The following is a 56,806-nucleotide window of genomic DNA, read 5'->3' as shown; positions in this document are numbered from 1 at the left end:
TTAATGGTTAGACGTTAACCTAAAGGGAGTTCAAGTTGGACAGGCACCTTTTAAGATAGTAGATGTTATGGCTTTAAATAATAGCTGGATGCTTTCAAAAAGGTTTTAGTATGCTCGTTATCCCGATAGAAAGATGAGGCAAGCTCATTTTTTGCCGAATGAGCGCTATTAAGGTGAATTTAGGATGACGTGAATAGTATTTCTTGCGCAATGAAACAATTGAAATGCAAAAGTTGATTAATGGTTAGACGTTAACCTAAAGAACTTTTTTGCCGACGCTTTCGTTTATAACATCGTAAAGTGTTTGTTTGTCCTGCAGTCACGCTAAAATTGGTTTCAAAGGACAAAAACATATCTTGCCAGGTGTGCTCATCCAATCCCAAGCGCTGCAATATGGGGGATTCATCCACATCAATGATACCTTTTTTGTTAGGAGCTATGCTGCGACCAGATAAATCGACCAACTTTAGATAATCTATCAAATCAAAGGCTAATCCGAACGGTTGTGGCTGTTTTGGGTTGCCGACAAAAGGCATTAACGTAGATGGCTGATACCCTTTTTTGAAATCGTAAATACGACGTTTAATACTGGTGTGATTAGATGCCTCTGGGGTTGTTACCATTTTTGCTCGTATCGGGTTTAAATCCACATACACCATACAAGCCGCTAAGGCATGTTCATCTAACAGTGCTTGTGATTTGAATCGCCCTTCCCAAAAGTGACCGGTACAATCGTCTTCCTGATTCGCTTGTCGAGCAATTGGCTCATTTAATTCTCGCATAAACCAGCTAATATCGGTCAACCGGTTACGATAAACGGACAAGGTTGATTGGAGTGTGATGAGTTCAGCGTCGGTGAGCACGCGGGCTGCTTTTGAGGTTAACCTTTGTGAGAGCAAGGTTCCTTTGTGAAGTTTATGCCAACGCTGAGCAATCTCTTTATCCGTCCAATGTTTAGCTTTGTCAGCATTCACATGTAACACCACATGGGTGTGATTGCTCATCACTGCATAGGCACAGACTTCGATGGCAAATACGGTTGTTAAAAACAACAACCTGTCTTCTACCCACTGACGACGATGCTCATAGCTTTTCCCTGTTAGTTTATCTTCGCCACACAAAAAAGCGCGCCGGACACAGCGAGATACACAATGATAATAAGGGGTATCGGAAAGATTGATTTGTCGCTTCCTTGCCAGTGGCATCACTCACTCCTTGAATTAAACATATTAAAGCATAGTTGATTCTATATTCTTAAGAGTCTAGTTCTAGTCTAGTTTGTGGCTGTCCATGTTGAACGATTGAAAATAAACGATTTAAAAATATATGATTGACAAAATGTATCAGAATGAAGATTTTTGTTTATGGTTTATTTTTTTGAGAAATTCTAAATATCGGGCTATTGCAGAAAGTATGAGGCCTGCAAGGTTTTTTTGTGTTTCCCATATCACATACAGCTAAAAAGTAGAAAAAAAATCGTAACGAAATTCAACTATTTTAAATTTGAGGCGACCGCATGCTCTCTGGAGTATAAAAAACAACCAAAACTGACGCTATTGGATATATGACTACTTAAACAGTGCTCTAACTAAAGATGTGGCTATAGGGATAGAAGAACAAAACAAGTGCAGCAAGAGGTTACATGTTAAATGACCAATTACGTAAAATGGGAGTGTATTTATTAGTTCCTATAGGTGGGGCAACAAGTCTGGCAAACAATCTTTGTGGCGACGTTGAATGCGTGTGATATCTTTAACGATCACTTCATTTCCAGTCAATATTGCAGCCATCATGGCAGTCATGGTCAATAAGCCATTGGATGATTTAATAATTTGTTCAACAAGTTGAATTGGATAGCCACTTCCATGGCGTTGGAGCGCATGAATACCACCATGAACATATGAGTTTAAGCCTTTCCACTGCACATCTCTGAATTTACTAAACATAGCCACAGCTTGCGCTGGTGCTTTGCCTTCTAGCGCTTTAATCATTTCTGCGTTATTTGGTTTTTGGTCAGCATTTTGTGATAGCTCACTTAGGGTAGAAAAAGTATTTTCGACCTTCTGGTCACTCGCGGCATAAAATAACCAAGCTGCTCGCGTAAGTGCTTCAAACTGAGAACGAATAATACATATTGCTGAAGTATAGTTTCCGCACATAGTCAGTTGGCGCAAGTTGCTGGAGTGTTCCAGTGCGACCAAGCACATTATCCAACTTGCGCTAATACGCTTGCTATCGTCAAAAGGTCCGTATTCAAAAATACGGCTAAATTCGCTGTTCAGTGATTCTGAATTTTCTAATAAATTGTCCAAGATCTCTATGACTTCATGTTAAAAATTAAGGCTTTTGGTTATGGTGAACTATGACGATGGCGCAACTTCAACGCTTTGAGTTGCATCCTTTCGCCCAATAGTTCCTCGGTGTTTATGGGGCTCGATATGTCTAAGCCAATATACATTTGCAGTACTAAACTGATTTAAGTCGGTGGCCTCAGTATCGATTTGTAAAAAGTCATTTGCAATTAGAAAAGACAACGCGGGTTTAATATCATTTCGTTGTACAGCAGCATATTGGGTGATTTTTTCATACCCTAGCTTGGTATACCCTATCTGACTATCTCTAAATGCAACAACGACTAAATATATCTTGAGAGCGTTTAATTCTACTTTGCTTCTCAATTTGAATGACTCAAAAGCTTTGACCTTTGAAAGCTTTTTATCGTAAAGCCCTTTAGCTGGCAACTTACCCCATCGTGCTCCATCGGCAAGACCTATTATTGTGAAGATATTAGGCCTCTTATTAGTACTCACCTTTATGAGTGAAAGGCTCTCAAGAACTCTAATTCCATTAGAGACCTTCGTTCTACTTATGCCCAACAATTCTGTAAGTTTATCATAAGACATCTGGGTATCACCCAACCGCCCATTCGCTAAACTGTCTTTGTCGCTAGCATGGTGAGACAAAACTATAAGTAACATAAGAGCAGCAATGTAATCAGATTTCGCTTCTCCACTCCATTTCATTTCACGTAGCGGTGAATTATCGGCATCTAAAAACCTAACACTGGGTATTTTTGTCCATTCAAGCATTACTTACTCTCCTTAGCTTTGGCTGGTTCCAATACTTTTACCACTATTTGCAATGCACAAAACACTACTACCAGCGACAAACCGACTATTAATAGCGCAAGATGTTCCGTCGGTAGACTTAATATTGATTTGAATAAACTTGTTAACTCACTCATCTGATGTTCCTAATACTATTGATTAGGCTCTTTTTTAACGAAGTTTACAGACTACATCTAGAAACAGTATGTTACCATTATGTCAAAGTTTTAAACTTAATTCTTATTTTTCAATATCTTGGGTCTGAAAGTAGAGTCCATATAATAACCCATTAGAGTCCATAGATAGGTGGGTTTTATATGATTATGCCCTCACCCCTCTTGCTTTCTATTCTTCTTAAAATTCTCAGCCTGCATAAATATCTCTTGGTACACTTCGTCTCGGCTTACTGGTGGATACTTAAACTTGGCCAGTAGCATGATGAGGTCAACTTTAAGCTCAGCTTTGATGTCGTCTCGCTGGCTCCAGTCGGTATACTTAGCTTTGTCATCGACTACGGCTTTAACTGCTCTGGCGAGTTCGAGTAATTGCTCTTCTGGATAGGAGAAGTCATACTTTTTTGCAAGTGATTTGAGAATGTCGTAAAAGGCTTTTTCTTCGAAATTGATGCCTAAGTCGTCGTGTGCGCCCATCTCTGCTTTTAAGTCACCAAACATATTGATGATTTCATCTGAAAAGTCTTCGAGTACTTCACTGACCAGCACGTCGTCTTCTTTGCGTTCGTTGTACTTTTCAACTAATGCCTTAAAGCGTTGGGTGAAATCTATGCCCTGTGCCAAATTAACCTTTTTCATTTCACCAATGGCTTTCGCGAGCATCTTTTGCAGCATCATGATTTTGGTGTTGGGCAGCTTAATTTTGCTGATTTTATTGAGGTAGTCATCATCAAAAATGTCTATCTCGCCCTGAGAGTCATCCATTTTGAGGATCTCTTCTACACCATCACTTTTGAGTGCCTCGGCTATCATCTCGTGCACTTTGGCGTTCATTTGCGCAGTATCGGGGGCTTCACCTTTCGTTAGCTTGTAAATGATGGAGCGCACGGCCATATAAAAATGGATCTTATCTCGCTCTAATTGACTGATCTTTTCACTGCCACAGCAGATGTCGTAAGCGGCTTTTAAACGTTTGACTAGTGCCATAAAGCGCTTTTCACGTTTGCCTAACTGCAAGATAAATTCAGAGGCTTGGTTAAAGCAATTAAGCTGTGCTAGTGGCTCACCAGTAAAGTAAGCCGTGGAATCAAAGGTATGAAACACATCACCTAGCAACGCTAGATGGTCTTTTACTGTTATCACAGATTGATTGATATCTTCAAAATTGGTTTCGTCGGTTTTGCTAAACTGAGCCAAGGCTTTGTTCATGGCTGATTTAATGCCGATGTAATCCACCACTAAACCTTTGTGCTTACCTGCAAACTTGCGATTTACCCTTGAAATAGTTTGAATAAGATTATGTTTTTGTAGCGGCTTATCAATATAGATGGTATCCAAAAACGGTACATCAAAACCTGTAAGCCACATATCCACCACTATGGCTATTTTAAAGTTGGAGTGCTCAATCTTAAATTGCCTATCTAACTCTTTACGATAATCTTTGCTGCCTAGCAGATTAAACATCTCTTCTGGATCGTCTTTGCCTCGGGTGATCACTAGCTTCACCTGTTCTATAGGCATGCCCAACTTACCTGCTTTTATGGCTAACTCTTTTTCATCATTGGTAAGCGTGGCAGCATGTTCCGATTCTTTTACTTCAAACCATTGTGGGCGTAAGGCTTTTATTTCTATATAGAGAGCATAGGCAATGTCACGGGAACTACATACAAACATAGCTTTACCACAAATGGTGGTGCCCTCTTCAATGCGGGTTTCATAATGCTTCACAAAATCTGCTGCCAATGCCCTTAAACGGTCTGGGTCTCCCAAAATTGAATTCATTTTGGTGGTGGCTTTTTTACTTTCTTCTATTTGGTGTTCGTTGCTGCCGTCCTGCTCGCACTTTTTGTAATAAGCCTCAATCTCTTCAAGCTTTTGATTATTTAGTACGATTTTGGCAGCACGGCCTTCATAAACAATACGTACTGTAATTTCGTCTTTTACCGATTCGGTCATGGTGTAGCTATCGACCACTTGGCCAAACACATCTAAGGTGGCGTCTATAGGAGTACCGGTAAAGCCCACATAAGTAGCGTTAGGTAATGAGTCATGTAAATACTTAGCAAAGCCGTAGGTGCGTTTAACGCCTTGCTCTGTGATACGTAGTTTTTGATCGAGGTTAATTTGGCTGCGATGGGCTTCGTCCGAAATACAAATTACATTGCTACGTTCGGTTAATAACTGGGTATCTTCGGTAAACTTATGAATAGTGGTTAAAAACACTCCGCCGCTGTTACGGCCTTTTAGTAACTGGCGCAGCTCAGTACGGCTTTCCACACTTACAATGTGATCATCACCAATATAACTTTTAGCATTGGCAAATTGATTAGCCAGTTGGTCGTCTAAGTCAGTACGGTCGGTCACCAACACTATTGTTGGGCTTTCAAACTCAACACTTTTCATCAACAAGCGCGATAAAAACTGCATGGTAAAACTTTTACCACAACCAGTAGCCCCAAAGTAAGTGCCACCTTTACCGTCTCGTTTTTCATCATCTGCACCAGCCACACCTGCTGGCAATTTGCGATGCAGCTTTATGTTTTCAAATAACTTTCTGGCCGCGTAATACTGCGGGTAGCGGCAAGTGATTTTTACCTCACCTTTGGTTTTATCGGGGAAGTAAATAAAGTTACGTAGCACATCACAAAGCCGTGACTTATCAAACAGCCCTTGCAACATAGTATGCAGCGAATTAATGCCTTCTTCGGCCATAGGTTCGTTGCCTGTTACTTTGCGCCACGCATAATAAAAATCGTAACCCGCAAACACAGTACCCATTTTATTATTAACGCCATCGCTGATCACGCAAAGGGCATTGAATACAAACAACTGGGGGATATCACGGCGGTAACGCGTGGTTAGCTGAACATAGGCATCATGAATGCTGGCTTGCTCTTCACGAATGGCGCTTTTAAATTCGAATACCACCAAGGGCAAACCATTAATATAAATAATGCCATCTGGAATACGCTTAGGGTTGTCTGCCGACAAACTATCAATTTCGAGTTGGTTTACAATCTTATAGATGTTGTTATCTATATAACCGGGGCTTACCTCTTGGACCTTGCCACCAACACCAATCTCAGCCGCTTGTAAAGCACTACGCACACCATCGTAATCAATCAGTTGGATATACAGGTCTTTCTTAGAAGGCTGACCAGCCACTGCTTCACGCTTTAATAAAAAGCCATCGCTTAGCCACTTACAAAAAGTTTTGTTGCTCTCGTATAAATCGCTAGCAGGAAGGGTTTCAAGCTGTTTAACAATGTTATCAATTTCGCCTGTAGTAATGTCGTCTTTTGCGTATTTGGTAGATAAGTACTGGCGAAGATCGGCTTTAATCAAAACCTCGTCACCACTACTGCGAATCAATTGTTCGCCTGTAACATGAGGATAACCCTGCTCAGTTAAGAGTTGGATGATAGCGAGTTCTAGCTTTTCTTCCGTGAATTTCACTAAGCCGCTACTCCTTGCTCTGCTGTTAAATCACTAGTATCTTCGATTCCCATCATCATGTTGTAATGCGAAATATGCTTTGAGTAATAAAAAACTTTTTTGAATACTTCTATGTACAATTCGATTGCATCATCCTGAGCTTGAATATAAAGATCATCTGGAAGGCAATGTGAACCGTCATTAATCCAATGAAGTAGAGATTGGCAAACTTGTTGCTCCTGTGGAGTTTCAAATTTTGATATTATATCTTCATCACTAAATTTACCCAAAATCTTAAAGTAATTTTCTAAAATACGGCGCATTGTATTCTGTATAGTAATACCTGAGCAATTCGTCCTATCCTTAAGCTCGCGCCATAAAAGTTCATATGATGACTCAATCGGATTTTTTTGCTCAAATGGGTGAACACTCGTTACATTATTTGCTTTACGTAAAATCCAAAAATGGGTTTTATTACATCCATTTGACCTACCATTTTGATAGGACGCCTCCTTATGAAAGTAAACATTATGTGTGAAAAGCAATATTTGTTTGATTGCAGCCCCATCCTTCACATCTCTAATAAGACCTTTAACAATCGCACTAACTATGTAGAGCACATTACTATCTAAACTAGAGATGGGATCATCAATAATCAGCACTCTACTTTCTGTCACTGCATCATGTGTCAGCGCCCCATTAGCTAACTGCACAAAATATAAAAATGTAATAAATGTAACTTCACCTTCACTCAAAGTATCTAAGGCAAGCTCACCATTTTGCCTTTGAATGACGTAATGGTTATCTAACTCTGGCGATGGAACAATTTCAAAATTTAAGAAGCCATAAGCTTTGAGCAATCTATTAATATCATCTACAGCAGGCTGAACACTTGTCATATTCCGACTTAAAGAAACCAATTCTACTTTAAGTGACTCTAGCTTATCTTTGCGCTTGATTATGTTGGCACTAAGACTAGAAATTGCCTTATCTAAGCCAATATTTTTCTTCATGAATGTTTTGTAATCAAGTTTGATTTTGTCAGCTAGAAATTGCCAAACTTGAGTAGTAAAAGTATTTGTAGCATTATCGAAATCGTTCGCTAATTGATTGTGAGTTTGGATTTCACTATTCGCAGTTGCAATAATTTGAATCAATGATTTGATAGATTCTGACGTTTGGATAACATCTATTGCAGAGCTAACTTTGTCTACTTTTCCTTTAAAATTAATTAAATTCGCGTTTATCTGACTTTCTAAGGCATTGAAGTGGGATTCAAATTCATCAATTTTAAGTTTGGTTTTAGGGTTCTGTCTTTCTTCTGTTAAGACTTTAAGAAGTCGACTAAGTAATTCATTGGTTAAACTTTCGTATTCAGCTCCGATTCTCTCAATGTGTAATACTTTTGCGTTAAACGAGTCATCAAAATAAGCCTCCAACTGTATTTTGAATGAACGATCAATCGTTGCTTTTTGACAGAAAGGGCAATGCTCATCTTCAATGTATTTACGCCCTTGATTAACCCAATCCTGAATACTCAGTTGATCGATTAACCCTGCTATATCAACATCTGCTTTGCCTACAACAATAGATTTCCAAGCTTCATCAGTTTCAATACGTATTAATTGGTCAGCATTAATTTCAGGTAATTTAGGGAATACGCTTGGTCTTGCACCCAATAAAGTATTCGCTTTGGCTATCAGCGCTTCATATGTTGGAATTTTGTCTTCCTGTTTAAGCTCCGCAGAATAAGTAATTATTTTATCTTTGAATAATTTTTTATTAAGTGCCCCGCGAAGCGCATCTTTAAAATCACCTCCAAATTCTTTGTATAATGACCAACACTTTTCAGTGAACTCTGAGGTTAACTCTACTTGCTCACTCTCTTTGGCTTTAAGTTGTTTTTCATGCTTTGTTAATTCAGTAATTTCATCGTTACGTTCTTTTGTTTTTGCGTTGATTTCAGATACTTGTTCGGAAGTCGCCTGACCCAAAGTAAACACCCCAGCGATGTCACTGCTGCCAAAGTTTTTATCACGAAACGCCTTGTTATACACCAAAGTTTGAAGTGGCTGGTTATCTTTCCAATTAACTGAACAAGATGTATAAAACTCTTTTGAAGTATCAGTTAAATAGTTCGAAGCTGTAGTTTTTCCACAGCCATTCGCCCCATAAAAAAAGTTAACCTCTTTTAGGTTGTTAACATTGATGCCAGCTTCGTCATAACTGGCTACATTGGCGAGCTGAAAAGATTCAATCATTTACCCCTCCTTGGTCATTCTAATTCGCTAATTGCAGTTCGCCTGATATGAGTTTCGGTAATAACCTGTCTCTAATTGAAACTAACTTTTCGTTTTGCTGTGCAGCAAGCAGAACCTTCGATAAATAATTTTCAGTAATTTGGCTGAAACTTCTTAGTGAATCATCGCATGGTTTCAAGATACTTAAATTTTCAAATGAAGATTTATTTAAAATGGGCATAGTTGAACCGCTACTTCCTAAATTAAACAACTCATCTCGTCTCAACCTAAGATTTACAAAAAGATAATTTCGGCAAAATTCACTTCCTACAACGATTGAATTTAGCTGCTGATTAGTGACTGAATGACTAGGCGCTATAACAGTTTTACCCATTTGGCTTCCAATACAAGTCACACATATAGAGCCAGCTTCAATCACATTGTTTTTCACAGCAAAAACACCATCATCAGTTAACTTTCGAGCTGTATTTAATGCGAAAACGTCCGTATCTACATCAGTAGGCGTTATAAAAGGCACCCCTATATTTGAATATGCATTATCGACCTTTTTCGGAGGGGTTTTCCCAGTTACAACCTTACCAAAACTTTTTAGACTCACTTTTTTCCAACCCTTAGGTATCCAGCCATAGGTGCCGAGGGTGTTGTCGCCGCAGTGTTCGAATTCGTTGGGAAATAGGCGTTGGGTGGCTTCGGGGAGTGGTTTGATCTTGGGGTTTTGTTTTTGTAGGGCTTGGGCTTTTTTGCGTATTTCGACACGGTGTTGTAGTTGGTCGGGGATGGCGGTACCTGCCGCAAGGGCGTTGTCGATAACCGGGTCAAAGTCCACAAACCAGCTTTTAAACAACGCCTGCGCCATTTGTTCGAGAGTTTGGTTGGTTTGGCGGTTAAGTGCAAGCTTGGAATCAAATGAATCAATATTACTGACAATCCAGTTTTGAGTGTTAATAGGAGGTAATTTTATAGGCAGTTTCATTTGCCCTGTGATACCTAAATACAGTCTTGTTGAGCCTCCCCCGGCCCATTGTTCAAATAAATTTTGGAATTCAATCGAATCAAAATAGTATTTTAAATATTTAGGGTTAATCTTACTCTTATTTAAAACACGGTAATAAGTAACTTGTGGAGTTAAAACTATATAGTCAGAATCTATTTCTCCAACAATTGCTGTTCTGCCAATTGTTGCTTTATGGGAAAGTAGAATGTCACCTTCTTTCGCAAATCCTTTTCTCAAAGTTTTAGATTGTTCTATTGATATGAATTTACAATTGTGAGTATCAACTCCACCATTTTTTAAATCCGATGCCATGACGAAAGGAATACCACTTTCAATAAAATCTGAGCTTTTGGGATGAATTCCACCATGGTTACCATCTAGTGGTTTTGCAAGAAACCCCTGTTCAACGCACTCTTCAACTGTATATATTGTACAATTACTTTCCAAAACCTAGCGCCTCCAAGTTCTGGCGAATGGCTTTATCCAATTCCCCACCTTCCGCCATTTGCTTGAACAAAGTTTGGCTTAGCTCTGCCATTTTGACTTCAAAAGGAATGCCATCATCTGCAATATCTGCTGCGCCAACATAACGCCCCGGCGTAAGCACATAATCATTTGCTTTAATGTCTTCGAGTGCGGCTGATTTACAGTAGCCCGCGATGTCTTCATAAGCGCCGTCTTTGTCTTCGCCTCTCCACGCATGGTATGTACGAGCGATATTTGCGATGTCTTCTGTCGTCAGTTCTTTGTTTACCCTGCTTATCATGCTGCCCATTTCACGGGCATCGATAAATAGCGTTTCACCTTGGCGGTTGCGTCTCTTGGCAAAGTCTTCGCTGGCATCTACGGCTTTTTTGTTTTTACTTATAAACCATAAACAAACGGGTATTTGGGTGGTGTAAAACAGTTGGCCGGGTAAGGCAATCATGCAGTCTACTAAGTCTTGCTCAATGATCTTTTTACGAATCTCACCTTCACCGCTGGTGTTAGAACTCATTGAGCCGTTGGCTAGTACAAAACCTGCTGTGCCGTTTTCGCTTAGTTTGCTGATCATGTGCATGATCCACGCATAGTTAGCGTTACCTGTTGGTGGCACGTTAAAGCCAGCCCAGCGAGGGTCGGCAACAAGTTCATTTTCACCTCGCCACTGCTTTTGATTAAATGGCGGGTTGGCCATAATAAAATCGGCTTTTAAATCGGGATGCTGATCTTTAAAAAAACTGTCGCCTGCCACTTCGCCCAAGTTAGCCGCTATTCCACGAACAGCTAAATTCATTTTGGCTAATTTGTAGGTAGTATTGGTGTACTCCTGCCCATAGATTGAGATATCTTTTTTATTACCCTTGTGGCTGTCGATAAATTTAAGCGACTGGACAAACATGCCGCCACTACCGCAGCATGGATCGTATATTTTGCCTTTGTATGGCTCAATCATTTCAGCTATTAAGGCAACAATGGATTTAGGCGTGTAGAACTCTCCTCCACCTTTGCCTTCACTGGCGGCAAATTTACCTAAAAAGTATTCATACACTCGGCCAACTAAGTCTTCCTCACTTTTTATGTCATCAGAGCTGCATTCGTTGGCACTGCTCTTGGAGGTATAAGTATCGATGTTATTAATAGTATCGATTAACGAACCAAGCTTACTTGGCACCAAACCTAAACGAGAAAAGTAGTTATCTGGCAATGCGCCTTTTAACGACGGGTTGTTCTTTTCGACAGTGTGCAGTGCAGAATCAATTTTGACTGCAATATCATCTTGCTTCATCTGTTGCTGGATATAAGACCAACGGGCTTGTTCAGGCAAAAAGAATACATTGTCTTTGGCATAAAACTCGATTTGCTCAACATAGTCACCCATGCCCTGATCAATCAAACTTTTACGCTGTGCTTCAAATTTGTCGCTGATGAATTTTAAGAAGATGAGACTGAGTACTACGTGTTTGTACTCTGAAGATTCGACACTGCCGCGAAGTTTGTTGGCGGTATCCCATAAATGTTGTTCGAAACTAGTAGTTGATGATGAATTCGTGTTTTTAGCCATTTACTTCCTTACCCCATGAGCAAATTAAGTTACTCAATTTCTTATTATTTTAACAAATAATCCTTTTACGCATTATTCCACTATTTTAGTGATTTGAGCAACCAAACCGACTAAAAGACAAAACCCGCAGAACTGCGGGTTAATGTTATTGGCTTAGTTTCAAACTTTAATGTCTAGTTTCATACTTTAATATCCAGTTTCAAACTTTAATATGCTCGGACAAAAGGGCCTCTCGGCCCTTAAAAACTATTCTACAGTCACGGACTTGGCTAGGTTTCGTGGTTGGTCAACATCCGTGCCTTTGATAACTGCCACGTAGTACGACAATAGCTGCAATGGCAACGTGTAAACGATGGGGGCTATCGCGGGTTCGCAGTGGGGCACGTTGATGACGCGCATGGTTTCGTCACTGGCGAATTTCGCTTGTTTATCGGCAAATACATACATGATGCCACCGCGAGCGCGAACTTCTTCGACGTTTGATTTTAACTTTTCGAGCAGTTCGTTATTTGGCGCGACAACAATTACCGGCATTTCGTCGTCGATGAGCGCTAATGGACCATGCTTTAATTCACCTGACGCATACGCCTCGGCGTGAATGTATGAAATCTCTTTTAGTTTTAGCGCACCTTCCATTGCGATCGGATATTGGTCACCGCGACCCAAGAATAAACTATGTTGTTTGTCGGCAAATTCTTCGGCTAGATCTTCTATCCCGGCGGTTAAGCTAAGGGTTTCTTCTAGCTTAGCGGGCAGACTATGTAACCCGTTTACAATCGAAATTTTATCCGCGTCTGAGATGCCATTGTATTTACCAAGTGCTAAGGTCAGCATCAAGAAGCCTGTTAGCTGTGTGGTGAATGCTTTCGTAGAAGCAACACCGATTTCCGCTCCCGCTAATGTCATAAATGCCATGTCTGATTCACGTACCAATGATGAACCGGGCACGTTACATATTGCCAGACTCGACATATAACCTAAGTCTTTCGCTAATCGCAATGCGGCTAAGGTATCTGCGGTTTCACCCGATTGTGAAATAGTGACGAGCAAACTGTTGGGGTGCACTACAGATTTACGGTAGCGAAACTCAGATGCTATTTCGACATTACAAGAAACATTGGCATATTGTTCTAACCAATATCGCGCGGTCATTCCCGCATGATAGCTGGTGCCACAAGCGATAATTTGTACGTGTTTGATATCTTTTAAAATCGCTTCTGAACCTGCGCCGAATATACCTTCGACTAAATCGGTTTCACCTAAACGGTCTTGTAGCGTATTGCGTACGACTATAGGTTGCTCATGAATTTCTTTGAGCATGTAGTGGCGATATCCGCCTTTATCACCTGCATCGTGTTCAATTTCAGAATCAAACACTTCACGCTCTACTTTTGCGCCCTTTGCGTCATAAACGGTCACAGAAGTGCGAGTAATTTCCGCCACATCACCTTCTTCTAAAAACATAAAGCGGCGTGTTACTGGCAATAATGCCATCTGATCTGAAGCAATAAAGTTTTCACCAATTCCTAAACCTATTACTAATGGACTTCCAGATCGAGCGACAATAACGCGATCTGCATCTTCTTTATCCATAATAACTGTACCGTACGCGCCGTGAAACTGGCTCACCGAATCTTGTACAGCTTTTAGTAAGTCTTTGCCTTTTTTGATTTCTTCATGCACGGTATGGGCAATGGTTTCGGTGTCGGTATCAGAACCAAAGGTATAACCCTTGCTTTTCAAATCAGTACGTAAACTTTCGTAATTTTCAATGATACCGTTGTGCACCACGGCAATACGCTCATTTGAAAAATGTGGATGAGCGTTTTTTTGATTTACTCCACCATGCGTGGCCCAGCGGGTGTGTGCAATACCAGTAGAGCCTTTTACGGGGTTTGCTTTAATTGCATCGCTTAATGCTTGCACTTTTCCTACCTGACGCTCACGAGTCAGATTCCCTTTACCATCGAGCAAAGCGACACCGGCAGAATCATAACCACGATATTCTAGTCTTCTAAGTCCTTCTAACAATATTTCAACGACGTTACGTTCGGCGATAGCACCTACGATCCCACACATAATATTCTCCTAATGTGTTTCAAGGGTTGGAGCGCAAAGCACGTTTACGCCATGTTGTTCGATTTGACGTTTGGCTTGTTCATCAATGCCATCGTCGGTGACCAAAGTTGAAATTTGCGACCAAGGCAATTCAACATTGGGAATTTTACGCTGTAATTTTTCTGATTCAGCCATCACAATGACTTGTTTCGAAACGTCTGCCATAGTGCGACTGAGTGAAGTTAGTTCATTGAAAGTGGTTGAACCGCGCTGAGTGTCTAATCCCGCAGCACCTAAAAAAGCCTGGTCAAAATTGTAAGCGCGCAACATTTGCTCTGCCATTTGACCTTGAAATGAATGAGATTGTTGATCCCAAGTTCCACCTGTCATTAGCACTTGCGGTTCGTTTTCACGTTCTAATAATGCATTGGCCACTTGTAAGGAATTAGTCATAACAACTAACCCCATTTTACTCGGCAAATGGGGGATCAAAGCGGCTGTTGTGCTGCCGCTGTCGATAATAATTCGGTTATGGTCTTTGATAAGTGTTGCAGCAGCAATGGCTATCGCTTTCTTTCGATTCGAAAGGTTTTCACTGGTCAACTCGGAAGATTCTGAAGGTAACAAAACCGCTCCACCAAATTTTCTGAGCAATAACCCATTACTTTCGAGTTCTGATAAATCCTTTCGAATCGTCACTTCAGAGGTTGAAAATAGCTTAGACAAAGCGTCTACAGCGACTTCTCCACGTTCGTTTAAACGCTCAATGATAGCTCTACGACGTTGTTGGGTATTGCGTTTTTGCACTATTGTATCCACCGATGAAAGCAGTTAAGTTTCGAAACGAAAGAAATAATAGGTGATAATTTACGAATTGCAAGTATTTAGTTTCATACTTAGGTATTTTTAAAGCTAATAGCAGTTTAGGAATTAAGGCGTGTATATTTTTTGTACAGTTCAAGGGTTTAGACTAGACTTAATTTTACTGGTAGCCAAACAAGTGAAAAGGATCATTCTGGGTGTCTATAACAAGCTATCCAACTAGCAAAGCTAACACAAAGGGAAGCGCAGAAACAAAATCCTCCAAAAGTGTAAAGGTTGAACCTAAGCTTAAAACGTCAAAGGTCAACCCTACATGGCAGAAACTTGCTTATACAAATGACACCTGGTCAAACGACAGTCATCTACCGTCGGCTATAAAGGTAGGAAATCCCAATAGTGCTCTAGAAAAAGAGGCTGATGCCGTCGCACAAAGTGTTTTGCGTCAGCCTAGTTACTCCAACAAACACGCTTCTCAGGTAAATTCTTCCACAGATCGCTATCCACAAGTGATAAGGGCAAAACAGCGAAGTAATTCATCGCAACCCAAAATAACTAAGCAAGTTGAGAATATAGTTAAAAACCCCGATCAAGGCAGTCCTATTTCTGAAGACATCAAACATCCAGTTTCTCGAGTTCTAAGCAATGATTTATCACAAATCCGAGTGCACCAAAATTCAGCCTCAAACCGAGCAGCAAAGGATCTAAACGCCAAAGCATTTACGTTGGGTAATCATATCTTTCTTGGATCAAAACAAAGTTCTAACGATATAGGGCTAATGGCTCACGAAATCACCCATACCCAACAAAAATCCAGTACTCAGCAAATTCAAAGAACCCCAGAAGAGGACATCTGTGAACGAGAACCCTCCATGCAATCACAGTCGCTTCCTCAATCTTTAAATCAAACATTTGAAGCTGATGGAGCCTCCTTACTTAGTGATCAGTCTGTTGAACAGCATTCTGATGATGAAATTTGTGAACCAGCAGAAAATGAATTTAGCTTTAATCCAGATGATTACAACGTAGAGGAAATGCGTAACGACACGCTAAATATAGAATCGATTAGAGTTGAGCAATGGTTTGCTAGAAATGGCGATGTAAGCCTACCGGAAACTCCGGCTTATCAAACTTTTCGAAGACGTTTGAAAGCCGAGCGAACCAAACGGGTTGAATATGGACATTTGTGGATGGCAACAGCCACCTCAGCAACACCAGAAAAGCTCTATATGCTGAAAGATAATAATGGCGTAGCGCTTATTATATCCATATATCCGGAATCCGTTATTGGTACACCAAACCGCTCTTTTCCAGATCCAATTATGTCTGAACAACAGTTTCAAGATCATTTGTCCGACATCGATATTCCAATTATGTCTGAAGCTGAATATGTAGCTAGGCTACGGGCTTCCGAAGCCGCACTGATACGTGAAGAATCAGATGCTATACGCCTATATTCCGAGGAAAATGATAATAGTCTATTTGGCTCGCCCGCACCTATTAACTACCGTAATGACGACAGAATTCGTCCCTACAGTGGGGGTTATTCCTTAACGGATCCTAGAGCCAGCGCAATACAACAAACACTCCCCTATCGGAATGTAAACGTTAGAGCTGGTGATATAGGTGAGGCATTTGCTTTATCAGACAGAAATAAATTCTTAGTCGGTAGTAATTATAACAATGCAGGAAGGACATGGTCCGGGGATCCTCTTCGCCCATTTAGAGCTACCCGAGGCAATGTGCCAGTTGCTGATGTGCTCGTTTCTTCTGGCTCACCATTCCAAGATCTATCGGTAAAAGTAACACGCCCAGGCACTGCTAGTTATAGTAGCCCCAGCGCGAGAACTCGGTTCAATACTTATCTAAGTGGTCATAAAGATATTCTGAATACCAACGCAGCAAAATTTCAACGATTTGCCAGTACCTATCGTCCTAATATGACATTATCGCAAGTGAGTGACGGATTAGGTTTGGCGATACCTGAAAATCATCTAGCCGAGTACAGAGCACTGCTAAATAATCCAACGGGTTCCGATTTAACAAATACGGGGAATGTTTCTCAGAAGCCCAATTGGGATCTAGAGCCCATGAAAACAATCTACAAAGCAACCCGTTTTGACACGCCAATTGACTTAAATGATAGTTCGCCACCATTACAAAATGGTGCTGAACTTTACGAGGCTAGACAAAATGGACGAATAACACCAGCACAGTTCGACAATCTTATTCAACAAATTGGTCAACAAGCAGCATCAAGAGCTGTTGCCATACCTAATTTCAACACGAACACCATTAGATGGTATGAAAGCTTTTTAGATACCTTACCCAATAGAAATCCAACAGATATGCGAGCAGGTATTGATACCAATACCGCTCAAGCAATTGAAGAAATGCGAAGGATGCAACAATCTAACCTGCCTGATGCGCAGTTTTCAACGGGAGACTGGCAACAAGCAAGGCGCACAACTGCGTTACGACAAGCACCAAGAGCGGCAGGATTAGGAGTTGCCATCGGTGTGGGTGCTGATTACCTATTTAATGAGCAAGCAAATTTAAACGACCCTGCTTACCGAGCGCATTTAATCAAATTAGGTTTATTAGAGGGGGGCGCAGGCGCTGCTTCAGAAGTTGGTGAACATTACATGCGTACCCGAGCCGGACAAATGATAATAACCGAGGGGTTAGAGGCTACCTCAGCCAAAGCAGTGGCTGCACGATTAGGCGCCCGCGCTGTACCTGGAGTAATAGATGCGGTTATGGAAACCTACAATATTGCCACTGATGGTAGAGAAAATTCAGCCACTGAGATTGTGGTTCGAACAGGCCGCGCAGCTGTGATTGGTGGCAGTTCAGCTTGGGCCGGAGCAGCAATCGGCACCGCCATAGGTGGTCCAATTGGCTTTGGAGTTGGTCTGCTTGCCGGTTTAGCCGTGGGTTGGCTAGGAAATCGACTCATAGGGGGTGGAGCTAACTACTGGAACGAACGTGCGCGTCAACGCCAGATACAAGAAGAGCAAGCCCGTAGACGCAGACGAGAACAAGCGATACAAGAGAGAATAATGAACGAATTACAACGTCGACAACAACGCTTAGATATACCTTTAGCGTCAGAATCTTCTAGTGTTACTGGTGTAGAAGCCATATTTGGTTCTCACACTGACAATCCCATGTTCATGGAAAGTTCACCGGACAATCAGCCTACAGTGGGTGATATTGAAGCAGAGATTTTAAGAAGTTATTTAATCCGAGATAGATGACAATTATCGGATATTTTCACATCAATCAAGATTAATTCTCGGTAGGCGGCAATATTCCAAGGTTTTGTTTTAGCAGGTCTTTGGCTTGGTCACTCAATAATGCTTCTGCAAGCATTTCTTCTAACGCCAACTCGTCGTAATCACCTGCTTGGAAGGTAAGACTGATCTCACTCATTAAGTTAGCTTCAAAAAGTGTCGCCGAGAGTGGCGAGAGCTCTGAGATCTTAGATATGGATATAGTTTGGTCTTTTACCACTTCGATTATTAAAGAAGGCATTTCCCATATTTTCATTAGCTCAACACTGAGCAACATAGAGCGCTGACTGAGAAATTTCTTAAACACCAATGAATCTTGTTTGAAGTCTGGATGACTTTTTTGAAACGCTTCAACCATAAATTGGAAAATAACGATTTTGCCTAAATCATGCATCAAGCCAATAATATAGGCAGCATCAGCATTCAAATTGCGCGCTTGGGCTAGGGTTTTGGCAAGCACCGCTACCTCTTGGCTATGCAACCAAACTTTTTCTCCAAATGCTTTAAAATAAATCGGTTTTTGATGACATAAGTTTTTTACAAAACCATTTAAAACAAATTCTTTTATATCTTTTGCACCCATCAACATAAACGCTTTTTGCAGATCGGTGATTTCATTATTTCCACGTTTATAAGCAGGGCTGTTGGCTTTTTTCATCAGCTCGCTTGCAATACTCGGCTCTTGTTCAATCACTTTGATGAATTCAGTCAAGTTAAAGTCGGGATCGTTCAATAAATTAGTTAAGGTCAGCACAGACTGCGGCAGAACTGGGAAATGGGTTAACACGTCTTGCGGATTTTTAAGGGCGTGATTCACCCGAGTTAAGATATATTGTTCTAGGGGATTTAAGGTGGTACTGGTTTCAGATGGCCCTAACAAATAATCGTAGAACAGAAACTCCAAGCGGTTAAATGAAGCAACGCTAAGAGTGATACTTTTTGCAGGTACTGGAATATCAGGTAAATTAGATTCAGCAGGACTCGCTTGTTTTGTTACTTCCGGTAAGCCACTTTTTGCCGAATCTATAGCCGCAGACGTCTTGACTAACGGAGTTTTAACCGCTGGTTTGGGTGTTGTGCGCTTAAACAAGCGAGAGATCAATTTTTCAAACATATTCGAATTTGCAAACCAGTAATTTTGTTTAAGGCCTTGTTCAAGGCCTTGAAATACACGATAACAACCTGAATCAATTTCTATCTAATATTAGTTAGCAAAAACTTAAAGATAAAAATTGTCGCTAGAATCCTGTTACCTATTCTCTCAAGTCTTTTTGGTCGGTCGTTTCCAACCTTGTATATTTCGCTGTTTGCTCCGAGCGACCGCCAATTCATGATCATCGACATTAGTATTGACCGTTGAACCAGCGCCTACTGTGGCCATTTTCCCGATTGTCACTGGCGCGACTAACGCACTATTGGAGCCAATAAACGCGCCGTCACCGATAATAGTTTTGGATTTATTCACACCGTCATAGTTACAAGTAATGGTGCCTGCACCAATATTGGCTCCTTCTCCAACCAGCGTATCGCCTAAATAGGTTAGGTGGTTGGCTTTAGAACCTTTGCCTAATACGGTTTTTTTCATTTCTACGAAATTACCAACCTTAGACTTATCATGCATTACAGCCCCTGGTCTGAGTCGAGCATATGGACCGACACTGCAGCCACTATGCAATTCAGCTTGCTCAATTATAGAGTTCGCTTCTATTACCGAATCATCGCCGATTTGGCAGTCAATCAAAATGCAATTAGGGCCAATTTTTACATTATTGCCTAACTCCACTTTGCCTTTAATGATGACATTAACGTCAATGCTGCAATCTAAACCGAATGAAATTTCACCGCGCAAATCGAAACGTTGGGGATCTAAAATATACAAGCCTTCCATCAGCAAGTTCTCAGCGTTTTCCAGCTGGTAAGCCCGTTCTATCATTGCCAATTGCTTACGGTTATTAATCCCTTCTACTTCCACCGAATTTGCTGGGTGAGCAGCTTTAATCACTTTACCTTCATTGGCAGCCATCTCGATGACGTCTGTGAGATAAAACTCACCTTGTGCGTTATCACTGTTTAGCGCTGATAACCAACGTTTCAGGTCAGCGCCGCCCATGATCATCATGCCGGTATTAATTTCTTTTATTTGACGTTGAGCATCTGTGGCATCTTTATGTTCTACGATGGCGGTAACATTTTCACCATCTCGAATAATACGTCCCATTCCTGTGGGGTCATCCAATTCAACGGTCAACAGTGCTAGATCTGATTGTTGTTTAACATCAATTAGTTGCTGCAATGTCTGCGCTTTAATTAAAGGCGCATCACCCACCAAGATCAAAACGTTTTCGTCATCTTTAATATGAGGAACCGCTTGCTGAACCGCATGGCCAGTACCCAATTGCTCTGATTGTAAACACCAATTGAGTTGATTATGCGCCAATGCCGATTGCAGTTGCTCGCCACCATGGCCATAAATTAAATGAATGCTTTCAGCGCCCAGCGTGTTCACAGTATCGATAATATGTTGCACCATAGGTTTATCGGCAATGGGGTGAAGTACTTTGGGTAATTTAGACTTCATTCGCGTGCCTTTGCCCGCTGCAAGTACAACTACTGAAAACGTCATTGAGTATCCTTAAATCATAAAATTCTATTTATTCTAACTAAGCTCACTAAAAGGTCTAGTAATATCACACAAAGCATATATTATTTGTTTGGCTAAAACCTGTGCGGATTTTATCCGTAGAAGTATTGGACGCTTATCGTTAAGATGATGTCTTGAAATTAATGAATGGAAATTGGATTTCTTTGAACGCCTTTCGAACTTTACATCGTAGTATTTTAATTTTGTTTGCCGTAGTGGTTATTTCAATAGTAACCCTTGTTCATTTTACAGCGTCAAAAATTGTTGCTGAGCAAAGCCGAGCTCAACAGCAATCCATTTCTCCTGCTATTACTTTAATTATTGATCAGCTTCTTGAACCCCTTCATGTATCCGAAACATTAGCCAAAGCCAAAGAACTCAAAGATTTAATGAAAGACAAAGACATTGATGAAGAAGCAATGTTTTCTATGCTCACAAGACTCGAAAGCGAGTTTGATATGGAGTTTTTTATTGCCAGTGAAAGCAGCCGTATGCAATACAACTCAGACAAGACAAAACTGGCATTAGTCGAAGACAAAGTGGATTGGTATTTTCGCTACAAAGCTGCTCCTAATGACGCTATAGCTGATATTGGTCAATGGCAAGATCCACATTTTTATATCGATTTAAAAGTGTATGACGGTGATGATAACTTTCTCGGCTTTTTTGGGATCAGTAAAAGCCTCGACAGTTTCGTGGAAATTTTTGATCAGTACAAACGCGAATATGGCTACGATTTTATTTTTGTGGACCAAGACAATAATATCGCACTTTCTTCAGATCCTAATTTAATCGTTGAGAATGCCACATTTAAAACCCTTGAAAGTTTAGATTGGTATAAAACGCTAGACATCAGCAAATTACCCGATGGTTCACTGAATAATTTGTTAGTTAAAACCTCCGGTGTAGATGCGCTCATTGCGGAAGTGAAAGTTGAGCCTTTCGGCTGGACTATGTATTTGCTGACGCCTTTGGAAGCAAGACAAACTGAAATAAGCCGCAGCTTTATCATTAGTGTTGTCACGTTGTTGGTGATTATATTTGTATTATTTATGCTGATTTATCACCTGCTGTATTATTTTAAGCAAGACATGCAGAAAAACTTCCAGACCGATCCTCTTACACGTTTGCCGAATCGTAATAAAGTCGAATTACGCTATGCTGAAATGATGGATAAAGGACTACAAGTAGGGGTGATTCTGATTGACATTGATCACTTCAAAGCGGTGAATGACACCCACGGCCACAACGCGGGTGACAATGTACTTCGTCAAATATCAAATATGTTAAGTAATCAGTTACGACACGGTGATGTTGTAGGTCGCTGGGGTGGTGAAGAGTTTGTACTGTTGTTGCCAGACACAAGTCCTGATCAAGCCTACGACGTGGCACAAAAGTTACGTGAAAGCATGTCGAATATGACCGCTTCCACCGGCTCAGCTGCAGTTCAAGTAACGGCTAGCTTTGGCGTATCACACACCGACACGCTGCGCCCTCTAACCGAAGTGCTAGGTTATGCAGACGATGCTTTGTATCAGGCCAAACGAGACGGTCGTAATATTGTCAGAATGCAATTATCAAAATCAGAGTAGTAAGTAGTTACACTTGCTACCTGCTTGTATTTTGCTAGGCGAGTTTGAGTCTAAACTTAATCACACCTGTTGTGAGGCTCACTCCGAATAAAATTAACCCTGCCCCCAACAACATGCCTAGAGTTAGCATTTCTTGTAAAAACAACACGCCCCATAACACCCCAAATACTGGCACCAAATACGCAACGGTAATGGCTTTGGATGCACCCACATTAGCAATTAACCGGAAATACAAAATATAGGCAAAACCGGTGCAAACGACACCTAGCACTATCACTTGCACCCACGCATCAAATGATGGCATTTGTTGCGGCCAAAGCATTACGGCAAAGGGAATTAAAGCAAGCGTAGCAAAGACTTGACTGCCCGTTGCTATGGCTAGAGTGTTGATACCGGTAAGATGTTTTTTGGTGTAGCAAGCAGCAATTCCGTAAGCGAATGTTGAGCCTAACGCCGCCAAAATAGGTAACACAGACAAATGTAAGTCAATGCCAGTACGAAGCAAACTGATCACAACCACGCCACTAAAGCCAATAAATAAGCCAAAAACCGCCAAGCCTGTTAGTCTTTCCTTCAACCACAAAAAAGCAACAATAGCGCCAAACATTGGGGCGGTAGCATTTAGGATGGAGGCCATGCCAGCCCCCAATAACACGGTACTGTAACTAAACATAACAAAAGGAATGGCAGTGTTAACTAATCCTACAAATAAAATAGGACGCCAATATTGCCTAACAACTGATACCTTTTTGCGAAGAAATAGCAGTGGTAACAAACACAAGGCGGCAATTCCTGTGCGCACTGCCACAAGGGCAAAAGCACCAAACTCTGGTGTGGCAGAACGCATGTACAAAAAGGATGATCCCCAAATTGCAGCTAACATCACCAATTCGAATACGTCTTTTAATCTCATTACATCATTTACCTTTGCTCACTCCGATTTGATAACAAATGGGCGTTATTGACCTTTTTGTTCAAATTCTAATAGCCATGACTTACGTTCTAATCCGCCGGCGTAACCGGTAAGTGTGCCATTTTTGCCAATCACTCGATGACAAGGAACAACGATAGAAAGTGGGTTTTTGCCATTTGCCGCCCCTACAGCTCTAACGGCTTTGGGGTTGTGTAATTGATTGGCTATATCAGCATAACTGCATGTCGCACCAAAAGGAATATTTGCTAAAGCCTGCCAAACTTGGCGCTGAAAGTCAGTACCTACAGCACCCAAAGGTAATTGAAAACGGGTTAACTTACCCTCGAAATAGGCATCCAATTGAGTTACTGCCTCTTCCGTTATGGGGTTGCCTTGATAAATGTCTTGTTGAGATTCTGAAAAATATATAGAAACAATACACTGACTATTTGCACAAACTTCTATTTGCCCTATGGGCGTTTCGAGATAACTATAAAATAAATCACTGCTATGCGTCATGCCATGCTCCACAATTGAAAAGTAAGATAGCTCCTCCATGGAGCCGCTGCATCGGGATTTAAAAGGTGTTGTTGAATTTGTTTTTTGATCACCAAATCAGAATCTAACCAGATGTCCGGATTGGAAAGCCCGCGCATATTGGCATAAGCCACCGTCCAAGGGCCAATTCCTTTGATACTTTGCCAGTCACTTAACAGCCCATTTTGAACCTGGAACTTGGCAAGATCCCGTAAACACTGTCGGCGTTTGTCAGGGATTTTAAGAAAGCTCAAATCTGACTCGGCAATAGCTTCAGGGGAAGGAAAAAGTCGTTGCTGCTGATAACTTCCGCCAAGTTCATGAGCTAATTGAGAAACCAGATTGACCGCGGCTTTAACTGAAATTTGTTGCCCTAAAATGGCTCGACAAGCAGCCTCAAAAGCACTCCATACACCAGGAATTCGAATTCCTGGAACAATAATGTCATGGGGTAGCCCGGTGGCCTGCAAACTCGTGTGAATGATATGCGGATCGCAATCCAAATCCAATAAACGCCGGATTTGCATTACCACAGCTTGAAAACAACTCAAATCATTGATGCTGAGCGACACGTCAAAACAATTCTTGGTAGCGTTTAAAGTAGCAGTAAAATGCCCTAGCGCATTGCCATAGGTGAATCCTTTGCTATAACTATTTTCAGTCACGGTTTCTATCTCAGCAATCGCCCGTAGTTTTAAAAAGTCACGTAAATGCGGCCAGTTGTAAGGGGCTCGATACGCCAACTGAATGTGTAATGAGGCTGACTCCACTCCCTGCTCACTGCTGTGGGGCGAGGTGATTTTGCTGGCTGCGCGCTTACGAATCTGAGTCGGCGTGAGTTGCAAGTTGGATTGCAAGTTAGCTTGTAACCGACGGGCACTAGTGAAGCCGCTAGCGATAGCTATATCGTCAATCGACAATGTGCTGTTGTGTAATAAATTTTTAGCCATCAATAGCTGGTCAAACAAACGAAACTTTTTAGGTGATATTCCCAGCTTTTTTTGAAACAAATCACGCAGGTAGCGATCGCTGACACCCAATTTTTCACAAATATCCTCAACATTTAACTCGGGGTGAGCACGCAGTAATTTGATGCCCCGTTCGAGTGTAGTAGTGGTGCCCTTCCAAGCAAAAGAACCCGGTGCACTATCAGGGCGGCAACGTAAACACGGACGAAAGCCCGCTTGCATTGCCAAAGGTGCCAATTCATAATATTCGACATTTTGTTCTTTTGGTGAAGGCGCAGGACAAATTGGCCGACAAAATATGCCCGTGCTTTTCACTGCCACATAAAAATGTCCGTCAAATCGAGGGTCACGGGATTTGCGCGCCTGTTGGTATATTTGCTTGGTATTCATAAAGGTTACTTTTAGCCAACTTAAAGCAAGTTTAACCGCAAAAGATCAATAAAACGCGCTGAAAACGGAAGTGATATGAAATTAGTCCCTTATTAGAGTGAATTCATTTCCCTGTTGTTTCAGCCACCTTCAACTAGTATCCTTGTCATGATGAGATGTTTAACGTTAATTGTCCTTTTCTGGTTGACAATAATTGTCTGCCCGCCGGCCTTCGCTGAAGAAGATAGCTGGCTTTACGACTTTGCCTCCAAAACCCAAGCACAAGCTATGAAGCACAATGTGCCTGGTTATATTCTTGTTTTTATTCGTAAAGGCGAACCGGCTAAGGTGATTAGTTATGGTTTGACTGAAAATTTTGGTCAAAAAATTGATACCGATACTGTGTTTAGATTGGCCTCTGTGTCGAAAACATTCGCCGGTGTGTTAATGGCCAAAAAAGTCGCAGAAAAACAGTTTACGTGGCAAACACCGATACTAGAGATTGTGCCCGAATACGGCTTTAATCGGTTAGATCCCAATCCGATAACCCTTGGACATTTGTTAAGCCAGTCCAGTGGATATATCCCCAATGCTTACGACAATTTAATTGAAGCGAATTACTCGTTAAAACGTGTTCTAGGACAGTTAGCGAAATTAGAGCCCTTGTGTTCTCCAGGCAAATGTTACACCTATCAAAATGCATTATTTGGCGTACTTGAAGATTATTACATCAACCATAAAAGTAGTTATGGTAAAGAATTAAGCGAGACCATTTTTAAACCATTAAAAATGCCGCACGCCAGTACAGGAAGACAAGGTTTACAAAGCTCGCCCAAATGGGCAAAACCCCATGTGGCAATCACCCGCTCGAAATGGCGAGAAACCAAAGTTCAAGATGATTATTATCGTTATGGTCCAGCAGCGGGAGTAAACGCCAGTATTGAAGACATGGCGATTTGGGTGCGCGCAATGTTAGGAGAATATCCAGAGGTTATTCCCCCAGAAATAGTTGATACGGTCACCTCAGAAAAAATCAAAACAACACGAGAGTTACGCAGACGAGATTGGCGACGGTTCTTGAAAGATGCCCATTATGGCTTAGGTTGGCGGATTTACGACTTTAAAGGCCACAAATTAAACTATCATGGTGGTTGGGTGAAGGGCTATCGCGCGGACGTGTCTTTCGCACCAGATCAGAAAGTAGGTTACGCGATGCTGATGAATGCCGAATCAAATCTTATCAATAGTTTTACTGCAAAATTCTGGCAGGCTTATTTTGAATCTTATGAAGAAACTCAAAAACTGCAATTGGCAAAACAAACTGGGGGCTAACCGCCGCTTAGCGCTTTACTGACATGCGCTGACAATTGCAAAAACCTTTAATGCAGTGAATTGAGTAAATCACTATCAGCAGTAAAAACATTTCAGAAATGGGATCATCTAGGTGGCGCAAATACACCACCTAGATTTCAATTACGAGGTTTTTAGGTAGGTATAACCTTTCAAACAATTTTCGTAAAAATCCGTCCACTTAACGCCTTCTCTAGGCTTAATTTCACCTTCGGCAATTTTAGCATCAATCAATTTTTTAACGGATTGCGCCATAAAGCTTGGGTTGTATTGCATGATAGATAACACATTATCTACAGACGATCCGGTGACAACTTCTTCGATATAAAAATCGAGAGGGTCATCATCATGACTGAAGATATGCACTTCATTCAAACGACCAAACAAATTGTGCATGTCACCCATTACATCTTGGTACGCTCCGGTGAGGAACATACCTAAATAGTAGTCTTCGTTTTTGTTCAGTTTGTGCATAGGCAATACATCTGAAATACCTTTACCCAATACAAATTGGTCAATTTTACCGTCACTGTCACAGGTTATATCCACCAGCGAACAGTTTACATTTGGTCGCTCATTCATTCTAGAAAGCGGCACAATCGGTAATACTTGATCAATCGCCCATGTATCAGCAGCTGATTGGAATACCGAGAAGTTACACAAATATTGCGATGATAAGTTGTAATCAAGCTCTTGCATCTCTTCAGGAATAAAATCAGCATTTTGCAAACGCTCTTGCAAATTAACCATAATTTGCCAATAAAGGGTTTCGATTTTCGCTAACTCTTCAAAGCTAATAACTCTCAGTTTAAACGCAGATACCGCTTGCTCTTTGTATTGAGAAGCATCGTTGAAAATTTCTTGTAAGTTATCTTGGGTTGCTAATAAACGAATTTGGTCGCGCATATTGGTAACTAAAATATGCTCGTGCTCTTCGAAATCCGTTTCCATTTCCGCACTGTTTGAGCGAATTTCACCAACAATTTCTGCCACAACACAACTGTGATGAGCGGTGATAGCTCTGCCACTCTCGGTTACTAAAGTTGGGTGAGGCACTTGTTCAAGATCACAAACTTCCTTCATACCAAACACAACGTCTGCTACATATTCAGCAATGGTGTAGTTGCGAGATGAATCATTGGTAGATTTACTGCCGTCGTAATCAATACCAAGTCCACCACCAACATCAACATAATCGAGCTGAAAGCCCATATGGTGTAATTCGGAGTAGATCATCGCACCTTCGCTGATGGCGTCTTTAACGGCGCGAATATCCGTCAACTGACTACCAATATGGAAATGCAGTAGTTTAAAACACTGCCCCATGCCTTGAGCTTCAAGATAACGAGCCGCTTGAATAATCTCGGTATTGGTGAGGCCAAATTTAGCCCGATCACCACCAGAACCTTCCCACTTGCCTTGACCTTTCACGGTCATTTTCGAGCGCAGGCCAATAATCGGCTCAATGTCTAATTCTTTGGCCAGTTTGACTAACAACAAAAGCTCAGAATACTTTTCAATGACGACAATTATTTTGCGTCCAAGTTTACGCGCCATTAATGACAAACGCATAAACTCCTCATCTTTATAACCATTTAAAATGGTTAGTGAGTCTTGGTTGGTGTTGTAGGCTAGAACCGTCAGTAGTTCAGCTTTAGAACCTGCTTCTAAGCCGTAAGCATATTTATTACCCGCATCGACAATCTCTTCCACTACTTCGCGCATTTGGTTAACTTTCACAGGATAAACACCGCGATACTCTCCGCGATAACCAAAATCTTTGATGGTTTTGATGAAAGTTTCATTTAACAACGCAACTTGTGACCGCAGAATGTCGTGAAATCTAAGAACTACAGGAAACTGAATCCCTTCTTCTTTGATCTCTTCAATAACATCTTTGAAATCGATGCGCATTTCAGCATTCGTTACATCAGGGGTAACATGCAAATTTCCGTTAGGACCAATCTCAAAATAGCCGCTACTCCAGCGCTTAACGCCGTACAACTTCTCTGCGTCTTCAATTGTCCAGTTATCGGGTTTGCTCATTTATTTGCTCCGAGGTTTGCCAATATTTGTAAAAAGGGGCAATTCAAAAGGAATTGCCCCATTCTAATATTGCTCAAACAACTTAAATTCATTGTTAATTGCCAGCATTATACTTTGCTGATGATCTAAAAGTGTACTATTTATTTGGGTTGATATTGAAAAATATCATCTAGGTGACATTCAAACACTTCAGCCATTTTAAAGGCAACTTCCAAAGAAGGGGAATACTTGCCTTTTTCGATCGCCATAATGGTTTGTCTGGTCACCCCAACTTTGTCCGCTAGCGCTTGTTGCGTCATTTCGTTAGCAAAAAAACGCTTTTCACGTATGCGATTAGTAATAGGTATGTCTGCCACCCTAATATCCTCTACGATAATTAAACAAGGTGACAGAAAATCGAGCGACTTCAGACAAAATGAAACTAAACATCAATATATGCGCAGTTAACAGTGGAATTTGCATAGAACTATAGTGGTCGGCAAATTCAGGATTATATTCAACTGTAATTATTCGTCCAAGGGTAAAAACTACGCCGACCACCAAAATGGTATAGCCAACTTGATTACCGCGATATTCAAACAGTTTGTCTCTTTCGTCAGCGCCCATTTCAGCTGCTTTATGATTGGTGGCTGCCAACATGCTGTGCAGCACTATTTCTACCAATACACTAAGACCAATAGCTTGAATCAGTAAATCTTTGGCACTTTCTTTAGCCTCTTCAATCGGGATACCAGTGAGCATCACAATGCTATAAAAGTAGTAACCAAATATACAAATTGTGCTGACTAATGAAATCCAATGACTTTTCTCTTTAAATGACATGTCCATGCAAGTTCCTCCAAACTAAGTTGGAAGAAATGTATACCTAAACAAACTCAATGTCAAAAATTATTAACACCTAGTAAATATTTAAAGACCTAAAGTTACTTTTTATAGCTATTCAGTACCAATATCTTCATTCCATAATTCGGGAGATTCAGTAATAAATTGCTCCATCAGTTGAATGCATTCTGGATCCTGCAGAACTTCTAGCTCAACACCTCTGCGTTTAAGCAATTGCTCTTCACCAATAAAGGTTTGATTTTCACCAATGATAATTTTAGGAATTTCATACAACAGAATTGCCCCTGAACACATTGAACAGGGTGACAATGTTGTATACAAAACGCACTCACGGTATACACTTGCAGGTTGTCGCCCAGCATTTTCGAAGGCATCCATCTCACCGTGTAAAATGGGACTACCAGATTGCACTCTGCGATTATGTCCACGACCAATGATTTGGTTTTGATAAACAATAACTGAACCAATAGGGATACCGCCTTCCTGTTTGCCTTTGATAGCTTCATCAATGGCTGCTCGCATGAATTTGTCCAATTTGCTCTCCCATTATGGTTAGTTTCGCGCACTTGATGTTAGCAAGGAGGTTAGCTGTTTAGCCTTACAATTAATCTGTCTCCCTGCTTTATTTCACCAATCTAGCATAAATTGATACACTGCTAGTGTATAGTTTTGAAGCATTCATTTAACGTCGTATCAACGCCCAATTTCCATGTATTTTAAGTTTCCAATACCCCTGTCATTGATGCGCAATAAATTCGCTATATAAATTACTGAACAATAACAAGATCCATCTAAAGTGATGTTGTTATTTATCTGCAGTTAAACGCCAAAAGGATAACAAAAGCAATGAAAATTCTTGTAGACACCCACTCACACACCATCGCCAGCACACATGCATATAGCACCGTTCATGATTATTTTGTGCAAGCTAAAGTGAAAGGGTTACAAATGTTTTCATTAACCGATCATGGACCTGAAATGCCTGACTCGCCTCACCCTTGGCACTTTGGAAATCGTAATGTGATACCACGAATTGTCGATGGAATAGCCTGTCTTAAAGGCATTGAGGCAAATATATTGCCACCTGAAGGGGGGTTAGATGTGCCAAATGGTATGAAACCTTACTTAGACTTTGTTATTGCGAGTTTCCATGAACCGGTATTCGCACCAGCGAGTAAAACCATCAACACCAAAGCACTAATAAACACTATTGCCGGTGGAGACTGCCAGATAATCGGTCATCCGGGCAACCCAAACTTTCCGATAAACTACGAAGAAGTAATTATTGCGGCCAAGGAACATAATGTTGTACTGGAGATAAATAACAGCTCCTTCACTCATTCACGGCAAGGCAGCGAACCTAATTGCGTTCGCATTCTGGAACTAATAGATAAGCATGATTGGAAAGTTGTATTTTCAAGTGATGCGCATATCGCTTTTGATTTAGGTAATTACGAAAAGAGTATTGGTCATGCGCAATCAATTAATTTTCCCATTGAACGAATTGTAAATCGTGATGCAAAAACCTATTTGGCTTTTTTAGCCGAACATAAACGCCCAGTAGCCGACGAGTTGTCTCAGTGGTGCGCAAATCTCTAACTAGCAGCAAGTATCCCTAAGCTATGCGTCGCTCCAACGCATAGCCACATCACACCTTTGATAACTCTTACCGTATTTATCCATAATCAACGCATCATGTGTGAAGCCATTTTTTTCATACAAATGAATGGCGGCTTCGCATTTGGCATTGGTTAATAAAAATAGGCAGTCGATAGGCAATAGTTTCGCTTGGGCGATGACATGCTGCAGCAATTTTTCACCTACTTTTAAACCGCGGGCGTTCTCCAACACGCCCATCTTAGTCAGTTCGAATGCGCCATCTCCTTTATTTAATAATGCGCAAGCGCCAACGACACCTAATTGGGAATGCTTAGCAAACCAAATTTTGCCTCCCTTATCGATAATGTTTTCCTGAGGATGACCCAATACTTGTTTGTCGACATCTTCAATCACAAACATGCTTTTTATCCATTGGCTGTTAATTTGCTCAAAAAATGGCGCTAAATCCGGTTCAAAATCTAAAAAAGTGAGGCTGTTTTCTAACATAGTTGTATCCACGATATTGGTGTTTGGGGAGGTATTTAATGGCTCAAAATGATCTTTGCTGCGCTCAAGTAACGAGCGTTTATCAAGGGCTTTTTCGAAAGTCTGCAATGAAGCGTAAAAATGATTTTCAAACTCACTGCATAAATCTTTGGCCGCTTTATCAACGGCCGCCCATACAGGTCGCATTTCCGCGACTTTTTGATGCCCTAGCGTTGATAAGCTCAGTACTCTTTTTCTTGAGTCTTCAGTGTCTAACTGAATCTCAATTAATTTTCTAGATTCTAACTGTCGACTGAATTGACTCAGGGCCGGTTGAGTTAATCCCAGTAAATTAGCAGCTTCTACTACGCTTACTTGCTTTTTTCGATCTAATAAAGCCAGCAAAGTAAACCATTTGGGCTGAATGTTCATATCAAAATGCTGATACACCGCGGCAGCATCTGCCATCATTCGTTCACTGACTCGTTTTAAGCGACTGCCCAACGCCAGTTCACCTAATTCATTTAGAAAATCTTTGTTCATACGCACCTCTATATAAGCATTTATATAATCACTTATATATAAATGCAAGTAGAAAGACGATGATTAAACATAGGTGTATTTGCAGGGATTAGATATAAAGGGCGTTTAGCTTAAGGATAGAAGTGTTGAAAGGTGGTTCATTCAACACCAAAGAAATCAACTAAGGTAGCTTGTAATCAAAAATATAGAAGTGCTTTGTGTCCTTAATCTCAATGTTCATAGTACCCACAATACCGGTCAATTCGCCGCTGCCGGAATCAGGTACCACCGTAATCGCTAAAGACGGTTCGCCTTTGTTCATAATGCCTTGATGGATTAACACAAAACTGCCGTGTTTGCTGTCTAAAGTACCTGTGAACGATTCTAATGCCACATAACCGGCAGAACCTTTAACCTCGGTCATATGACTTAGCATTTGCCCTTTCGATTGGCCGTCAAGTTCACCATGATAAGTTTTATCCAAGGTCATTCTTGCAACTGAAAATTCGGCATCCGTTTGCGGTTGCATGATTACTTCGAACTCGCCTGTTACATTTTCAGTATTCAAATTTGGATCTCCTGAATAAACAACTTGGGCATAAGGAACAACAACCAACCCTAAAATACAGAAACAAGCTATCACTAAAATGGTTTTAAGATTGTGCATTTCCATGTCTCTTTTAGATTCCAAAAATAAGTATAACACCAATCTACAAGCTGTATATAAAAACAGTTTTTAATGTCGTGGAAAATACTTTTTAAAAAAATTGAAAAAAAATGTCAGGTTATTTTCATTTGTCTCGACTATCTAAGTAATTCACTAAAACGAGAGATTTGATATGAACACTGCAACGTTAAAAATGCATGAAAAAACCACACCATCACAAAGTTTTATTTGGTTAAAACAAGGGCTAAATTTATGCTTAAAAGCACCGTTTAAGATATTCTTTTTACTGTTGGCAACAATCATTATTGAAGGTCTATTTCAATTATTACCCGCTCCTTTTGGTGTCATCACATCTAAATTAGTGATGGCCATACTAATCGCTTCGTTGTGGCCAGTATTAGATCAAATATCACTGCATAAATCTTTTACATTCAAAAGTTTAAGACTCTATACAGGTTGGTCGAAACTACCATTGTTGAGTTTGTTATTGTTACTCCCGACTGCGGCGCAAGTGCTCACCGCTGTTGCTATGTTGGGGAGCAGTGGCCTCGAATTATTGTTTTATGCTCAAATGGTAGATGTGACGCCTGCGCAGTTATCCATTATATTTGCCTCAGCTACCCCGGTTAGCATATTGTTGATGTTTGTACCTGCATACCTTTTGTTAGAAAACAAAAATATACCGACTTCAATTAACAACGGAATTCGCTTAGCACTTCGCGCATGGAAACCCCTAACAGTAGTTTTCGCTATCAATCTACTGGCAATAATGGCTGTGCCATTTACGTTTTTACTTAGCGCATTATTACTCGGTCCATGGTTGCTTTGTATAAACTATGTGGCATTTAAAGATCTCACCAACGATCAATAGGAAGGTGCGTGACTCAAACTGCAAGGATTGAAGATATTTTGTCGCAATACGCGCCTTTATTGGCACGTATTGCAGCAACTTATGAAGCCGATTTGGGGCTAAGAGAAGACTTGATTCAAGATATTAGTTTGGCGGTTTGGCGAGCTCTGGAGACTTTTAGGGGTGACAGCAGCATAAAAACCTTTATTGCACGAGTTGCTCACAATCGTTCAGTTGATCATGTACTGCGCGAAAGCCGACGCAATAACAACCTGTCAGATGAGAATATTGATGATTTGCAAACAATGTCGCCAAATGCCACCCATCAAGATAAACAATTAGACCTAATGTCAGCGCTGCGTCAACTACCCCTTGGCCATCGACAAATTATTACTATGCAATTGGAAGGTTTTACCCAATTAGAAATTGCTAGTGTTTTAGGTTTGTCTGAAGCCGCTGTTGCCAAGCGCGCCAGTAGAGCTCGGCAACAACTAGAACAATTGTTATAGAGGAACAATCATGGATCCGAAATTCGAACAATGGCAGCAAGCCTTTCAACAAAATACGCCTAAAATAGACGTACACAAATTAGCTCTGCAAGTTGCCAGAAACAACAAACGGGAAAAGCTAAAAGCCTGGATTGATTTAATTACAGGTTGCGGCGTTAGCGTTTTTTGCGTGTACTTTTTATTAGTTTATGCTGATACAACTCTTGGCAAGCTATTGTTCGCGGCGTTAAGTCCTATTCCCTTGGTATTTAGCCTTTGGGCGTTTCGTTTACGTCAATCGCAACCGTTCGAGCACAGTCTGGATATCAATCAGTTATTAGAATTCAAACGTAAAAAACTAAGCAACCAAGTGTACTACTGGAAAGTCAGCGCAGTGATTTTGACTGCTCTGTGGTTAGGGTTGGTTGGATTTGCAGGGTTATCTTTTATCAAGCAAGGTGGCGAGAGTCTTTGGCTGACGCAAGTAATTTTACAAACCCTAGTGCTAGCTGGGACATGGGGACGCTTTATCTATTTGAACAAACAACTACCTAAACGCTTAACGGAAATTGATGCTTTAGCCTAAATTCAGAAGAAATAATTTTAATTCTCGTGGTTGCTGATGAGCTTTATTTCACCATTATGCGCTAATCTTCACCTTTTACACCTGTTCAATATTCATACAAATCAACATGTTAAAAAAATGCTGTCTATCATACTCAGTAATACCAAATGGATTAAAGGACCAGATAGTATTTTTAAGGTATCCACTGAGATACGAATGTATTCTCCCAATGCTATCGGCAACTAGGATTTTCACGTTTAATGCGCGCCATCGAAACACGCTTAAAATTTAAACTTTAATTTATTGAGGAAATAACCATGTTGAAAATAGTTAAAACTTCGCTGTCTATTGTTGCCTTTTCATTTGTGTTCGCTGGGCAAGCTCAAGCTGACGTGAATGAAGCATTGAAAAATATCTGCACTATTGTTCAAGCGGATGATAAAACCGAGTTACGTAAAAAAATGAAAGTCGTTCAAACCGACTACAGACTTAAACTTCAAGACTATTACGCTTCTGTAAGTTGTAATGGAGAAAGCCTAATTCGCACTGCATTTAAAGCCGGCGCAATTGAAACCGGGACTTTGTTAGTTAAAAAAATGCCAAAAAGTCAGTTGAATGCGCCTGAATCTGACGGTAAAACCTTGCGAGCTTGGGTTTCTGAACAAGGTTTGATGGATTCTGCAATTGCCAGCGTTTTGAACGAACGTATTTAATTATTCATCAACATGATGAGATAAATAATAGCTAAGCAATACCAACAACAAAATTTGACGGCTCCATTGCGAGCCGTTTTTTTGTCTGTAATACTGAGGTTGAATTACAAATACTTTTGAACCTAGCGCCGGTATAAATAGGAATAAATTTTGGACATAGTTAACCCTAGCTCCCTGCAACAAGAATGGACAACATTACAGTACCAATACGACAGTTATGAGAAATTTTCATTGTTGATTAAAGTTTTCAGTGTGATCTTATGCAGCTTTTTAGTGTTTCATGTACAGCTTGATTTTATCGTACCTTCACTGTGTATCGTATTTTGGATGCTCGATGGAATTTGGAAAACCTTTCAGGGGAGAATTAGTCAGCGACTTTTGGCAGTTGAAAAAGCATTACTAAATCCGATGCAAGACACTGGTATGCAATACAATAGCCAATGGGAGTTTAACCGTCCTAGTAGCATTAAGTTGATTGTGAGTTATGCGACAAATGCACTAACTCCAACTGTTTTAGTTCCTCATTTACTAATCATTTTGATCGCACTTATGGGCGCTTACATATCCTAGATTGGAACGCTGGAGTCACGGATGACTCCAGCTATTGTTGCTAGCTTATGCAGCTTCGGTCAGATAAATTGAACGATAAGAAATGTACATTGATGTGAACAACAAAGGTACAACCACTAACAAACCTAACATTAATGGTAAAGCGCCTAAAATGTACAGCACCAACATCACTATGCCGTAGATTAAGAATGGCATCACGTTTTTAAAGCACCCGATAAAGCTCTCCTTCATCGCAGCAAAAACCGGCATATCTTGTAATACGATTAATGCTGGAGCGAACCATACTGCCATTACCATTGGCAACATTAACGCCATTGCGACTAAAAATGATAACCAAAATTGCGCACCCATCATTTCAGGACTGCTCTCTCCTGCTAGGATGTCCATGTATACCGAACCCATAGCTACAAACATAACGACAATACTGATAACAGTACCAATTGCAGATAAGCCCACTAGCCTGCCTGCGCGATAAGAGAATCCAGCAAACAAATATTTGATGTCAAAGGGCTTACCCTCTGCTGCAGCCTGACAACCTAACATCAATCCACCTACCCAAATATAGGTTAAAAACATGCTAATGATTGAGCCGATGAAAGGAATAATATTGATCACAATTGCGACAACGAAGCCAACAATCATGGTCACTATCCACATACCAATATCTTGCTTAAATAAACTAAAACCTTCTGATATCCATGTCATTCCATCGCCGACGGCTTTATTTGATGGGCCGGTATAAACCCAAGATCCAGTAGGTGCCTCTGTTGAAGTAAGATCAGACTCGGGAGCTTGATACGGGCTATTTTCGTTATTATCCATTTTTTATTCCTATGTAAATTCCCAACATCATTAGAACTAAGAATTTTTCTAATGATTTTTTTAGTAGACGTGAAATTATCATTAGAATGCTGATGAATACAACTTTTATGCACCTAACCCTGTGTTCTATATATATTTTCCATGGCCTAAAAGGCCATGCTACGGATTGGAATTGTAGGCGGATGCTTTAGCGCCGCGGTTATTGTGGTTTTTCATGGCCTAAAAGGCCATGCTACGGATTGGAATTGTAGGCGGGTACTTTAGCGCCGCAGTTGTTGGGTTTTCCATGGCCTAAAGGCCACGCTACGGATTGGAATTGTAGGCGGATGCTTTAGCGCCGCGGTTGTTGTGGTTTTCCATGGCCTGAAAGGCCATGCTACGGATTGGAATTGTAGGCGGATGCTTTAGCGCCGCGGTTATTGCGGTTTTTCATGGCCTAAAAGGCCATGCTACGGATTGAAATTTGTAGGTGGGTGCTTTAGCCCCGCGGTTGTTAGGTTTTCCATGGCCTAAAGGCCATGCTACGGATTGAAATTTGTAGGTGGGTACTTTAGCCCCGCGGTTGTTAGATTTTTCATGGCCTAAAGGCCATGCTACGGATTGGAATTGTAGGCGGGTGCTTTAGCGCCGCGGTTATTGTGGTTTTTCATGGCCTAAAAGGCCATGCTACGGATTGGAATTGTAGGCGGGTACTTTAGCGTCGCGGTTGTTGGGTTTTTCATGGCCTAAAAGGCCACGCTACGGATTGGAATTGTAGGCGGATGCTTTAGCCCCGCGGTTGTTAGGTTTTCCATGACCTAAAAGGCCATGCTACGGATATGGAATTGTAGGCGGATGCTTTAGCGCCGCGGTTGATAGGTTTTCCATGGCCTAAAGGCCATGCTACGGATTGGAATTGTAGGCGGATGCTTTAGCGCCGCGGTTGCTAGGTTTTCCATGGCCTAAAAGCCATGCTACGGATTTGGAATTGTAGGCGGATGCTTTAGCGCCGCGGTTGTTGTGGTTTTCCATGGCCTAAAAGGCCATACTACAAGATCGCGAAAAGGTTAACGATTTTCCAACCTGTTGTAATCTAACCAGCCTGCTTCGATAGGGTTCTGCTGCTTGAAAATTTGGTTTAGCTTATCACTAAATTGCCAGAAGTCTGCAGCGGTTCGACGCACTGCAAATGAGTCTAAAAATGCGGCATAATCTTGTTCTGTTTCAATTTTTTGCGCCAATGCGACCATGGGAGCAAGCTCAGTTTCTTTGACTCGCCAGAACGCATCTGGGTAACTACCGAGCAATCCATGCACTAAGGTTACGTCATCATTTTTTGGATCTCGATTGGCACTTTCAGAAAATAAGCTATTCACATTAAAATGCGCACTGTTACGTACAAGAGTAAAAATTTCTGGTTGTTTGCCATCGTTTGGTTCAACCATAATCATGCTTAATTCCGGCAATACAGACGCACTTTTTCCTTTAATATTGGCTAACTGAGCCAGCAGCGCCTTGCTTTTGCCTGTTAGCTCACTCTCTTTCAATTGGTAACGAACAGGTTGCACCTTTTTTAAGTGTTCCGCAAAAATATCAAATAGCTCTTGTTTATGATTCTTGGTCTTAAATTCAATGCCACTTGGTTGATCAAAAATATGCACATTACCTTCAAAAAATGACGTCAATTCGGGACCAGATTTTTGATACCAAGAAGCCAACTCTTCACGCCGACTATCTGGTGGTAAAAATGCTAAGAAATTAGTTTCCCCTTCCATACGTAAAAAATCCATGTATAAACGAGTCATCAGTTGATGACCATAGTTACCATACACATCAAAGCCTGCGACCAACAAGTAATGAATACGTTCCAGCAGGGCATAGTCAATAACCCACGCTGTTTTAGGCGGTTCACCTACTAAACCTTTGATCACGGTAGCATTGTCAAAGTGACGAAATACCGTCAATGTGGCATTTTGATTTTCACCATCACCATCCCAAATATCGTCAGGGCTAAAGTGGTAGTCTTTTTCCAGTTCAGTGTTCATGAAGTTTTGCCTGGCCCGCATGTAATCACCTTGACGAGAAGCGTATTCGATCCAAGTTACAGCAAAAGCGGTACTTTGTTTTTCAGCAGGTAAACGCAGGTTGTCTTTTTGTGTTTCATAAAATCGATTGATCTGAGGGGAAGCGGCTACTTCTGGCTTTACAAAATACACCCAAAACCTGTCGTTAATCACATTCAACGCGACTTGTCCGCGACAAACGGGACCTTTGATGTACCCCATAATAGTATTTTGTGCACGCTCTAACATAAAACGATAACGAGCGTTGACCGGTAATTGACTAAACGCGGTTAACGGATTGGCTGCGATTTTCGGCTCGTAGCTAGGCATTTTTGTGACTGTATAATCCGCTTCAATAAACCATTTTTGCCATTTGTCGGTCAGAATTTTGTTGATGGCATAAGGTTGATGGGTTTTATTGACTATTGTTGAGTGCACTGGGAACAAGCGGTAATAAACCCGCTCTACCTTAGGATCATCAAACGGACGACGACTAGCAATAATTTCTATCGGCTGCCCAGAGGGCGTTCGAGAACGTACCATATTGAAAAACTGCGGTTGAACATCGTCATCACTTAGCTCACTGAAATACAGATGAGAGCTAAACAAATGCTCGTAAATGTAACGAGCGGTCAATTGCTCTTTCAAACTCTCAGCGTTTAAAAAATCTTCTAGTTGCTGCACCGCCTGTTGTTCTGCAACCGAAATAGGCGCTGGCGCTGGCATGTAAGCACCTCGTTCAATCCAATTGATTAAGGTGTTATGTTCATCATCGCTCAATTCAGGCAGCGCATAAGGCATCCCTCCAAATGCTTGGCTTTGGGCATAACCTTCGAACTCTTGCACTGTGGGACATTGTTGGCTGCGGTCGATACTGACATCAAAGCGCTCATCTAACAATTTATCGGCTGGTAACGGGTTTTGCTTTTTCAAGGTGAGCATTTTTGCTAACACCGAAGCTTGAGTGTTAGCCACAGCTGACTGTTCGCGCTCATTTAATACTGGATAGAATCCCCGCTCTCGCCATTCACTTGAGCTTTGCGCATCAATAAAAAGTCGATTAGGCGTGGCGGCAATAATACGTGAGCCGTGATAGACCTTCTCTTTATTTGCACCTCGCTCGATGCCTTCAGGGTGTGTCATTTTTAACTGACAAGGGGCGTCATAACAAGCATGACAAACCACACAACGCGCATTTATAACAGGTGCAACTTCGGTCTCATAAAAAACTGTGGCGGCGCTGTCTGGCGAAGATTGTTCAGTTGTTGCATTGATCCGGTTATCGGTATTTTCTTCACCGTAAAGTCGGTTTAAATCAAGGTTTGCGATAGTTGCACATCCTGAACATATCAGAATGATGCCGATGAACATCTTGATCCATCTTTTCTGTTTGTACTGCATATTAGTCCAATTGAGACATTAGAAACGCCAAAGCTTTAGGCAAAAAAGGGCGGAATTAAGTATTGTAAATTAATCACCTTAACCTAGGGCAACTAATTGTGACCGTTAAAGTCTATTGTAACTTGATAAAATCCAGGAGTGCTGGTCTTTTCATAATGCCATTCATGGTGATTAATAATTTTTTCGCTTAATTGTAACCCCAATCCATAACCGTAACCAAAAGCTACTTTGCTATCATTCGAATCAACCATAGGTGAAGTATTATCATTACTGGTATTGGTGTTAATGATTATCACTCGACTGCCTTGTTGTTCAATTTTCACTTCACCGTGTTGAGTATGCTGATAGGCATTTCGAATTAAATTGTTGATAACAATGTGGCAGGCAACGGCGACGGTATTTACCTCGCACTCTTCCGTTTCCACTTTGACCTCTACATCTTTGCCGCTGAGCAAATAGTTTAAGTCACAACAGGCCTGTCTAATTTTTTCATCCAGCTTGACCGTTTCTGGCGCTACGTTTAATTCTTCATTCCGACTCAACCAAAGAAATGTATCCGTCAGATTCGTCATAGTAAGACCAGCCCGCTGTATTCGTTCTAACGTAAGCTTCTGCTTTTCACTGGTGGGAACTTTCTCGTTTATGCGCTGCAATAAGTCAACATTACTTCGAATAACTGCAATAGGTGTTCTCAATTCATGACTGGCATAGCTGAGAAAACGCTGTTCTCGTTCTAAACTTTGATGTGCTGACACCAGACTACTCTGCACCAACGAAGCCAATACATTGAGTTCGTTAAAGGTAAAATCAGGGGGCGGCGAATGAAGATTATATTTATCTAAAGACTTAGCCCAACTTTTTAATGATTCAAGAGGCTTAGTGACTTTTAGCATTATCATTACCAGTAAAAGAGCAAATAATAATATGGCGATAATAGCGACTATAGCCGTCCATATTAAGCGGTTAGTAGGATGCAGATCGGAGTAATTTGGCACAAAGTCTTTTTCTAGCATGACCTTAGATATGAATCTTTCTTCACCATTAGGGCCATGGTACAAAACCACAAAGTACAGATTTTTAGGCATGGATAAAATAGTGGCTTGGTCTTTTATCTTGAGTAACTGTCCTACTTCCGACGGTGGATTGGGGAAATGTTGCCGTATGAGTTTAGGGGTATCTTGCCAACGACTAGCAACATGAATGCCGGCGATAATTTTAGGATGTTGATCTTCAACTTCAGTGGTTTTGGCGATTTCGAACATTATGCCATTTAGACTCCTGTCGAGCCCATCCACAAAGTAGTTAACACTTAAAAACGAAAAACCAATGACCATAGAGGAGCCAAGCAATACGACGCTAAAAAAAAAGTGTAGCTTAAGACTTGGCCTAATTTTCACGATTAATTTCCTTCACTTTCCACTTTAATAGCAAATCCAACACCTGAGACAGTTTCAAGCTTTACATTACTATGCTCAACATCCAACTGCTTTCGTAGATGATGGATATGTACTTTTAGGCTGTTACTGTCTGGTTGTTCGTCGCCCCAAACCTGTTGCATAAGTTGTTGCCGACTCACAGCTTGCGGACTGGTCCGCACCAAGACCTCGAGTATCTTAAATGCGATTGGCGAAAGTTTTAGCGTATTCTGCTTTAAATGTGCAGTGTGTTGGCTTAAATCTAAACTTAAATCACCAACGGCTAACTTTTTAACTTCTCCGCTTCGCCGTTTTGCAAGCACTTGTACCCGTGCCACCAGCTCTTTCATGGCAAAGGGTTTAACCAAATAATCATCACTACCCGCCTCGAAACCCTGTAATTTGTTATCAAGGCTATCTCGGGCGGTTAACATCAAAATAGGAATATCCATGCCTCTTTCCCGTAGGGTGCTGCATAGCGTTAAACCATCCATTTTAGGCATGTTAATATCAAGTATTATCATTTGGTAATGATTACTTTCGATTAAACTTAATCCCATTAAACCATTACTTGCGTGATCGCACTCGATAGACTCGATCTCAAGATAATCAACTATGGTTGTGGCAAGGTCGATATCATCTTCAACTAACAATACGTTCATGATTAATTTAACTATTCCTAATTTGCTTTAATAACCGCCAGTTGTCTTACCCGTGAGTATAGACATTTGTGTTACGCAGTTTTCTCTTCAGCTAGTCCGCCACCCAAAACTCGATACAAAGTGATACGATTTTCCAAGTCGGCTTGTTTGGTCAGAATCAGCGATTGATTGGCTTGATACATTGTTCGCTGTGCTTCTAAAACGCTTTGAAAGTTATCGATACCTCCTTTATAGCGGGCAAGGGATAAAACGTAACTGCGAGTTGCTGCCAACACCAAGGATTTTTGACTATTTAGCTGCTCTTGAATAGTTGCTCTGCGTGCTAACGCATCGGCGACCTCTGAGAACGCGCTTTGAATAGTGTATTCATATGCGGCTAAGTACTTCTGTTGCTGAGCTTCGCTGTACGCTAGGTTGGCATCATTAGAACCACCGTCAAATATTGGCAAGCTGATACTAGGTGCAAGGGTCCAGATTGAACTTGCACCGCCGCTGAATATATCTGCGAGTACCGAACTAGCCAAACCACCGGTTGCAGTTAAAGATAACGTTGGGAAATAGGCTGCTCTAGCAACACCAATATTGGCATTGGCCGATTTCAAAGTATGCTCAGCTGCCAATACATCGGGACGCTGCAACAATACAGATGATGACAAGCCAACAGGTACATCAGTGACTAAACTTTCGCTACTTGGTAATAGTTCTGGCAATAAACTGTCGTCTAGTTGCTCGCCCACAAGCAAACGCAGTGCATTCAGATCTTGCGCCACTTGGGTTGTATAACTAGCAATATCAGAACGGGCGTTATAATAAATGGTTTCAGCGCTGGCCACATCGATTCTAGAATCGATTCCCATTTCTAACCTTTTATTGGTTATATCCATGGTTTTTTGCGCGTTAGTGGCCGTTTCCTGAGCCAATTTGAGCTGGTTTTTATCAGCAGCCAAGGTTAACCAAGCACTGGTAATTTCACCAATCAGAGAAATTTTCGCCGCCTTTGCCGTTTCTTGACTCGACAAATAAGCTTCCATTTGCACCGCACTTAAACTGCGGTTTTTGCCAAACAGATCTATTTCGTAACTACTTAAACCACCTTCAGCTTGGTAGGTCGTACTAATATTTCCTGACGAGGCCTTAGTACGATTACCGCTTAATCCTGCATTTATCTGCGGATACAGTTCGGCATCTTGGATTCGATAAGTTGCACGGGCAGCTTCTACATCGGCTAAAGTTTGGCGCAAGCTTCTATTACTTTTCAGGGCAAGTTCAATAACCTGAGTTAAGCGTGGATCTTTAATAAAGCTTTTCCACGGCACCTGCGCGGCCTGTTGGTCTGATAAACCGGGAGTCTGCGCTTGGGGAGCATTTTCCCATGTCTGTGCAACAGGCAGTTCTGAACGTGTATATTCAGGCGATAAAGTACTACAACCTGCCAATATCAAAGCACCAGCAATAGGTAATAAACGAGCGACACCCTTGTTAGGTAAAGAGAATTTACGCATCAGCTTTCTCCCCTGTATTAACAGCATCATCATAAACCGGACGCCTTTTGGGGAATAAGCCACGGATGATGACAAAGAATAAAGGTACAAAGAAAATCCCCAAAACAGTTGCGGTGAAGGTTCCACCAACGATTCCTGTACCTATGGAAATTCGACTATTAGCTCCTGCACCGGATGAGATAGCCAATGGTATGGTTCCGAAAATGAACGCAAGAGACGTCATAATGATTGGCCTTAAACGCAACTTGGCAGCGTGCACAGCAGAATCAATCAACGACATACCGCGTTGATAAGAAGACTCTGCAAATTCCACAATCAAAATCGCATTTTTTGAAGCCAATCCAATGGTAGTAACCAGAGCTACTTGGAAATAAATGTCATTTTCCAAACCTCTTAAACTGGCTGCCAATGCTGCACCTACAACACCAAGCGGGATAACTAAAATCACCGATAACGGCACCGACCAACTTTCATATAACGCCGCTAGCGCTAAGAAAACCACTAAAATGGAAATAGCGTAGAGGGTGGAGGACTGTCCACTAGATAATTTTTCTTGGTAAGATAATCCACTCCATGAGAAATTTAATTTTCCCTGCCCCACTTCTTGGGTTAAGCGCTCCATTTCAGCCATAGCTTGACCCGAACTGACGCCACTGGCTGCCGCACCTTGAAGCTGATAAGACGCAATTCCATTAAAACGAGACAAACTTTGTGGTGCGCTTGACCAAGAAATAGTACTGAAAGCGGAGAAAGGCGTCATACTCGTTTCACCATCAGCGTTGGTGCCACGAACATGCCATTCACCCAGGTCTTCAGGTTTCGAACGGAACTGCGCATCACTTTCTAAATAGACCTTTTTCACCCGACCATTATCAATAAAGTCATTTACATAAGTTCCAGCCCAAGCTGAGGTTAAGGTGCTAGATACATCTGATAATGACAATCCAAGTGCGGTGGCTTTGCCATTATCAATATCAATTTTCAGTTGAGGAGTATCACTTAACGCCCCTTCTCTGACCCCAACAAGCAAACTGCTTTGTCGTGCTTTTTCGAGCAACTCATTTTTCAATTGGGTAAGCTCATCACGAGTTGTGCCCGCTGCGGCTTGCAATTCAAAGGTGAAACCATTGCTTTGCCCTAGCCCTTGAATCACCGGCTGCGACATAGAATATACGCTGGCATCACGAATACTAGACAGGTTTTTATTCATTCGATTAATTAGCGCATCTGCACTTTGCTCTTCGTTAGGTCGCTCATCCCAAGGCGTCAATGCAACAAATCCCATACCCGCATTTTGGCCACTACCGGCGAAATTAAAACCGGAAATAGAAAAGGAACGAATAACAATGTCAGACTCTTTTTCCTGCAGGTATTGCTCGACTTGCTCTGCCACGGCCCGTGTACGCTTGATGGATGCACCTGGGGGCAAATTAATTTGAAACATAGTGCTGCCCTGATCTTCTTGAGGTAAGAAACCAGTAGGTAGACGAACAATTAGCAAACCTAAAACAACAACTATGCCACCGTACACCAAAACCCAGCGAACTTTACGCGCAATAATGCTTTCGACATGGCCAGTATAAGACTTCGTCATGCGCTCAAAACCGCGATTAAAACGAGCAAAAAAGCCCTTACCTTCACTGCTATGGTTGCTTTGTTTAAGCATACTGGCACATAACGTAGGACTCAGGGTTAACGCGACAATAACCGATAACGTCATAGAAGAGACAATAGCAATAGAGAACTGTTTATAGATTACACCTGTGGAGCCACCAAAAAACGCCATAGGTAAAAATACAGCAGATAACACAACCGCGATTCCCACCAGTGCCGTACTAATTTCCGACATAGACTCTATGGTCGCATCACGTGGCGATAGGTTCTTTTCGCGCATCAAACGTTCGACGTTTTCTACCACAACAATGGCATCATCTACCAACAAACCAATGGACAAGACAATACCGAACATAGTCAGTGTGTTGATTGAAAACCCAAACGCCGCCAGCACGCCAAATGTCCCCAATAAAACTACCGGCACAGCAATAGCAGGGATCAATGTGGCCCGCCAATTTTGCAAAAACAACCACATAACCAGCACAACTAAAATAACCGCTTCAATCAGGGTTTGTACCACTTCACTTATGGATATTTTAATAAACGCTGTGCTGTCACGGGGGAAGGTCACTTCGTAACCGTCAGGTAAGTTGACCGACAGTTCAGCCACTTTATCTTTAACCCGCGTGGCCGTATCAAGGGCGTTTGCTCCAGGTGACAACATTATGGCAATACCTGAGGCTGGATGGCCGTTCAAACGTGGAATAGCGCTATAACTTTCACTGCCAATTTCCACTCGAGCGACATCACTTAAGCGTACATTCGCCCCCGTTGAATTGTATTTAACAATAATATTGCGAAATTCTTCCGGCGTAGACATCATCGATTGGGCAGTCACAGTAGCATTCAATTCTTGATTAGCCAGCGTAGGTACGGCACCTATTTTACCAGCAGGAACCTGAACATTTTGTGCGCTTAATGCACTGCTAATGTCTGACGGCATAAGCTCATAAGCCGCTAATTTATTCGGGTCTAACCAAATACGCATGGCATATTGCGAACCGAATACTCTGACGTCACCAACACCTTCAATTCGTGCTAGAGAGTCTTGTAGGTTGGAAGATATATAGTCTGCTACATCAAAGGCTGTCGCCTGATCGGTTTTATCATACAGTGCAACTACCAATAAAAAATCTGAATTGGATTTAGTAACTGTGACACCTTGTGCTTGCACCGACTCAGGAAATCGAGTACTAACTTGCTCAACTTTATTTTGTACCTGTACTTGCGCGTAATCAGGATCAGTCCCTTCTTCAAAGGTGATTTTAACCGAAGCTGCACCATCAGACGTGCTAGAAGACGAAAAATACAGAAGCCCATCTAACCCTGTTAACTGTTGTTCTAGTATTTGCGTAACACTGTTTTCAACTGTGGCCGCATCCGCCCCTGTATAGCTAGTACTTACACTGATTACAGGCGGTGCCACACTTGGGTACTGCGCTACAGGCAACGATAAAATAGAGGCAATACCCGTAAGCATAATGATGATTGAGATAACCCAAGCAAATACTGGGCGATCAATAAAAAAGCGAGCAAACATCAACTACACTCCCACTTGTACAGAGGAGCTATTTTGGTCTTGTTTAACCACGGTGATCATGGTGCCTTGCTCGGTCATTTCAACCAATACAGGTTTAACTTCACTGCCAGGACGAACTTTACCAGCCCCTTCAACTAAGAGCTTATCGTTCTCTGACAATCCGCTTGAGATCAACCATTTGTTTTCAACGGCATTAACGGTTTCAACAGTGCGTTTTTCGACTAAGTTATTCTCACCAATAACATAGGCATAAGCTTCGCCTGTGGCTGAGTGATAAATACCTTGTTGTGGAACGAGTATTGCGTGTTGATTGACCGCTTCATTTACTTGAGTTCTTACGAACATTCCAGGTAATAACAAACCATTTGGATTCGGAAATTCAGCGCGAAGGGTGACAGTACCGGTTGACGCATCTACTGACACTTCCTGCATTTTCAACTGGCCTTTGTGGTCATACTCAGAGCCGTCTTCCAAGGTAAGTGAAACTTCAGTTGTGCCTTCGGAAATCCCCTTGGAACCCAACATTTGACGCAATTTAAGCAATTCTTTACTGCTTTTTGTCATATCCACATAGATAGGGTCAAGTTTGCGGATAGTCGCTAAGGCGGTAGTTTGCTGCGCAGTAACTAATGCCCCTTGAGTCACATTGGAAATGCCAATATGCCCAGAAATAGGAGCGGTAACCTTAGTAAATTCAAGATTGATAGACGCAGAAGCTAATGCGGCTTCATACTTTTCAATATTGGCTTTCGCTTCTAAATAAGTCGCATGAACATCGTCAGCATCTTGTTGTGAAACACCTTCAAACTTCAACAAGTTCGCATAACGCTCATCCTTCAACTTAGCCGTTTCTAGCGAAGCCTTAGCACTGTTCAAATTTGCTTTTGCTTCATTGTAAGCTGCCTGATACGTAGCCGGATCAATTTGATAGAGCAATTCACCTTTTTCTACGGTATTGCCCTCATTGAATAAACGCTGTTGCACAATGCCACCTACCTGTGGGCGTACTTCTGCAATTGAGGAAGCAACAACACGACCTTGCATTTTAGTATCAATTTTATGCTCACCCGTTGTTACTGCAACATAAGATACGACTGGCACAGAGGCGGTTTTCGGGGGTGCGCTTTCTTGCTGGCAACCACTTAGCAAAGTTACTACCGTAAGCAGTCCCACGATGCTGATTGAAGATTTCATAATTAAGCATTCCTAATTAAATACACAAAATAAGATGAGGCGAAAGCCACTTTATGATTGTGCAATGCACTATCGATAAATTGTATTGGCCTATAATTGAAGCAAAGCTTAACAAGCTGATGGTTAAGGTAGGGTTAACGTATCTATGCTGTTTTAAAATATGTTCATAAATCTTTACGATTATTGTTTATATTGGTTGTCAGTGGGATTAAGTAGGAGTAACTAGTTATTTCTAACAGCGCACATTCTCTATAATTAGTGTTACTGTTTTTAGACTTTAAACCGCCTCACTTCATAATATCTGCACATTTATTCTGTAGACTAATGAGTATACTTAATGAAAAGTTAGCTTAGTAAAATCAGAATTCAGAGGTTAAAGCATGGGATTATCATATCAATGGCCATTAATGATGGTGGCTGTGTCTGCTGCGATTGCATTAACAGGATGCAACGACGCTTCGGTCAAGAATGTTACGCAATCAGCCAGTGCCAAGGGCATAGACCTTTCCATGTTTGCCGAAGGAGCGTTTCTCGAAACGCCGACAATCGTTGACTGTGAAACAGCTGAAGGCACAAAAACCACCTGCTATAAATTAGTTACCTCTGGGGCGCCAGCAGGACGTGAACCTGGTCCTTTTTGCCCGAGAAAAATCACCGATGGGGCAGATAAAGGCGGAACTTGGTTTAGTAAAGAGGGGACTGGCGATTTAGTAGATATCACCGGTGAGTTCATTTTAAAGCTAGGTGAATATTACGGTGACGAAAAGTGGATGGTGTATGAAGCCAACACTGGAAATGTGCGCTACACCGCGACCAAAGCAGCCTGTTTAGGGGCTGCACGGCCTGACGTTGAAGAACAATATATGCAAAACTGCATTGAATGCGAACTAGAATACCTTGATGACGACTTTTCACTGACTTATCTAATTCCTACCCAACCTATTCCTGCTGCTGAAACCGGACGGGTTCATACGGTAGGCATTGCCTTAGACGGCACAGAACTATCTGGTCCGGCGCCAATTGATGCCATTCTAGGAGCCTATACCATCGCAGCTTTTGACGATTGTGGTGGACATATTAACGTCCATCAAGGCTATCACTATCATTCGACCACCGGCTGCACTGATACCCTCGAAGACACCGATGATGGTCATGCTCCGTTAATAGGTTATGCCTCTGATGGTTACGGAATTTATGCAATGAAAGATTCTCAGGGACGGGAAACTGAACAGCTTGATGAATGTCGTGGTGACTATGATGAAACGCGAGGCTACCATTACCATGCTGCCAGTCCGAGTGAAAATATGTTTATCGGTTGCTTACACGGCGAATCTGTTCGCCCCGCTGGCGGCCCTCCAAGAGGGCCTAATGACCCAGGAGGTCCTCCAAATGGCGCACCCCCTCCCCATGAAAAATAACTTACCCGCGGTTCCATTGCGATAGACATGCCAGTATTGGTGGGCATGCTCTAAACAAAAGGAATTCGACGTGTTAATTAACCAAGCCGCTTTGAGACAGGTCTGTTAAATCTTTCATTGCTTGAGTAGCGTCACCAGTACTCACAAAGATATGGTCATGGTAATAACCAGCAACCACGTTTGCACTGATATTGGATTGGGTAAGTTTTTTAGAGATAGCGGCGGTTAAACCAACGGCATCAAGGCTTGAGTGCACATTTAGGGTAATACACTTAAATACCCCTGAATAAGCAATTTTTTGCTTATCGGCGAGGTGTTTTTCAATAATCACCGACATACCTTCTTTTTCTAAAAACGTGCTTATCGGTTTCAACTGTTGCAACATTTGGTAATCATAAGTTTCAAAAGTCGCAAACACATACTCTTGTGGCAACAAAACGGGTTCCATTGAAGCAATAAGTTTGGCTAAATCTTTTTCACCAGACATAAATATCTCACTCTTTTTATAATCGTAAATCTTCTTGAAATTAACTACTCAACTTCAAACCAATAACTCCCAACGCAATGATAATTAAACAAATAAGTTGTTTAATAGAAAGGCTTTGATCGAAGAAGTAATGATTAATAATTGAAATACTAGACGCACCAACAGCCAACCAAACAAGATATGCATGGCTAATGGGAATGTCTTTTGTTGCAATTGAAAACAACAGTAAACTCAGTGCCATAGATAACACAGCAAGTATAACGTAGGGAATATGAGTAAATGATTCAGATTTTTGAATACCGACTAACCAACCAGCTTCCAAAAACCCTGCAATAATGAGAATAAACCAAGACATAATAACGCTCATATTAAGTTGAGGTCGTCCTCAAAAAATAAAATAGAGCGGTGAGGTCGTCCCCACATCCAAGTTTGAAGTTGGATCCTAGCAACAGCCTATTTAGAAATCAATTCCTGACTTTTTAAAAATTAAAATACAAATAATTCAAACACATACAGAACAATCTCTGAGTAAATTTCTATTTCTTCATTTTTTTGATGGTTTTTTAGACTGCTTTACGCTTCTTAGATTAAGGCATCAATAAAACAATAAGTTCACCAAGGAGAATTCAATGAAATTGCCCACTGAGAAACGGAAGACATATCTATATAGCTGCTGCCGATACGCCAGCATCCCTGTAGCTTTAATCACCCTATCAGCTTGTGGTGGGGGCGGTAGCGGCGGAAGTAGCGGCGGAGGATCAGGGCAAAGTACAGGTAGCCCACCGACAGTGTCGGTTGACTCTCGTATGTTAGTCAGCGCAGGTGATGTCGTCACCATTACCGCCACTGCCACCGACCCGGATGCTGACAGCATTAGCTATTCTTGGCAGCAACTTAACGGTGATCCCGTAGCCAATACACAAGGGTTTAGTAGTGCTAGCGCGTCTTTTAATGCACCTGATGATGTAGATACCATTCAATTCAGAGTGACGGCAACTGCGGGTGGCCAAAGTGCCACTGACACTATTTCCGTTATCGTAGTTGAGGATACCGATACCGCGGTATTTGTAGATGCGGATTTCAGCGGAACCTCTACCGGGAGTATAGATGCTCCCTTTGTTGACTTTACAAATGCAATACTGCAATCACCCGATACTGCTGATTTCTATCTTCAGACCCCAATTCAACCAACTGTTTATGCCCTATGGGAAGGTGTTGATTATAGCCAACGAGAGAATTTAACAGGAGGAAACAGTATCTATGGGGGTTATGATGATGACTGGAGTTACGAACCTCAAAGTAACCCTACTCCAATAGTAGTAGAACGCGTTGGATTGGTTTTTTACAATGTTGATCAGGCTTCCAAAGTGGCTGGGATCAATTTGCAAATCACTGAAGATATGGATTCAAACTTAAACATGTTGGGTCTATATGTTTCAGGTGGCGCCAGTGCTTTCACCCTCGAAAACTCCACGATTACCGTTGACGGCTTCACTTCAACCAATTTACAAACGACACCTGGTTACACAGTGGGTGTCTACTTAGATCAAGTAGAAACCACTTATGTGAGGAACAATCAAATTAGTGTTGGAGATGGAAAATCCAGTGCCGACAGGACAACCCAGCCTTCTACTAAAGGCTCCGATGGTAACGATGGCGAAGATGGCCGAGTCGGTTTTAATACAGTAGGAGGTGAAGGAGGTTCTGGTACAACGGGGTGGGATGGCGGTGCTGGCGGTAATGCAGGTAATAATTCGTTTGAAACAGGAGAAGACGGCGTGTCAGGTAAAGGTCGAACGACGTCTCCATTTATATCCGGTGGTAGCGGAGGTACTAAAGGATTTTCGACTTACAATGATGGAAAAGGTTCGCCCGGTTCGGACGGAGATGATGGTGTTAGAGGTTCCTCTGGCGACGGAGCCTTGGGTTGGGGGGCTTTATTTAGCACTGGAGCATATCGCGTCAGTACGGGTGAAGTGGGCGATGTAGGCTACTCAGGTGCCGGCGGCGGTGGCGGCGGTGGTGGCGCTGGCGGTTCATTTGGACAAAATGGTGGAGCTGGCGGCGGTGGCGGTGAAGGCGGTGGTGGCGGTACCGGTGGTTATGCCGGTTACTCAGGCGGTGCATCCATTGCCATTCACATCGTCGGAGGAAGCTTAAATGAAGTTGTCGACAATGTCCTCATTTCTGGCAATGGTGGAAACGGTGGCCAAGGTGGTTTGGGCTCTGATGGTGGTGAAGGCGGCAGCGGTGGCGAAGGCGATCCAGGCAACCTCAGTGGTGGCGAAGGTGGAGACGGTGGTGATGGCGGTGACGGTGGCGACGGCGGTATCGGTGGTTCAGGTGCTGGCGGTCCATCATTTGGTATCTTTATAGGTAGCAATACACCGGCAACCATCAGCAATAACCAAGTTACGACAGGAATGGGTGGCGATGGCGCTGCTGCGAGAATTGGTTCAGAGGATGACACTGCCGCCGGTGAAGGAGGCTGGAGTTACGGCATCTTAGATGCCGTACCAGCAGATAATTTTGCTGTGATACTGAATGATAACAGCTTTGATATTGGCGAGCCTGGCGAGAATGGTGGCACTAAAGAAGGCACAGGCGCATTCGGAAACACCAATATCGAATAGATCACTATTTGCACTGTGAGCATTCATAACAGCTAGCAGCATTTTTGCTGCTAGCTCCACTCACCTTTTAGCTAACTAACGATCAAAACAAGGAATTTATACATGTTTCGTCATTTTAAAATAAAAGCGTTCTTTGTCATGAGTATTTTATGGTTTACGCCAACGCAAGCTCAAGTCAATCAAATACCCGAGATAGGCGCGTTTCTACCCTCTATCACTGATGTTAAACCCAAAGAGGTATCTGCAATCGATGGATTATGGACAATTTCTAGCCTCGATAAAGTGGTACGCATAGACCGTGGTCGTATTTATGCCATTGAAGGTTGGACCCACTTATTTGTGTTGAAAATACAACCAGGCATGGTAGTCATCCATCCATTTCAACAACAATCTCCAGGGGTATTTGTTGGCGACGATTTGCCTTTGCAAGGCCCGTTAAAAGCAGTTTTAACCGGAGACAGAGTGTTAGATGTTGACGTTGATGGTGCGCTTGGTCAGGTCAATTACCAGATGATCCCTCGACAATTAGACGACAACGAAGCGTTTAACAAACTCATTAAGCAAATTCGTCAATCCGGTAGCTAAAGACAACACTGTGGATTGAGAATGGTGCTTAGTAAACAGCGAAAAAGCAATGTAGCTGAATTCCGTGGATTTCTTTGCTCGGTTTGTTTTTTGTGCAAAAATGAAATAAACAAAACGCCTAGCAGATTTGCAGTGCACTTCACAGAGAACGAAGTTATGTCGTCTTTTGCAAACAAAATCGAATCGTTATCCCCAGAAGTACAATCACTGATGCTGGCAGAATTACATCGTATTGCATCACGCTTTATGTGTGCTGAACAACAAGGCCACACGCTGCAGGCTACTGCATTAGTGAATGAAGCGTACATAAGGCTTGCTGAAAAAACGATGAATATTGCTGACAAACAACACTTCATCGCCATTGCCGCCCAACAAATGCGCAGAATTTTGGTTGACCATGCCCGTGAAAAATATGCGGCTAAACGAGGTGGTAAGCAAATTAAAGTGACCTTAGTCGATCAACAAGGGGATATAGCCCAGCTCTCAAGTCAAGATCAAGTAGAGCTGATGTACATTGATGAATTACTTAATCAACTTGCCTGCTTTGATCAACGTGCCTCGCAGATTTTTGAACTCAAACTCTTTTCCATGTTAACCCATCCTGAAATAGCAGACCTCTTGGGACTTTCCGTAGCAACAGTAGAACGCGACATACAGGCCGCGAAAGCCTGGTTCAAAGTCCAAATTCACGCCAATAATTCATCTTCATCCAGCCCAGAGCGAAACTGATATGGAGCAACAAAAATGGTTTCTAATTAAACAGTTATTTAGCGAAGCACAAGCGCTGCCAACAGCTGAGCAACAAGGATACGTGCAGCGTAAAAGCGAGGGAGATGAACAGGTTTACGAAAGTGTGATGCAAATGCTAGGAGTCGAAAATAGCACTCGAAATAATCCTAATTTGTCGGGCATTATTGCCGCTTCAGCATCGCAATTATTAATCGATGATCAAGCATTGCAAGCAGGCGATGTTGTCGAACAATTTAAAGTGGTTGAACCTATAGGTGATGGCGGTATGGGCAGTGTATTCTTGGGCGAACGTGCCGAAGGTGATTTTGAACAACTGGTTGCCATTAAAGTGATTCACCGTAAACATTTTACGGTGCAAAGCCTACAACGCTTCATACGCGAACGTCAAATTCTGGCGTCATTACACCATAAAAACATTGCAAGCTTTATTGGTGGTGGAGAAACCCAGCATGGACAACCCTATATTATTTTAGAATACGTTGATGGGGTCACTATTACCCAATATTGCCAGCAACATAGATTAGATATTCCACAACGCTTGGATTTATTTAAACAAGTTTTAGCTGCCGTAATCTACGCTCATCAAAACCTAGTTGTGCACCGTGATATTAAGCCCAGCAACGTTTTAGTTAATGCTCAAGGTGACGTTAAATTACTGGATTTTGGCATTGCCAAGTTGGTACAAGAAAGTCACGAGGGAGCTAACCTTGCCGGCGATTTAACCCAAGAGTTTAGCCGAGTCTTAACTCCTGCCAATGCATCTCCAGAGCAAGTGCTTGGTAGCAATATAACGACTCGCTCAGATGTATATGGATTGGGTGCTTTGTTAATGCACCTGTTAACCGACGAACCAGTGTTCGATACTTCCGCCACCACTCAGTCTAGCTTGGAATCGATGATAGTCGACCAAGTGCCGGTACGTCCAAGTTTCAAGTGTTTAGAGTCAACTGATGAACATATCCGTAAACGGGCCAAAAGCCTGAAGGGGGATTTAGATACGATTGTAATGAAAGCCTTGCAAAAAGATCCTGAACGACGCTATTCAAGTACTGAGCACTTTTTAGAAGACATTGTAAGACATCAACGCAACTATCCCATATCTGCCAAGCCAGACAGCCTTGTTTATAGAGTCACAAAGTTTGTGCAACGTAATACCTTAAGTACGGTGCTAGTATCCCTGTTTTTGACGAGTTTAATAAGCACTAGTATCGTCATAATGCAGCAATCTATTACGATTCAAAATGAACGTGATGCGGCGTTAAAACAAGCTTTTATCGCGCAAGAAACAGCTAAATTCATGACGGATATGTTCGATGCCGCAGATCCCAATATCCATGCAGGCGAATCCATTAGTGTTAAGTCATTAGTCGACCAAGCAGCCGTCGATTTAGACAAGCTTAACAGTGATCCATTGATCATGGCACAACTCAGCGGCACGTTATCCAGCGTATATAACCAACTCGGGGAATACGATTTATCCTCTTCTATGATGGAAAAAGCCGAACAATATCTGTTCGCCTCCAAACAAGATTCAGAAAATGCGAGCTATATTGCCCTAAAATTTTTATTGGGAAATGAGAAGGCCAACCTACTCGTAAATACCGGTCAATATGATCAGGCACTCAGCTTAACTGCGTCACTTATCCAAGATCTGGAAAATACCGATACTTCCAGCTTAAGTGCAGAGCAAATAGATAACTTTTACATCTGGCTTGAATACGGATTGGGTTCCGCCTACTCATATAGTGGACGAGACACCTTGGCAATCGAGCATTATCAAAATGCCTTAACACGATCCGAGCAAGTGGTAGCGGCAGGAGGAGAGTACGCCGAAGAGATATTGATAAATCATTTATCAAGTCGTTATTTTGGATTGGGTCATTCACTTCGCAGGGTAGGTGACTACGCCCAGTCTAAAATAGTGCTGCTACGTGGTATTGAAATTGAAAAATCATTAGATAAACCGCCAAGCTTAGATCTTGCCCATGGCCTCAACCAACTTGCAGATACGTATTTGCAACTTGGTGAGCTAGAACTAGCAGAAAAATATGCCCAAGAAGGACTTACTATTAGGCGCAATATTCATGATTATGGACATATCGAAATCATTGCCAGTACAGGAGTGCTTAGCAATATTTACGCGAAACAAAAGCACTATGATCGCAGTATCGAAATGCGTGAAGAAATGTTGAACATGGTGGAGCAAGCTGTGGGTAAGGAACACCCGTTTTATGCCAGTGTATTGGATGCGTTAGGCAATTTACACATGCTCAAAAATGACTATCAAAAAGCACGCCGGTATTTCGATGATTCATATGAACTTTTTGCGCTGATCTTTCCCGAAGGTCATATATATGTGGCAAAAACTTTAGTCAATCTAGGTGATCTCGCGCTACGGGAAGATAAAATCCAACTAGCAAAAGACAACTTTGAACAAGCTCTGCAAATTTTAACGTCCAAGGCACCAGATCCCTCAGAATTAATGGCAAAAGCCAACGCATTATATGCGGTAAGCTTATATAAAAATGCTCAGCCAGAAGCAGCAATTGAATACGAAGAATCTGCATTGAACATTTTACAAACTACATTTGGACTAGACTCTTTTGAATACAAAACCTTGTACCAACGCCTGCAAAGTGCCAAAAACTGAGATGTATATGGCTGCGGGTAACACCCACAAAGGCATTCGCAGAACTAGCAATCAAGACGCAATTTTTATGGATGATAGCCAAGGTATTTGGATAGTCGCTGATGGTATGGGTGGGCACAATGCTGGTGAAATAGCGGCCAATATAATTTGTAAGTATTTACCAACTGAAATTAAACAGCCATCTC

General features: G+C 41.7%; 45 protein-coding genes (1 of these 45 cut by a window edge). 15 read left to right on the top strand and 30 right to left on the bottom strand.

The window, feature by feature from the left end:
• Nucleotides 1-251: 251 nt before the first annotated feature.
• From ABWV72_RS06560 to ABWV72_RS06515, 10 genes are all read right to left on the bottom strand, one after another.
• Complete coding sequence (locus ABWV72_RS06560) at nt 252-1,205, bottom strand: transposase (protein WP_353369442.1); 954 nt, start codon at nt 1,203-1,205, stop codon at nt 252-254.
• 483 nt (nt 1,206-1,688) lie between these two features.
• Nucleotides 1,689-2,312: a DUF6988 family protein gene (locus tag ABWV72_RS06555; RefSeq protein WP_353369440.1), complete on the bottom strand. Its 624-nt coding sequence runs from the start codon at nt 2,310-2,312 to the stop codon at nt 1,689-1,691.
• A 48-nt stretch (nt 2,313-2,360) separates the two neighbouring features.
• A complete protein-coding gene (locus ABWV72_RS06550) occupies nt 2,361-3,089 on the bottom strand; it encodes a hypothetical protein (RefSeq protein WP_353369438.1) in 729 nt (242 codons plus the stop codon).
• A complete protein-coding gene (locus ABWV72_RS06545; RefSeq protein WP_353369436.1) occupies nt 3,089-3,244 on the bottom strand; it encodes a hypothetical protein in 156 nt (51 codons plus the stop codon). Before ABWV72_RS06545 ends, ABWV72_RS06550 begins: the two co-directional genes overlap by 1 nt.
• Nucleotides 3,245-3,436: 192 nt before the next feature.
• Nucleotides 3,437-6,736 carry a type I restriction endonuclease subunit R gene (locus ABWV72_RS06540; protein ID WP_353369434.1) on the bottom strand — a complete coding sequence of 1,100 codons (3,300 nt, stop codon included), beginning with the start codon at nt 6,734-6,736 and terminating at the stop codon, nt 3,437-3,439.
• A complete protein-coding gene (locus ABWV72_RS06535; protein ID WP_353369432.1) occupies nt 6,736-8,976 on the bottom strand; it encodes an AAA family ATPase in 2,241 nt (746 codons plus the stop codon). The genes ABWV72_RS06540 and ABWV72_RS06535 overlap by 1 nt, the downstream gene beginning before the upstream one ends.
• Before the next feature lie 19 nt (nt 8,977-8,995).
• Nucleotides 8,996-10,417, bottom strand: a complete 1,422-nt coding sequence (locus tag ABWV72_RS06530) for a restriction endonuclease subunit S (protein WP_353369430.1) — start codon at nt 10,415-10,417, stop codon at nt 8,996-8,998.
• Complete coding sequence (locus ABWV72_RS06525) at nt 10,407-12,014, bottom strand: class I SAM-dependent DNA methyltransferase (protein ID WP_353369428.1); 1,608 nt, start codon at nt 12,012-12,014, stop codon at nt 10,407-10,409. Before ABWV72_RS06525 ends, ABWV72_RS06530 begins: the two co-directional genes overlap by 11 nt.
• A gap of 246 nt (nt 12,015-12,260) precedes the next feature.
• A complete protein-coding gene (gene glmS, locus ABWV72_RS06520) occupies nt 12,261-14,093 on the bottom strand; it encodes a glutamine--fructose-6-phosphate transaminase (isomerizing) (RefSeq protein WP_353369426.1) in 1,833 nt (610 codons plus the stop codon).
• A 9-nt stretch (nt 14,094-14,102) separates the two neighbouring features.
• Nucleotides 14,103-14,879: a DeoR/GlpR family DNA-binding transcription regulator gene (locus ABWV72_RS06515; protein WP_353369424.1), complete on the bottom strand. Its 777-nt coding sequence runs from the start codon at nt 14,877-14,879 to the stop codon at nt 14,103-14,105.
• Nucleotides 14,880-15,091: 212 nt separating this feature from the next.
• On the opposite strand from ABWV72_RS06515, the gene ABWV72_RS06510 reads away from it, so the two are divergent.
• Nucleotides 15,092-18,151, top strand: a complete 3,060-nt coding sequence (locus ABWV72_RS06510; RefSeq protein WP_353369422.1) for an eCIS core domain-containing protein — start codon at nt 15,092-15,094, stop codon at nt 18,149-18,151.
• Between the two features lie 31 nt (nt 18,152-18,182).
• Here the strand turns inward: ABWV72_RS06510 and ABWV72_RS06505 are convergent, their stop codons facing one another.
• Both ABWV72_RS06505 and glmU read right to left on the bottom strand, forming a co-directional pair.
• On the bottom strand, nt 18,183-19,301 hold the full coding sequence (locus tag ABWV72_RS06505; RefSeq protein WP_342805620.1) for an HDOD domain-containing protein: 1,119 nt from the start codon (nt 19,299-19,301) through the stop codon (nt 18,183-18,185).
• A gap of 147 nt (nt 19,302-19,448) precedes the next feature.
• Nucleotides 19,449-20,810: a bifunctional UDP-N-acetylglucosamine diphosphorylase/glucosamine-1-phosphate N-acetyltransferase GlmU gene (glmU, locus tag ABWV72_RS06500; RefSeq protein ID WP_342805621.1), complete on the bottom strand. Its 1,362-nt coding sequence runs from the start codon at nt 20,808-20,810 to the stop codon at nt 19,449-19,451.
• A 182-nt stretch (nt 20,811-20,992) separates the two neighbouring features.
• Here glmU and ABWV72_RS06495 point away from each other — a divergent pair, with 182 nt between their 5' ends.
• Complete coding sequence (locus ABWV72_RS06495) at nt 20,993-22,420, top strand: sensor domain-containing diguanylate cyclase (protein ID WP_342808323.1); 1,428 nt, start codon at nt 20,993-20,995, stop codon at nt 22,418-22,420.
• A 34-nt stretch (nt 22,421-22,454) separates the two neighbouring features.
• Here the strand turns inward: ABWV72_RS06495 and ABWV72_RS06490 are convergent, their stop codons facing one another.
• Genes ABWV72_RS06490 through ABWV72_RS06480 form a run of 3 tightly spaced genes read right to left on the bottom strand, consistent with a single transcriptional unit; the run spans nt 22,455 to nt 25,228 of the window.
• The gene (locus ABWV72_RS06490; RefSeq protein ID WP_353369419.1) at nt 22,455-23,333 is read right to left on the bottom strand and encodes a DMT family transporter; all 879 of its coding nucleotides are present in this window, start codon (nt 23,331-23,333) and stop codon (nt 22,455-22,457) included.
• Nucleotides 23,334-23,378: 45 nt separating this feature from the next.
• Nucleotides 23,379-23,852, bottom strand: a complete 474-nt coding sequence (locus tag ABWV72_RS06485; RefSeq protein ID WP_353369417.1) for a methylated-DNA--[protein]-cysteine S-methyltransferase — start codon at nt 23,850-23,852, stop codon at nt 23,379-23,381.
• Nucleotides 23,849-25,228 carry an AlkA N-terminal domain-containing protein gene (locus ABWV72_RS06480; protein ID WP_353369415.1) on the bottom strand — a complete coding sequence of 460 codons (1,380 nt, stop codon included), beginning with the start codon at nt 25,226-25,228 and terminating at the stop codon, nt 23,849-23,851. The genes ABWV72_RS06485 and ABWV72_RS06480 overlap by 4 nt, the downstream gene beginning before the upstream one ends.
• 147 nt (nt 25,229-25,375) lie before the next feature.
• On the opposite strand from ABWV72_RS06480, the gene ABWV72_RS06475 reads away from it, so the two are divergent.
• The gene (locus ABWV72_RS06475) at nt 25,376-26,539 is read left to right on the top strand and encodes a serine hydrolase domain-containing protein (protein WP_353369413.1); all 1,164 of its coding nucleotides are present in this window, start codon (nt 25,376-25,378) and stop codon (nt 26,537-26,539) included.
• 141 nt (nt 26,540-26,680) lie between these two features.
• Here the strand turns inward: ABWV72_RS06475 and speA are convergent, their stop codons facing one another.
• The 4 genes from speA to ABWV72_RS06455 all read right to left on the bottom strand — a co-directional run bounded on the left by speA (nt 26,681) and on the right by ABWV72_RS06455 (nt 29,980).
• Nucleotides 26,681-28,603 (bottom strand): biosynthetic arginine decarboxylase, encoded by a 1,923-nt coding sequence (speA, locus tag ABWV72_RS06470; RefSeq protein WP_342805629.1) that lies wholly within the window; start codon nt 28,601-28,603, stop codon nt 26,681-26,683.
• A 140-nt stretch (nt 28,604-28,743) separates the two neighbouring features.
• Nucleotides 28,744-28,959 (bottom strand): helix-turn-helix transcriptional regulator, encoded by a 216-nt coding sequence (locus ABWV72_RS06465; protein WP_216048614.1) that lies wholly within the window; start codon nt 28,957-28,959, stop codon nt 28,744-28,746.
• A 1-nt stretch (nt 28,960) separates the two neighbouring features.
• The gene (locus tag ABWV72_RS06460; protein WP_303500368.1) at nt 28,961-29,431 is read right to left on the bottom strand and encodes a hypothetical protein; all 471 of its coding nucleotides are present in this window, start codon (nt 29,429-29,431) and stop codon (nt 28,961-28,963) included.
• A 108-nt stretch (nt 29,432-29,539) separates the two neighbouring features.
• Nucleotides 29,540-29,980, bottom strand: a complete 441-nt coding sequence (locus ABWV72_RS06455; protein WP_342805633.1) for a nucleoside deaminase — start codon at nt 29,978-29,980, stop codon at nt 29,540-29,542.
• Nucleotides 29,981-30,292: 312 nt separating this feature from the next.
• Between ABWV72_RS06455 and ABWV72_RS06450 the strand changes: the two genes are divergently transcribed.
• A complete protein-coding gene (locus ABWV72_RS06450) occupies nt 30,293-31,045 on the top strand; it encodes a phosphatase (RefSeq protein ID WP_216048611.1) in 753 nt (250 codons plus the stop codon).
• A 21-nt stretch (nt 31,046-31,066) separates the two neighbouring features.
• On the opposite strand, the gene ABWV72_RS06445 is transcribed toward ABWV72_RS06450, so the two are convergent.
• Together ABWV72_RS06445 and ABWV72_RS06440 are read right to left on the bottom strand one after the other, a co-directional pair.
• A complete protein-coding gene (locus tag ABWV72_RS06445; RefSeq protein WP_353369409.1) occupies nt 31,067-32,074 on the bottom strand; it encodes a bifunctional helix-turn-helix transcriptional regulator/GNAT family N-acetyltransferase in 1,008 nt (335 codons plus the stop codon).
• A gap of 160 nt (nt 32,075-32,234) precedes the next feature.
• On the bottom strand, nt 32,235-32,720 hold the full coding sequence (locus ABWV72_RS06440; protein ID WP_216048609.1) for a DUF3224 domain-containing protein: 486 nt from the start codon (nt 32,718-32,720) through the stop codon (nt 32,235-32,237).
• Between the two features lie 172 nt (nt 32,721-32,892).
• On the opposite strand from ABWV72_RS06440, the gene ABWV72_RS06435 reads away from it, so the two are divergent.
• The 5 genes from ABWV72_RS06435 to ABWV72_RS06415 all read left to right on the top strand — a co-directional run bounded on the left by ABWV72_RS06435 (nt 32,893) and on the right by ABWV72_RS06415 (nt 35,906).
• Nucleotides 32,893-33,591 (top strand): hypothetical protein, encoded by a 699-nt coding sequence (locus ABWV72_RS06435; RefSeq protein WP_353369407.1) that lies wholly within the window; start codon nt 32,893-32,895, stop codon nt 33,589-33,591.
• Nucleotides 33,592-33,599: 8 nt separating this feature from the next.
• Nucleotides 33,600-34,079, top strand: coding sequence for an RNA polymerase sigma factor (locus ABWV72_RS06430; RefSeq protein WP_353369405.1), 480 nt, complete (start codon nt 33,600-33,602; stop codon nt 34,077-34,079).
• Between the two features lie 10 nt (nt 34,080-34,089).
• The gene (locus tag ABWV72_RS06425) at nt 34,090-34,644 is read left to right on the top strand and encodes a hypothetical protein (protein WP_353369403.1); all 555 of its coding nucleotides are present in this window, start codon (nt 34,090-34,092) and stop codon (nt 34,642-34,644) included.
• Between the two features lie 296 nt (nt 34,645-34,940).
• On the top strand, nt 34,941-35,336 hold the full coding sequence (locus tag ABWV72_RS06420) for a DUF3718 domain-containing protein (protein WP_342805644.1): 396 nt from the start codon (nt 34,941-34,943) through the stop codon (nt 35,334-35,336).
• A 150-nt stretch (nt 35,337-35,486) separates the two neighbouring features.
• A complete protein-coding gene (locus tag ABWV72_RS06415) occupies nt 35,487-35,906 on the top strand; it encodes a hypothetical protein (protein ID WP_342805646.1) in 420 nt (139 codons plus the stop codon).
• A gap of 45 nt (nt 35,907-35,951) precedes the next feature.
• Here the strand turns inward: ABWV72_RS06415 and ABWV72_RS06410 are convergent, their stop codons facing one another.
• From ABWV72_RS06410 to ABWV72_RS06380, 7 genes are all read right to left on the bottom strand, one after another.
• Entirely contained in the window at nt 35,952-36,728 is a 777-nt protein-coding gene (locus tag ABWV72_RS06410) for a BPSS1780 family membrane protein (RefSeq protein WP_353369400.1), read from the bottom strand.
• A gap of 1,046 nt (nt 36,729-37,774) precedes the next feature.
• Nucleotides 37,775-40,171, bottom strand: coding sequence for a fatty acid cis/trans isomerase (locus ABWV72_RS06405; protein WP_342805670.1), 2,397 nt, complete (start codon nt 40,169-40,171; stop codon nt 37,775-37,777).
• A 92-nt stretch (nt 40,172-40,263) separates the two neighbouring features.
• Nucleotides 40,264-41,568: a sensor histidine kinase gene (locus tag ABWV72_RS06400; RefSeq protein ID WP_353369398.1), complete on the bottom strand. Its 1,305-nt coding sequence runs from the start codon at nt 41,566-41,568 to the stop codon at nt 40,264-40,266.
• Nucleotides 41,569-41,570: 2 nt separating this feature from the next.
• On the bottom strand, nt 41,571-42,251 hold the full coding sequence (locus tag ABWV72_RS06395; RefSeq protein WP_353369451.1) for a response regulator transcription factor: 681 nt from the start codon (nt 42,249-42,251) through the stop codon (nt 41,571-41,573).
• Nucleotides 42,252-42,319: 68 nt separating this feature from the next.
• The gene (locus ABWV72_RS06390; RefSeq protein WP_353369396.1) at nt 42,320-43,750 is read right to left on the bottom strand and encodes an efflux transporter outer membrane subunit; all 1,431 of its coding nucleotides are present in this window, start codon (nt 43,748-43,750) and stop codon (nt 42,320-42,322) included.
• Entirely contained in the window at nt 43,743-46,904 is a 3,162-nt protein-coding gene (locus tag ABWV72_RS06385; RefSeq protein ID WP_303500346.1) for an efflux RND transporter permease subunit, read from the bottom strand. Before ABWV72_RS06385 ends, ABWV72_RS06390 begins: the two co-directional genes overlap by 8 nt.
• Before the next feature lie 3 nt (nt 46,905-46,907).
• Nucleotides 46,908-48,098, bottom strand: a complete 1,191-nt coding sequence (locus ABWV72_RS06380) for an efflux RND transporter periplasmic adaptor subunit (protein ID WP_216047891.1) — start codon at nt 48,096-48,098, stop codon at nt 46,908-46,910.
• A 380-nt stretch (nt 48,099-48,478) separates the two neighbouring features.
• Here ABWV72_RS06380 and ABWV72_RS06375 point away from each other — a divergent pair, with 380 nt between their 5' ends.
• Nucleotides 48,479-49,516 carry a YHYH protein gene (locus ABWV72_RS06375; protein WP_353369393.1) on the top strand — a complete coding sequence of 346 codons (1,038 nt, stop codon included), beginning with the start codon at nt 48,479-48,481 and terminating at the stop codon, nt 49,514-49,516.
• Nucleotides 49,517-49,589: 73 nt separating this feature from the next.
• Here ABWV72_RS06375 and ABWV72_RS06370 read toward each other — a convergent pair whose 3' ends face one another.
• Nucleotides 49,590-50,003 carry an ACT domain-containing protein gene (locus ABWV72_RS06370; RefSeq protein WP_353369391.1) on the bottom strand — a complete coding sequence of 138 codons (414 nt, stop codon included), beginning with the start codon at nt 50,001-50,003 and terminating at the stop codon, nt 49,590-49,592.
• A 40-nt stretch (nt 50,004-50,043) separates the two neighbouring features.
• A complete protein-coding gene (locus tag ABWV72_RS06365; protein ID WP_216047888.1) occupies nt 50,044-50,358 on the bottom strand; it encodes a DMT family transporter in 315 nt (104 codons plus the stop codon).
• A 274-nt stretch (nt 50,359-50,632) separates the two neighbouring features.
• Here ABWV72_RS06365 and ABWV72_RS06360 point away from each other — a divergent pair, with 274 nt between their 5' ends.
• The 5 genes from ABWV72_RS06360 to ABWV72_RS06340 all read left to right on the top strand — a co-directional run.
• Nucleotides 50,633-52,636 (top strand): PKD domain-containing protein, encoded by a 2,004-nt coding sequence (locus ABWV72_RS06360; protein ID WP_353369389.1) that lies wholly within the window; start codon nt 50,633-50,635, stop codon nt 52,634-52,636.
• 102 nt (nt 52,637-52,738) lie between these two features.
• Nucleotides 52,739-53,221 carry a hypothetical protein gene (locus ABWV72_RS06355; RefSeq protein ID WP_342805679.1) on the top strand — a complete coding sequence of 161 codons (483 nt, stop codon included), beginning with the start codon at nt 52,739-52,741 and terminating at the stop codon, nt 53,219-53,221.
• A 156-nt stretch (nt 53,222-53,377) separates the two neighbouring features.
• A complete protein-coding gene (locus ABWV72_RS06350; RefSeq protein ID WP_342805681.1) occupies nt 53,378-53,950 on the top strand; it encodes an ECF-type sigma factor in 573 nt (190 codons plus the stop codon).
• 1 nt (nt 53,951) lies between these two features.
• On the top strand, nt 53,952-56,621 hold the full coding sequence (locus ABWV72_RS06345; RefSeq protein WP_353369386.1) for a protein kinase domain-containing protein: 2,670 nt from the start codon (nt 53,952-53,954) through the stop codon (nt 56,619-56,621).
• Nucleotides 56,608-56,806 carry the beginning of a PP2C family protein-serine/threonine phosphatase gene (locus ABWV72_RS06340; RefSeq protein WP_353369384.1) on the top strand. It continues 518 nt past the right edge of the window, so the window shows 199 of its 717 coding nt (coding positions 1-199); its start codon is at nt 56,608-56,610; its stop codon lies off the right edge, out of view. The genes ABWV72_RS06345 and ABWV72_RS06340 overlap by 14 nt, the downstream gene beginning before the upstream one ends.

Origin of the sequence: Aliiglaciecola sp. NS0011-25 (assembly GCF_040370605.1) — a bacterium.
GTDB classification, from domain to species: domain Bacteria; phylum Pseudomonadota; class Gammaproteobacteria; order Enterobacterales; family Alteromonadaceae; genus Aliiglaciecola; species Aliiglaciecola lipolytica_A.
This window is presented reverse-complemented; position numbering and strand designations above follow the sequence as displayed.

Bases quoted from the DNA above. Each gene is read 5' to 3' on its own strand.
- ABWV72_RS06560 (WP_353369442.1), bottom strand. From the start codon at position 1,205: ATGCCACTGGCAAGGAAGCGACAAATCAATCTTTCCGATACCCCTTAT.
- ABWV72_RS06550 (WP_353369438.1), bottom strand. From the start codon at position 3,089: ATGCTTGAATGGACAAAAATACCCAGTGTTAGGTTTTTAGATGCCGAT.
- ABWV72_RS06545 (WP_353369436.1), bottom strand. From the start codon at position 3,244: ATGAGTGAGTTAACAAGTTTATTCAAATCAATATTAAGTCTACCGACG.
- ABWV72_RS06535 (WP_353369432.1), bottom strand. From the start codon at position 8,976: ATGATTGAATCTTTTCAGCTCGCCAATGTAGCCAGTTATGACGAAGCT.
- ABWV72_RS06525 (WP_353369428.1), bottom strand. From the start codon at position 12,014: ATGGCTAAAAACACGAATTCATCATCAACTACTAGTTTCGAACAACAT.
- glmS (WP_353369426.1), bottom strand. From the start codon at position 14,093: ATGTGTGGGATCGTAGGTGCTATCGCCGAACGTAACGTCGTTGAAATA.
- ABWV72_RS06505 (WP_342805620.1), bottom strand. From the start codon at position 19,301: ATGTTTGAAAAATTGATCTCTCGCTTGTTTAAGCGCACAACACCCAAA.
- glmU (WP_342805621.1), bottom strand. From the start codon at position 20,810: ATGACGTTTTCAGTAGTTGTACTTGCAGCGGGCAAAGGCACGCGAATG.
- ABWV72_RS06490 (WP_353369419.1), bottom strand. From the start codon at position 23,333: ATGAGATTAAAAGACGTATTCGAATTGGTGATGTTAGCTGCAATTTGG.
- ABWV72_RS06485 (WP_353369417.1), bottom strand. From the start codon at position 23,852: ATGACGCATAGCAGTGATTTATTTTATAGTTATCTCGAAACGCCCATA.
- ABWV72_RS06480 (WP_353369415.1), bottom strand. From the start codon at position 25,228: ATGAATACCAAGCAAATATACCAACAGGCGCGCAAATCCCGTGACCCT.
- ABWV72_RS06475 (WP_353369413.1), top strand. From the start codon at position 25,376: ATGATGAGATGTTTAACGTTAATTGTCCTTTTCTGGTTGACAATAATT.
- speA (WP_342805629.1), bottom strand. From the start codon at position 28,603: ATGAGCAAACCCGATAACTGGACAATTGAAGACGCAGAGAAGTTGTAC.
- ABWV72_RS06460 (WP_303500368.1), bottom strand. From the start codon at position 29,431: ATGGACATGTCATTTAAAGAGAAAAGTCATTGGATTTCATTAGTCAGC.
- ABWV72_RS06450 (WP_216048611.1), top strand. From the start codon at position 30,293: ATGAAAATTCTTGTAGACACCCACTCACACACCATCGCCAGCACACAT.
- ABWV72_RS06445 (WP_353369409.1), bottom strand. From the start codon at position 32,074: ATGAACAAAGATTTTCTAAATGAATTAGGTGAACTGGCGTTGGGCAGT.
- ABWV72_RS06440 (WP_216048609.1), bottom strand. From the start codon at position 32,720: ATGCACAATCTTAAAACCATTTTAGTGATAGCTTGTTTCTGTATTTTA.
- ABWV72_RS06435 (WP_353369407.1), top strand. From the start codon at position 32,893: ATGAACACTGCAACGTTAAAAATGCATGAAAAAACCACACCATCACAA.
- ABWV72_RS06425 (WP_353369403.1), top strand. From the start codon at position 34,090: ATGGATCCGAAATTCGAACAATGGCAGCAAGCCTTTCAACAAAATACG.
- ABWV72_RS06420 (WP_342805644.1), top strand. From the start codon at position 34,941: ATGTTGAAAATAGTTAAAACTTCGCTGTCTATTGTTGCCTTTTCATTT.
- ABWV72_RS06410 (WP_353369400.1), bottom strand. From the start codon at position 36,728: ATGGATAATAACGAAAATAGCCCGTATCAAGCTCCCGAGTCTGATCTT.
- ABWV72_RS06405 (WP_342805670.1), bottom strand. From the start codon at position 40,171: ATGCAGTACAAACAGAAAAGATGGATCAAGATGTTCATCGGCATCATT.
- ABWV72_RS06390 (WP_353369396.1), bottom strand. From the start codon at position 43,750: ATGCGTAAATTCTCTTTACCTAACAAGGGTGTCGCTCGTTTATTACCT.
- ABWV72_RS06385 (WP_303500346.1), bottom strand. From the start codon at position 46,904: ATGTTTGCTCGCTTTTTTATTGATCGCCCAGTATTTGCTTGGGTTATC.
- ABWV72_RS06380 (WP_216047891.1), bottom strand. From the start codon at position 48,098: ATGAAATCTTCAATCAGCATCGTGGGACTGCTTACGGTAGTAACTTTG.
- ABWV72_RS06375 (WP_353369393.1), top strand. From the start codon at position 48,479: ATGGGATTATCATATCAATGGCCATTAATGATGGTGGCTGTGTCTGCT.
- ABWV72_RS06370 (WP_353369391.1), bottom strand. From the start codon at position 50,003: ATGTCTGGTGAAAAAGATTTAGCCAAACTTATTGCTTCAATGGAACCC.
- ABWV72_RS06365 (WP_216047888.1), bottom strand. From the start codon at position 50,358: ATGTCTTGGTTTATTCTCATTATTGCAGGGTTTTTGGAAGCTGGTTGG.
- ABWV72_RS06360 (WP_353369389.1), top strand. From the start codon at position 50,633: ATGAAATTGCCCACTGAGAAACGGAAGACATATCTATATAGCTGCTGC.
- ABWV72_RS06355 (WP_342805679.1), top strand. From the start codon at position 52,739: ATGTTTCGTCATTTTAAAATAAAAGCGTTCTTTGTCATGAGTATTTTA.
- ABWV72_RS06350 (WP_342805681.1), top strand. From the start codon at position 53,378: ATGTCGTCTTTTGCAAACAAAATCGAATCGTTATCCCCAGAAGTACAA.
- ABWV72_RS06345 (WP_353369386.1), top strand. From the start codon at position 53,952: ATGGAGCAACAAAAATGGTTTCTAATTAAACAGTTATTTAGCGAAGCA.